The organism is Domibacillus sp. DTU_2020_1001157_1_SI_ALB_TIR_016, from assembly GCF_032341995.1.
GTDB classification, from domain to species: Bacteria; Bacillota; Bacilli; order Bacillales; family Domibacillaceae; genus Domibacillus; species Domibacillus indicus_A.
This window is the reverse complement of the sequence record NZ_CP135439.1, coordinates 1,494,363-1,550,497: the sequence shown is the minus strand read 5'-3', so window position 1 is coordinate 1,550,497 and position 56,135 is coordinate 1,494,363. Positions and strand designations below refer to the sequence as shown.

At 39.8% G+C, this 56,135-nt stretch carries 65 protein-coding genes, 1 tRNA gene and 5 pseudogenes (2 of these 71 cut by a window edge); 18 read left to right on the top strand and 53 right to left on the bottom strand.

The annotated features are described in order from the left end of the window. The 4 genes from RRU94_RS15835 to RRU94_RS15820 all read right to left on the bottom strand — a co-directional run. Nucleotides 1-198: the 5' end (the start) of an IS110 family RNA-guided transposase gene (locus RRU94_RS15835; protein ID WP_315695614.1), read on the bottom strand. 1,020 nt of this gene lie to the left of the window's left edge; only the first 198 of its 1,218 coding nucleotides appear in the window; its start codon is at nt 196-198; its stop codon lies beyond the left edge, outside the window. A gap of 503 nt (nt 199-701) precedes the next feature. After that, nucleotides 702-2,363 carry a hypothetical protein gene (locus tag RRU94_RS15830; RefSeq protein WP_315695613.1) on the bottom strand — a complete coding sequence of 554 codons (1,662 nt, stop codon included), beginning with the start codon at nt 2,361-2,363 and terminating at the stop codon, nt 702-704. A 127-nt stretch (nt 2,364-2,490) separates the two neighbouring features. After that, on the bottom strand, nt 2,491-2,814 hold the full coding sequence (locus RRU94_RS15825) for a hypothetical protein (RefSeq protein WP_315695611.1): 324 nt from the start codon (nt 2,812-2,814) through the stop codon (nt 2,491-2,493). A 335-nt stretch (nt 2,815-3,149) separates the two neighbouring features. Beyond that, the gene (locus tag RRU94_RS15820) at nt 3,150-3,461 is read right to left on the bottom strand and encodes a hypothetical protein (RefSeq protein WP_315695609.1); all 312 of its coding nucleotides are present in this window, start codon (nt 3,459-3,461) and stop codon (nt 3,150-3,152) included. 1,303 nt (nt 3,462-4,764) lie between these two features. Here RRU94_RS15820 and RRU94_RS15815 point away from each other — a divergent pair. Together RRU94_RS15815 and RRU94_RS15810 are read left to right on the top strand one after the other, a co-directional pair. Further along, nucleotides 4,765-5,517, top strand: coding sequence for a zinc-ribbon domain-containing protein (locus RRU94_RS15815; RefSeq protein ID WP_315695606.1), 753 nt, complete (start codon nt 4,765-4,767; stop codon nt 5,515-5,517). A gap of 1 nt (nt 5,518) precedes the next feature. Further along, entirely contained in the window at nt 5,519-7,186 is a 1,668-nt protein-coding gene (locus RRU94_RS15810; RefSeq protein ID WP_315695604.1) for a hypothetical protein, read from the top strand. A 499-nt stretch (nt 7,187-7,685) separates the two neighbouring features. On the opposite strand, the gene RRU94_RS15805 is transcribed toward RRU94_RS15810, so the two are convergent. The 3 genes from RRU94_RS15805 to RRU94_RS15795 are packed head-to-tail and all read right to left on the bottom strand — an operon-like array spanning nt 7,686 to nt 8,879. Further along, entirely contained in the window at nt 7,686-8,042 is a 357-nt protein-coding gene (locus tag RRU94_RS15805; RefSeq protein ID WP_315695602.1) for a hypothetical protein, read from the bottom strand. Nucleotides 8,043-8,088: 46 nt separating this feature from the next. Continuing rightward, a complete protein-coding gene (locus RRU94_RS15800) occupies nt 8,089-8,541 on the bottom strand; it encodes a hypothetical protein (RefSeq protein ID WP_315695600.1) in 453 nt (150 codons plus the stop codon). Then, the gene (locus RRU94_RS15795; protein ID WP_315695598.1) at nt 8,529-8,879 is read right to left on the bottom strand and encodes a hypothetical protein; all 351 of its coding nucleotides are present in this window, start codon (nt 8,877-8,879) and stop codon (nt 8,529-8,531) included. The genes RRU94_RS15800 and RRU94_RS15795 overlap by 13 nt, the downstream gene beginning before the upstream one ends. A gap of 622 nt (nt 8,880-9,501) precedes the next feature. On the opposite strand from RRU94_RS15795, the gene RRU94_RS15790 reads away from it, so the two are divergent. Continuing rightward, nucleotides 9,502-10,179: a GIY-YIG nuclease family protein gene (locus tag RRU94_RS15790; RefSeq protein WP_315695596.1), complete on the top strand. Its 678-nt coding sequence runs from the start codon at nt 9,502-9,504 to the stop codon at nt 10,177-10,179. Nucleotides 10,180-10,420: 241 nt separating this feature from the next. On the opposite strand, the gene RRU94_RS15785 is transcribed toward RRU94_RS15790, so the two are convergent. Then, nucleotides 10,421-11,152 (bottom strand): hypothetical protein, encoded by a 732-nt coding sequence (locus RRU94_RS15785; protein WP_315695594.1) that lies wholly within the window; start codon nt 11,150-11,152, stop codon nt 10,421-10,423. A gap of 301 nt (nt 11,153-11,453) precedes the next feature. Further along, nucleotides 11,454-11,678: pseudogene (locus RRU94_RS15780) on the bottom strand (NADPH-dependent 7-cyano-7-deazaguanine reductase QueF); the annotation flags it as partial. 185 nt (nt 11,679-11,863) lie between these two features. On the opposite strand from RRU94_RS15780, the gene RRU94_RS15775 reads away from it, so the two are divergent. The 3 genes and pseudogenes from RRU94_RS15775 (at nt 11,864) to RRU94_RS15765 (ending at nt 12,985) form a co-directional block, all read left to right on the top strand. Next, nucleotides 11,864-12,118: an Arm DNA-binding domain-containing protein gene (locus RRU94_RS15775; protein ID WP_315695592.1), complete on the top strand. Its 255-nt coding sequence runs from the start codon at nt 11,864-11,866 to the stop codon at nt 12,116-12,118. A gap of 12 nt (nt 12,119-12,130) precedes the next feature. Then, a pseudogene (locus RRU94_RS15770) lies at nt 12,131-12,322 on the top strand (site-specific integrase); the annotation flags it as partial. Next, nucleotides 12,308-12,985: a site-specific integrase gene (locus RRU94_RS15765; RefSeq protein WP_315695989.1), complete on the top strand. Its 678-nt coding sequence runs from the start codon at nt 12,308-12,310 to the stop codon at nt 12,983-12,985. The pseudogene RRU94_RS15770 and the gene RRU94_RS15765, both read left to right, overlap by 15 nt. 284 nt (nt 12,986-13,269) lie before the next feature. Here RRU94_RS15765 and RRU94_RS15760 read toward each other — a convergent pair whose 3' ends face one another. Together RRU94_RS15760 and RRU94_RS15755 are read right to left on the bottom strand one after the other, a co-directional pair. Continuing rightward, nucleotides 13,270-14,358 (bottom strand): MrcB family domain-containing protein, encoded by a 1,089-nt coding sequence (locus RRU94_RS15760; protein WP_315695590.1) that lies wholly within the window; start codon nt 14,356-14,358, stop codon nt 13,270-13,272. Between the two features lie 45 nt (nt 14,359-14,403). Then, nucleotides 14,404-15,270, bottom strand: a complete 867-nt coding sequence (locus RRU94_RS15755) for a hypothetical protein (RefSeq protein WP_315695588.1) — start codon at nt 15,268-15,270, stop codon at nt 14,404-14,406. 695 nt (nt 15,271-15,965) lie between these two features. Between RRU94_RS15755 and RRU94_RS15750 the strand changes: the two genes are divergently transcribed. After that, complete coding sequence (locus RRU94_RS15750; protein ID WP_315695586.1) at nt 15,966-17,150, top strand: PDDEXK-like family protein; 1,185 nt, start codon at nt 15,966-15,968, stop codon at nt 17,148-17,150. A gap of 257 nt (nt 17,151-17,407) precedes the next feature. Here RRU94_RS15750 and RRU94_RS15745 read toward each other — a convergent pair. Further along, nucleotides 17,408-17,509 (bottom strand): annotated as a pseudogene (locus tag RRU94_RS15745) (hypothetical protein); the annotation flags it as partial. Nucleotides 17,510-17,713: 204 nt separating this feature from the next. Here RRU94_RS15745 and rseP point away from each other — a divergent pair. Then, the gene (gene rseP / locus RRU94_RS15740; RefSeq protein WP_315695584.1) at nt 17,714-18,970 is read left to right on the top strand and encodes an RIP metalloprotease RseP; all 1,257 of its coding nucleotides are present in this window, start codon (nt 17,714-17,716) and stop codon (nt 18,968-18,970) included. A gap of 403 nt (nt 18,971-19,373) precedes the next feature. Here rseP and RRU94_RS15735 read toward each other — a convergent pair whose 3' ends face one another. Beyond that, nucleotides 19,374-20,414, bottom strand: a complete 1,041-nt coding sequence (locus RRU94_RS15735; protein WP_315695582.1) for a DNA cytosine methyltransferase — start codon at nt 20,412-20,414, stop codon at nt 19,374-19,376. Between the two features lie 128 nt (nt 20,415-20,542). On the opposite strand from RRU94_RS15735, the gene RRU94_RS25710 reads away from it, so the two are divergent. Both RRU94_RS25710 and RRU94_RS15730 read left to right on the top strand, forming a co-directional pair. Then, entirely contained in the window at nt 20,543-20,815 is a 273-nt protein-coding gene (locus RRU94_RS25710; RefSeq protein WP_410493029.1) for a helix-turn-helix domain-containing protein, read from the top strand. Beyond that, nucleotides 20,769-21,827 (top strand): hypothetical protein, encoded by a 1,059-nt coding sequence (locus tag RRU94_RS15730; RefSeq protein ID WP_315695580.1) that lies wholly within the window; start codon nt 20,769-20,771, stop codon nt 21,825-21,827. Before RRU94_RS25710 ends, RRU94_RS15730 begins: the two co-directional genes overlap by 47 nt. Before the next feature lie 44 nt (nt 21,828-21,871). On the opposite strand, the gene RRU94_RS15725 is transcribed toward RRU94_RS15730, so the two are convergent. The 5 genes from RRU94_RS15725 to RRU94_RS15705 form a co-directional block, all read right to left on the bottom strand. Further along, entirely contained in the window at nt 21,872-22,303 is a 432-nt protein-coding gene (locus RRU94_RS15725; RefSeq protein WP_315695578.1) for a very short patch repair endonuclease, read from the bottom strand. Between the two features lie 74 nt (nt 22,304-22,377). Continuing rightward, nucleotides 22,378-22,770: a DUF3846 domain-containing protein gene (locus RRU94_RS15720; RefSeq protein ID WP_315695576.1), complete on the bottom strand. Its 393-nt coding sequence runs from the start codon at nt 22,768-22,770 to the stop codon at nt 22,378-22,380. Between the two features lie 421 nt (nt 22,771-23,191). Further along, nucleotides 23,192-23,416, bottom strand: a complete 225-nt coding sequence (locus RRU94_RS15715; protein WP_315695574.1) for a hypothetical protein — start codon at nt 23,414-23,416, stop codon at nt 23,192-23,194. Between the two features lie 875 nt (nt 23,417-24,291). Beyond that, entirely contained in the window at nt 24,292-25,014 is a 723-nt protein-coding gene (locus RRU94_RS15710) for a hypothetical protein (RefSeq protein WP_315695572.1), read from the bottom strand. Next, nucleotides 25,014-25,487 carry a J domain-containing protein gene (locus RRU94_RS15705; protein WP_315695570.1) on the bottom strand — a complete coding sequence of 158 codons (474 nt, stop codon included), beginning with the start codon at nt 25,485-25,487 and terminating at the stop codon, nt 25,014-25,016. Before RRU94_RS15705 ends, RRU94_RS15710 begins: the two co-directional genes overlap by 1 nt. Nucleotides 25,488-25,890: 403 nt before the next feature. Between RRU94_RS15705 and RRU94_RS15700 the strand changes: the two are divergent. Beyond that, nucleotides 25,891-26,082, top strand: a pseudogene (locus RRU94_RS15700) (tyrosine-type recombinase/integrase); the annotation flags it as partial. Nucleotides 26,083-26,167: 85 nt separating this feature from the next. Here the strand turns inward: RRU94_RS15700 and RRU94_RS15695 are convergent. The 4 genes from RRU94_RS15695 to RRU94_RS15680 form a co-directional block, all read right to left on the bottom strand. Continuing rightward, nucleotides 26,168-26,240: transfer RNA gene (locus RRU94_RS15695), tRNA-Val, on the bottom strand. Between the two features lie 248 nt (nt 26,241-26,488). Then, nucleotides 26,489-27,199, bottom strand: coding sequence for a DUF6884 domain-containing protein (locus tag RRU94_RS15690; protein WP_315695568.1), 711 nt, complete (start codon nt 27,197-27,199; stop codon nt 26,489-26,491). Between the two features lie 358 nt (nt 27,200-27,557). Beyond that, complete coding sequence (locus RRU94_RS15685; protein WP_315695566.1) at nt 27,558-28,430, bottom strand: GIY-YIG nuclease family protein; 873 nt, start codon at nt 28,428-28,430, stop codon at nt 27,558-27,560. A gap of 226 nt (nt 28,431-28,656) precedes the next feature. Next, nucleotides 28,657-29,532, bottom strand: coding sequence for a phosphorothioated DNA-binding restriction endonuclease (locus RRU94_RS15680; RefSeq protein ID WP_315695564.1), 876 nt, complete (start codon nt 29,530-29,532; stop codon nt 28,657-28,659). Between the two features lie 195 nt (nt 29,533-29,727). Between RRU94_RS15680 and RRU94_RS15675 the strand changes: the two genes are divergently transcribed. Continuing rightward, entirely contained in the window at nt 29,728-30,012 is a 285-nt protein-coding gene (locus RRU94_RS15675) for a hypothetical protein (RefSeq protein ID WP_315695562.1), read from the top strand. Nucleotides 30,013-30,059: 47 nt separating this feature from the next. Here the strand turns inward: RRU94_RS15675 and RRU94_RS15670 are convergent, their stop codons facing one another. The 5 genes from RRU94_RS15670 to RRU94_RS15650 form a co-directional block, all read right to left on the bottom strand. After that, nucleotides 30,060-30,191 carry a hypothetical protein gene (locus tag RRU94_RS15670; RefSeq protein ID WP_315695561.1) on the bottom strand — a complete coding sequence of 44 codons (132 nt, stop codon included), beginning with the start codon at nt 30,189-30,191 and terminating at the stop codon, nt 30,060-30,062. Nucleotides 30,192-30,394: 203 nt separating this feature from the next. Further along, entirely contained in the window at nt 30,395-30,610 is a 216-nt protein-coding gene (locus tag RRU94_RS15665; protein ID WP_315695559.1) for a hypothetical protein, read from the bottom strand. Nucleotides 30,611-30,922: 312 nt separating this feature from the next. After that, nucleotides 30,923-31,543 (bottom strand): hypothetical protein, encoded by a 621-nt coding sequence (locus RRU94_RS15660; RefSeq protein WP_315695557.1) that lies wholly within the window; start codon nt 31,541-31,543, stop codon nt 30,923-30,925. A gap of 218 nt (nt 31,544-31,761) precedes the next feature. Next, nucleotides 31,762-32,337, bottom strand: a complete 576-nt coding sequence (locus RRU94_RS15655) for a hypothetical protein (protein ID WP_315695555.1) — start codon at nt 32,335-32,337, stop codon at nt 31,762-31,764. 733 nt (nt 32,338-33,070) lie between these two features. Then, on the bottom strand, nt 33,071-33,880 hold the full coding sequence (locus RRU94_RS15650; RefSeq protein WP_315695553.1) for a DUF1385 domain-containing protein: 810 nt from the start codon (nt 33,878-33,880) through the stop codon (nt 33,071-33,073). Between the two features lie 247 nt (nt 33,881-34,127). Between RRU94_RS15650 and RRU94_RS15645 the strand changes: the two are divergent. Continuing rightward, a pseudogene (locus RRU94_RS15645) lies at nt 34,128-34,297 on the top strand (hypothetical protein); the annotation flags it as partial. Between the two features lie 424 nt (nt 34,298-34,721). Next, a complete protein-coding gene (locus tag RRU94_RS15640; protein WP_315695551.1) occupies nt 34,722-34,868 on the top strand; it encodes a BH0509 family protein in 147 nt (48 codons plus the stop codon). A 73-nt stretch (nt 34,869-34,941) separates the two neighbouring features. On the opposite strand, the gene RRU94_RS15635 is transcribed toward RRU94_RS15640, so the two are convergent. The 4 genes from RRU94_RS15635 to RRU94_RS15620 form a co-directional block, all read right to left on the bottom strand. Next, a complete protein-coding gene (locus tag RRU94_RS15635) occupies nt 34,942-35,202 on the bottom strand; it encodes a hypothetical protein (RefSeq protein WP_315695549.1) in 261 nt (86 codons plus the stop codon). A gap of 105 nt (nt 35,203-35,307) precedes the next feature. Further along, a complete protein-coding gene (locus RRU94_RS15630) occupies nt 35,308-35,481 on the bottom strand; it encodes a hypothetical protein (protein ID WP_315696150.1) in 174 nt (57 codons plus the stop codon). Nucleotides 35,482-35,553: 72 nt separating this feature from the next. Further along, nucleotides 35,554-35,970, bottom strand: a complete 417-nt coding sequence (locus RRU94_RS15625; RefSeq protein WP_315695547.1) for a DUF3908 family protein — start codon at nt 35,968-35,970, stop codon at nt 35,554-35,556. 121 nt (nt 35,971-36,091) lie between these two features. Further along, nucleotides 36,092-36,850: a DUF5677 domain-containing protein gene (locus RRU94_RS15620; RefSeq protein WP_315695545.1), complete on the bottom strand. Its 759-nt coding sequence runs from the start codon at nt 36,848-36,850 to the stop codon at nt 36,092-36,094. Nucleotides 36,851-36,959: 109 nt separating this feature from the next. On the opposite strand from RRU94_RS15620, the gene RRU94_RS15615 reads away from it, so the two are divergent. Beyond that, nucleotides 36,960-37,130 (top strand): DUF8096 family protein, encoded by a 171-nt coding sequence (locus tag RRU94_RS15615; protein ID WP_315695542.1) that lies wholly within the window; start codon nt 36,960-36,962, stop codon nt 37,128-37,130. Nucleotides 37,131-37,340: 210 nt separating this feature from the next. Here RRU94_RS15615 and RRU94_RS15610 read toward each other — a convergent pair whose 3' ends face one another. Together RRU94_RS15610 and RRU94_RS15605 are read right to left on the bottom strand one after the other, a co-directional pair. Next, entirely contained in the window at nt 37,341-37,475 is a 135-nt protein-coding gene (locus tag RRU94_RS15610) for a hypothetical protein (RefSeq protein ID WP_315695541.1), read from the bottom strand. 130 nt (nt 37,476-37,605) lie between these two features. After that, complete coding sequence (locus RRU94_RS15605) at nt 37,606-38,148, bottom strand: BA5345 family protein (RefSeq protein WP_315695539.1); 543 nt, start codon at nt 38,146-38,148, stop codon at nt 37,606-37,608. Between the two features lie 374 nt (nt 38,149-38,522). Between RRU94_RS15605 and RRU94_RS15600 the strand changes: the two genes are divergently transcribed. Beyond that, nucleotides 38,523-39,881 carry an MATE family efflux transporter gene (locus RRU94_RS15600; protein ID WP_315695537.1) on the top strand — a complete coding sequence of 453 codons (1,359 nt, stop codon included), beginning with the start codon at nt 38,523-38,525 and terminating at the stop codon, nt 39,879-39,881. A gap of 13 nt (nt 39,882-39,894) precedes the next feature. Here RRU94_RS15600 and RRU94_RS15595 read toward each other — a convergent pair whose 3' ends face one another. From RRU94_RS15595 to RRU94_RS15535, 13 genes are all read right to left on the bottom strand, one after another. After that, nucleotides 39,895-41,208 (bottom strand): TrkH family potassium uptake protein, encoded by a 1,314-nt coding sequence (locus RRU94_RS15595; RefSeq protein ID WP_315695536.1) that lies wholly within the window; start codon nt 41,206-41,208, stop codon nt 39,895-39,897. 18 nt (nt 41,209-41,226) lie between these two features. Then, on the bottom strand, nt 41,227-41,991 hold the full coding sequence (locus RRU94_RS15590; protein WP_315695534.1) for an SDR family oxidoreductase: 765 nt from the start codon (nt 41,989-41,991) through the stop codon (nt 41,227-41,229). Nucleotides 41,992-42,077: 86 nt separating this feature from the next. Further along, nucleotides 42,078-42,419, bottom strand: a complete 342-nt coding sequence (locus RRU94_RS15585; protein ID WP_315695532.1) for a hypothetical protein — start codon at nt 42,417-42,419, stop codon at nt 42,078-42,080. Between the two features lie 55 nt (nt 42,420-42,474). Next, nucleotides 42,475-42,717: a hypothetical protein gene (locus RRU94_RS15580; RefSeq protein ID WP_315695530.1), complete on the bottom strand. Its 243-nt coding sequence runs from the start codon at nt 42,715-42,717 to the stop codon at nt 42,475-42,477. 126 nt (nt 42,718-42,843) lie between these two features. After that, complete coding sequence (locus tag RRU94_RS15575) at nt 42,844-44,286, bottom strand: lmo1851 family serine protease (RefSeq protein WP_315695529.1); 1,443 nt, start codon at nt 44,284-44,286, stop codon at nt 42,844-42,846. A 159-nt stretch (nt 44,287-44,445) separates the two neighbouring features. After that, nucleotides 44,446-45,222, bottom strand: coding sequence for a M15 family metallopeptidase (locus RRU94_RS15570; RefSeq protein WP_315695527.1), 777 nt, complete (start codon nt 45,220-45,222; stop codon nt 44,446-44,448). Next, complete coding sequence (gene deoD, locus RRU94_RS15565) at nt 45,219-45,926, bottom strand: purine-nucleoside phosphorylase (protein WP_315695525.1); 708 nt, start codon at nt 45,924-45,926, stop codon at nt 45,219-45,221. The genes RRU94_RS15570 and deoD overlap by 4 nt, the downstream gene beginning before the upstream one ends. 213 nt (nt 45,927-46,139) lie before the next feature. Beyond that, a complete protein-coding gene (locus RRU94_RS15560; protein ID WP_315695523.1) occupies nt 46,140-46,901 on the bottom strand; it encodes a sporulation protein in 762 nt (253 codons plus the stop codon). 58 nt (nt 46,902-46,959) lie between these two features. After that, complete coding sequence (locus RRU94_RS15555) at nt 46,960-47,187, bottom strand: YozE family protein (RefSeq protein WP_315695521.1); 228 nt, start codon at nt 47,185-47,187, stop codon at nt 46,960-46,962. 197 nt (nt 47,188-47,384) lie between these two features. Continuing rightward, complete coding sequence (gene msrB / locus RRU94_RS15550; protein ID WP_251270852.1) at nt 47,385-47,810, bottom strand: peptide-methionine (R)-S-oxide reductase MsrB; 426 nt, start codon at nt 47,808-47,810, stop codon at nt 47,385-47,387. Next, a complete protein-coding gene (msrA, locus tag RRU94_RS15545; protein WP_315695518.1) occupies nt 47,807-48,331 on the bottom strand; it encodes a peptide-methionine (S)-S-oxide reductase MsrA in 525 nt (174 codons plus the stop codon). The genes msrB and msrA overlap by 4 nt, the downstream gene beginning before the upstream one ends. Nucleotides 48,332-48,342: 11 nt before the next feature. After that, on the bottom strand, nt 48,343-48,921 hold the full coding sequence (locus RRU94_RS15540) for a YpmS family protein (protein WP_315695515.1): 579 nt from the start codon (nt 48,919-48,921) through the stop codon (nt 48,343-48,345). Then, a complete protein-coding gene (locus RRU94_RS15535) occupies nt 48,918-49,706 on the bottom strand; it encodes a GDSL-type esterase/lipase family protein (protein ID WP_315695514.1) in 789 nt (262 codons plus the stop codon). Before RRU94_RS15535 ends, RRU94_RS15540 begins: the two co-directional genes overlap by 4 nt. 118 nt (nt 49,707-49,824) lie before the next feature. Between RRU94_RS15535 and RRU94_RS15530 the strand changes: the two genes are divergently transcribed. Both RRU94_RS15530 and RRU94_RS15525 read left to right on the top strand, forming a co-directional pair. Then, nucleotides 49,825-50,313 (top strand): PCYCGC motif-containing (lipo)protein, encoded by a 489-nt coding sequence (locus RRU94_RS15530; RefSeq protein WP_315695512.1) that lies wholly within the window; start codon nt 49,825-49,827, stop codon nt 50,311-50,313. A 424-nt stretch (nt 50,314-50,737) separates the two neighbouring features. Beyond that, nucleotides 50,738-51,106 (top strand): cyclic-phosphate processing receiver domain-containing protein, encoded by a 369-nt coding sequence (locus RRU94_RS15525; protein ID WP_315695510.1) that lies wholly within the window; start codon nt 50,738-50,740, stop codon nt 51,104-51,106. Nucleotides 51,107-51,131: 25 nt separating this feature from the next. Here the strand turns inward: RRU94_RS15525 and RRU94_RS15520 are convergent, their stop codons facing one another. From RRU94_RS15520 to RRU94_RS15490, 7 genes are all read right to left on the bottom strand, one after another. Continuing rightward, nucleotides 51,132-51,980 (bottom strand): DegV family protein, encoded by an 849-nt coding sequence (locus RRU94_RS15520; RefSeq protein WP_315695507.1) that lies wholly within the window; start codon nt 51,978-51,980, stop codon nt 51,132-51,134. A gap of 126 nt (nt 51,981-52,106) precedes the next feature. Further along, a complete protein-coding gene (locus RRU94_RS15515) occupies nt 52,107-52,901 on the bottom strand; it encodes an ABC transporter ATP-binding protein (RefSeq protein WP_251270859.1) in 795 nt (264 codons plus the stop codon). Further along, entirely contained in the window at nt 52,894-53,811 is a 918-nt protein-coding gene (locus RRU94_RS15510) for an ABC transporter permease (RefSeq protein WP_315695504.1), read from the bottom strand. Before RRU94_RS15510 ends, RRU94_RS15515 begins: the two co-directional genes overlap by 8 nt. Nucleotides 53,812-53,866: 55 nt before the next feature. Continuing rightward, on the bottom strand, nt 53,867-54,859 hold the full coding sequence (locus RRU94_RS15505; RefSeq protein WP_315695502.1) for an ABC transporter substrate-binding protein: 993 nt from the start codon (nt 54,857-54,859) through the stop codon (nt 53,867-53,869). A gap of 144 nt (nt 54,860-55,003) precedes the next feature. Then, the gene (locus tag RRU94_RS15500) at nt 55,004-55,492 is read right to left on the bottom strand and encodes a dihydrofolate reductase (RefSeq protein ID WP_315695500.1); all 489 of its coding nucleotides are present in this window, start codon (nt 55,490-55,492) and stop codon (nt 55,004-55,006) included. 94 nt (nt 55,493-55,586) lie between these two features. Beyond that, on the bottom strand, nt 55,587-55,796 hold the full coding sequence (locus RRU94_RS15495) for a hypothetical protein (RefSeq protein WP_315695498.1): 210 nt from the start codon (nt 55,794-55,796) through the stop codon (nt 55,587-55,589). A 258-nt stretch (nt 55,797-56,054) separates the two neighbouring features. After that, nucleotides 56,055-56,135: the end of a thymidylate synthase gene (locus RRU94_RS15490; protein ID WP_315695496.1), read on the bottom strand. It continues 873 nt past the right edge of the window; the window shows 81 of its 954 coding nt (coding positions 874-954); its start codon lies beyond the right edge, outside the window; its stop codon occupies nt 56,055-56,057.

Sequence of the window (56,135 nt, the reverse complement as noted above, 5' to 3'; positions counted from 1 at the left end):
ATATACTCCTGTAGCTTCAAAAACAATATGAGGCTGCTCTCCACTATTATCGACGAATCTATCGATTCTTTTCTGTAATTCTTCAAAATCGGGTCGTGAATGCCTGATCTCGCCTTCAAATATGCATTTTTTCTCTGCATTATAAATGACCATATAACTTTTGCCCATACTAACATCAAACGCAATAATGTGCTTCATAGAACTCCTCCTTATCTTGCCTTGAAGCCCTCATCATACACTTATCGATTCCCATTTCTTCTACACGATCTCGAAGGATCCAACATACTCAAACCAGATTCAGATAAGGTAAGTGAAGGAGGCCTGTTTTGTGTACGGATTCCAGATCCCAAAAGTTAACCGGCCTCCAGCTTCACTTCTACTATATAAGAAATAGCAGTACAGACCAATGCCTTGATCTGTACTGCTAATCTTAGTATGTTTTGTGTCCAAATTATTGACTCAAATCCAGTTCATTCGTGAAGATTTGGAATTAACAAACATCCGCTAATTCGCATACAAATATGTTGCTGTTCGAATATCTTTCCACAAGTTGTGATAGTCAACCCGCACAAGCTCTTCTTCCGATAATCGGTTCAGTGTTGCCTTACCCCCCTTAAGTTCTTGAGCCTTTTCATTATATGCTAAAGCAGCCTCATATTCATTTCTAAAACCACTCCAACGATACGTCACTCTATTATGTTTTAATTGGGCTGTCCACCCTTTTGATCGCTTAGGTTTAATAACCCACGAAAGCGAGAAACAGGACTTTTCTTTTTTCCACTCAATGTCCCTATTTGTTCCATAAAGAATTTTTCCATTAAATTCCGTTCTTCCTCTGTCAAGTAATTTAGAATGGCCTCTTCTCCTTTCACCTCTTTTACTCGCAAATTGTAGGCGTAAGCAGCTTGAACATCATTTTCAAAGCCCCGTTTCGTAAAGGATTTATTTTTGAACCTAAAATCATACATCCAACTTTGGTTTTTTTGATTAAAACGTACGTTTGTAAACCTGGTTTCCCCTTCTTTTTTCAAAGGATAATAGTCTAATTTTTGCTGTATATGACGACTAGAATTTTTGCTGTTTCTTCCACGTTTTCCTTTGGGTATTAAAACTTTTACTCCTTTATTTTTCGCATACCTTTTTTCTTCCTCCGTTAGTTGATTTAATTTTGCGTATTCACCTTTTATCTCAAGCGATTTCAGGTTGTAGGCATAAGCGGCTTCCACTTCCGTTTCGTACCCCTGTTGGCGGTAAGCGTTTCCTCTGAAGTATAAAGCATAACTCCATTTTCCTTTGGAAAAAGTAACCCCGGAAAAACGTGACTTCCCTACTTTTTTCGGGTGATGATACTTTCCATATGGTTTTTTTTTGAAATCAAGCTTTAGTTTGACCCATTCTTCTAGTGAACCTTTAACACCGTAACACTTCTCCGCAAATTCCATAAAGGTGTGGATATCACCGTCCTCTTTCCCATATTGAGAATGGTAGTCCTTGTGAATTGTTCTTAATAGCGGAATCCCTAGACCATAATGGTAGTGCAGTTCTAAACATTTTTCTTCTATCCTTAACAAATCTTTCTCTTGATACTCCGATATTTTTTCTAGTAAAGGGAGATCTGTGGAAATAAGTGTTTCCTGTAAAATAGAATTAAAATTTCGATTAAGGTGGTGTACCTCGGTGTTGTTTTTTTTGCCAGACAGCACACAACGCCATCCCCATGCGGCTCGACTATCTTTTTTCCATGGGTTTATTCGTTCCCTGAGGTATGTTGAAAGAGGAACTACTCCTCCTTTCCACAAATGACTGTCTTCCCTATATTTAATTTGATTTCGCTTCCCACAAACCCGACAAGCAGTTCTTATTGAATATAGGGTTCGATATGTGGTTTTTTGCCCTTCAACATTTTGATGTTCAAGGCATTTAAAAGGCAGCCACGTATCAGCGTTTTCATAATCTACCGAGCTAGCCAATAGCTCCAAACCGCACTCTTCAAACAGATTCTTTACAGAATCAAAGTTTTTTCGGAATTTGTCCACCACTTCTTTTCGTTGCATGGGATAAGAAACACCATACATTGCCTCGTGGACTTCTTTTCGTTTAAGGGAAGCGCAATTTCCGCACGCATCTTTCTCAATGTATTGACGGGATTTATTATAATGGCTGTATGGAGGATAACAGTAGGTTATAACTCCTTTTTCATTGCAGTAATCGCATTGCACTTTTATTTTCTGGTTTGATTGTATTGGTAAATCACTGATAGTCACAAGAATTTGTTCATTTTTCTTCCACTCATATCCTTTGGAAACAAAATATTTTTTTGTGTTGTTTTGACAATTGATCCAAACTTTTTCTTCCGCCAACATGATAATATTTCACCCCTTAGCATTATTATTAAAAAATTCAGTCGCTCCACCCGGCGCAAAACCAGATGGAGCTACTTGTAGTCAGTGAGATTTCGTTTAAAGTATTGAGATTTAGCGTTAAGATTCTTTATTCAATTACTGTTTTTCTTAAATTTAATTTTGAGAAGCAATTATTAAGAAATATACAAACTTCATAAGGTATCGGGACAAACCTTCCCTCTCCATAACGCGTACCATTTTTATCTAATACATTATCAGACGACCTAACAACGCATTCCTTCTGTATAATTAAATAATTCATACTGGTCTGTACACACCAAAAATATATTTCGCCTTCTGATTCCTTTCGTTGACTGACTCCCCAGAAAGCATACCCTTTAACTTGAGCGTCAAGTGCAGTAAATTCAGACTTTTGTAAAGCATGATAATAATGAGCTGTTTCTTCTTGCAATGTTGCCCCTCCTATGAAAACTTATGTTCTGTTTACAGCATAACCAAATGTATGTTTGTTTATTCAACTAGAACATATATTTCAAAAAAGAAACATTAATTATAAAAGATGACAAATTACCATTACCTTGCCCTACTTGAACGGTAAATTGTTACTCTTATCTCAGCAAATAGAAATATGCTTTCTAGCTAGTAAGCTTAGACAAAAACTTATGCATTATTTTTTCTAAGTATCCTCACATTCATCGTGGAGAGCAAGCATCTAATCAGGGAGTACAACATGGCCTAATAAACATTCTTAACATGAGTAGAATTTTTTTGTTCCCAAAAAGCTTTTTACGTCATTTGTTCTTCATTTCCAAGGTCTATTTCCCCACTTATCACCTTGTCTAGATGCCACCACCATTCCTGGTCAGATTGTTTCGATTTCCTGAAATCATGAACTAGCTCAAGGTGTTTTAAAATTCCCACAGCTTTTTCACGGATCTTGTGGTCACATTCATCAAGTTCTTTTTTTTCTTGTTTCGTTAAATGATCGTAGACCTCGTTAAATTCACTGCGAATGTGCAGGCATTCAATCGTTTCTAATGGATCTTGGAAATCTTCAATATCCTTAATTAATTTCCGAATCTCATACAGGTATAACATATCCGCACCTCATTTCAGAATGAATGTTCTATTTATGCGATAAGTAATCCCCGTTAATCTTTTTAAATATACATTTTTCGATAGTTTTTATAATAAAAAACAATCCTATTGGGAACACAACTGACCCAACAGAGGCTTTTTAGCTTACAATTCGCACGCTCCCTTCTCCTATAAAGGTTACGCTAGATTTGACACCACAGAGCTTGAGCCTCTATGCTCTATACCATTTGAAAGAGAGGAATATATTAAACAGACATCATTACCAATGGGAATGGGAACGAATCGAAAATCGGTCAAAAGCAGGGACAGTAAGTAAGGAACTCAGATTTTTAGCTAATTACGGGGAATTCATCGGAGCAGATCAAAAACTTATAGATACATGTATATTATTCGCTTGTTAACGGTATTTCGCTTTTATTATTGACTAAATGTTTTAAATAAGAATGGTCGTGAGTCTACTCAAAATAATTAAAAAATTGTTACACCATCAGCATAAAACCGTCCCAAGTCTGGAATATCCTGAAGTTTAAAACAAATTATAAGACATGCTTTTTTGAATTTGAGTGGAAACAAAACGCTTTGTATAAAGAAGGGAGGATGTATAAAAGGTAAGACATACTGTAAAGCTATATTTAAGTAGATTTATTGTTAGAAACAGTAAGAGAAGGGCAAATTTTATATGTACAATATGCCCTTATTTTTTGCCGTGTTCACTTTTTCTTCAGCGAACGCTCGAAAAACAACTTCGCATTCTCGTAGAGAGCAGCTTCTTCATCTCTGCGTCTTTCGTGGCTCAAGTTAGCCAAAGTGTGTCTCTCCCTTTTACTCGTTATGAAAAGCAGTCTATCCAAAAAAATATTTTCGTATAACAACGTTTTTAAAAATAGAAAAGTTATAGGTTAAATACGTAGACGTATATTTCGAAGAAGAAGGTAGAAACAGTTCAACACACGATGATGATTTCCCCAAAAAAGTCCTTATATTATTCGACAGAAGTATGTATGCGTGGCCAGTCCCAGCGATGACCCGATAAATGAGACGAATAGAGATTAATTTAAACTCGAATAAGAGAAAAAATCAACAAAAGGAGGTCGGAACAACACTATTTCCACCCTTTTTTCCACAATCTAAAACCACCTTAAGGTGGTTTTTTACGGCTTCTAAACATACCGATAAAACAATAACTTTATTATCACCCCTCAAAAAATAGGCCTTTTATTATTGAAAAACATTAGATTTACGTATATATAAAACCAAGTTTGGAAATACCATCCGGTAACACCATCATAAGGAGGTGCAAAGGGTGTATGAAAACCTCGTATCCACACTTCAATCTAAGAAGCTTCGACTCACCGAAACAGATTGCGTTGAAAACATTCACAGTAAGTTAAAAGTTACTATTGAGTGTTTAACCTGCCATGTTTTTTTCAACGCCCGTGTGGATCACTTGTTGAAAGGGACGGGATGCGCTCATTGTGCGGGAAACGCTAAGCTTACCGCGGAAGAAGTTTATCAAAAATTTCAGGGAAGAGGTGTCTTTCTCGACCCCGCAACCTATGTGAACAGCTATAAAAAATCATCTTGGCGATGTCGCTATGGCCATCAATGGGATGCGACTCCAAAATCAATACAAATGGGGAGAAATTGCCCACTGTGCGCCGGGAATCAAAAGCTCAACTATGGCTCTGTGAAAGCTGAGATTGAAGCGGAAGGCAACGTACTATTGTCCACTGAATATGTCAATGCACGAACACCCTTAACCATTCAATGTATAAATGGACATTTGTATAACATGGCATACCACAATTATAAGAAAGGAAGTAGATGTAAAATGTGTCACAACAACAGTAGGAAACATGGGATTGAGAAAATGAGGAACCTTGCCAGGGAACGAGGTGGGCAGTGTCTTTCCGAACACTATGTTAACACCAAAACAAAATTAAAGTGGATGTGCCGGGATGGTCACATTTTTGATTCTAGACCTATGGATGTACTAAGAGGGAAATGGTGTCCGGTAGATATTGGAGTAAAACTTAAAAAAGGAAAAGATAAATAGAATGAAAAAAACCCGTTTAAAGCATACAAAAGAAAGTATAAAGAAAGCGTTATGGGATTTATATCAAGATGAATATATACTAATCTCCTTTTATTCCGGTAGCAATTTTATTGTCCGCCACCAGTGCGATCATGAATACCCAACCTGTTATGATACTTTAATTCGAAAAAGATGCAAATGTAAAATTTGTTCCAACTTACAAAAAAAAACGTCAGTGCAGTTCCAACAAGAACTCGATGAACTTTTTCCTGGTATGTACCGTGTTATCGGAGAATACCAAAGTTCGAGAAAGCCTCTTTTGATGGAATGGACCGTTTGTAAGCATCAACATTCTTCTCTACCAATTACGATATTAAAGGGCGCTAAATGTCCGCAATGTTCGAATAAAGATAAAAAAGACACAGCGAGGTTTATCCAAGAAGTTCAGGAACTGGAAGGGGATGGATACAGGGTCATCGGTGAATATGTAAATACCCATATTCCTGTGATGTTGAGGCATAACACTTGCGAAACCGAGTTTCCAGCGCTTCGAAAAGAGTTTATAAAAGGAAAACGCTGCCCTATGTGTTCTAAAAAAAAAGCTAAACGAACGAGATGGAACACGGATACTTTTACAAAAAAAATACAGCAGCTTGTGGGAAATGAATACATCATTCAATCCCCCTATGTTGATAGTAAAACCCACATCGATTTTTTACATGTGGAATGTGGAAGAAGATCACCGATCATTCCAAGCAAGTTTTTGAAAGGTAATCGATGTCGATATTGTTTCGGTAGTTTACGCATTGACCATGAATGGTTTCTCCAAAAAGTTAAGAGTCTGGCTGGAAACGAATACCATGTGCTTTCGAACTATCAGAGTATGCATACACCTGTCCAAATGAAGCATGTAGTGTGTGGTCATCACTATACTGTAAAACCCAATAATTTTATCCGTATGAATACCCGATGCCCAGAATGTGCCGGTAATCAAAAAAAGACTACCGAGGAGTTTAAGAAAGAAGTCTATAATTTAGTCGGTGAAGAATACAAGGTTCTAGGCGAATACCTGAACACAGACATTCCGATTGAGATCAAACACCATCCCTGTGGAAGGATATATCCTATCACCCCGGCGAACTTTTTACGAGGCCGACGTTGTGCTCAGTGCCAAGGAAAAGCAGCCAAAACAACCGAAATGTTTCGAAATGAAGTTTTTGATTTAGTTGGAGAAGAATACGTTGTTTTAGGTAATTATGTGGATGCCGACACTCATATTAAAATTCAGCATATGGCGTGTGGATATCCGTACGATGTTGTTCCCTATTCTTTTTTATCCGGGGCTAGATGTCCCGCATGCAAAGAGTTCAAAGGTCAAAGAAGGATAGTCAATCATATAAAAACCAGAAACTTTCCATATGAAGTCGAGTTCAAAATCCCAGGCGCTCTTCGCCTGGATGTCGCGGTATTTGATCCAAAACATTCCGGTAAACTTCTTGTGGCATTTGAATTCCAAGGTGAACAACATTATAAGCCCATTTCTTATTTTGGAGGGCGTGAAAAATTCCAAAGACAAATCCGAAGCGACCAAAAAAAACGAAAATATTGTATGGAGAATGGAATTTATTTAATTATAATTCCCCATTGGAATTATGACCAAATTGAAAAAATCATTGATAAGCATCTATAAAACGATAAATTCACTTAAATAGAGAAATTATTAAGATTGCAACCTTTCCTTAATTCTTATTGGAGGAGAAATTTTGTGGAAAAGAAAATAAGTTTTACACCATGCCTTTTATAAAATTTGACCAAGTCATCCCTGAATTTATTCGATAAGCAAGATTATCAAACAATTTCTAACAAATACTTGAAACAGACAGAGAAAATTAAAATTAATACAAGAAATTTAAAAATTCAACCAGCCACTCACGTTAACGGAGTGGCTGCATACATTTTCTTTAATTATGTTTAGAATGATCAAGTGAATGGATGTAAAATAAATCCCCTTTTCTCACAACGTAATTTTAACCTATTCTTCATAGCTAAATATAATAATATGCTCTCCAAATTTACTATATCGAAATCTTTTGTTCACACCTGCGTCATTTTCCTCTATTTCAAACTCTTTGAAAAATCAGCTTGATTATTTCTTTTTCTAAACTTTATGAAAACACTCTCTGTATTAATTACAGTATATTCTTTCCCCTTAATCGTCCTTTTTGATAATCCTTAAATCTATATGTAAGTATTTTCTCGTCTTTATGTTCATCAAAAATGGTCCCATCAATTAAAAAATTCCCAAAAAATATATTATTCCGATATGGAAACTCAGAAAATTCCTTAATGAAAAATAAGTGGAATCCTTCATGATTAATTTGGAACAATGTAGCATTTTCAAATTTACAAATTTCAATTTTTTTATTTTCCAACTTATTATAAACTGGCTTCCAATAGTTATCTAACTCTTTTATAAATGGGTTTTCATTATGTTCCTTTAATTTACTAAAAACATAATGTGTATTATGGTAAAATGGTTCTTTCAAAATATCATTCACACCATTTCTGATCGATGATTGATTTAAGGCAGTGCTAAAGCGTTTTTATCCAACTTTTAATCAACTCAATATTTGAAGGTTTTTTTTGTATATAATCATTCCAACCAATAATTTTTGTTGGGTTTTTAAGTTTCTTACCTAGCAGCTCATTAACCTCTACGTAATACCCTTCAACTTTAGACAGCGTTTTCTCCTCTTTAACTCTAGTTGTCTTCTGAAGAGTAATGGTCTTGTAGTCATAGATATTAAAGCATTGATTTAAAAATACCTCAGAGGTTGTAGCACCATTTAATAAGATAATTTCATAATTATTAGTTAATACTTGTTGTCTTAATAAATCCAAATCACTTTTTCCTGTTATAGCTTTTCTTTGGTGTTCCTTTAACTTTCCCCATGTGTCCTTAGTAGCCCACTGACTTATATCCAAATGACAAGCACTACCATTGAGATAGCTGGCTCCAGATATATCATTTATTAATTTTTCCATGGGATTGAACCACGGTTTATAATACAATGGATTTTTTTAATCTTTCTAACCCCTGTAGTATAATAACGTTCAAAATACCTTTCACAATAATCCAATATTTGTTTTATATGTTCGGCTGTAATCTCGGAATAACTATCTATACCTAAAGTTTTTAATGTATGAAAACGATTATTATCCCTTACTGGTTCAAACTCTGCCCAACTCGGATTTAAACTAACAGAAGCTACTTTGGCACTTCGAAATCGTCCAAATGCAATAATTGGAGTGCTGCCATTTACTACTGTACAATTTTCTGGTGGCTCTTGACGTAATCGTTCCGCTAATGTTTGTTCTAACAAAATATCACCTCATTATTTTCTACTCCGTTATATCTAATTCCTTACATTTATCCAAAATACCTTCCCACGTGCAAAGGAGATTTATAAGTTCACTCAATGTCCATTTGATTTCTGTTTCTAAGATTCATTAAGAACGTTTGAAGCTAAATAAAGTTTTCCAAATAAAAAGAGGTCTCTTCGTGGAGATACCTCTTTTTTATGTATAATGGTTTGGTCACGTCACCTTATTTTTCACTTCTATTGGTCACAATTTTCGAAAAAAGTGGTTCTTCTGGTCACACTTCAGCCAATTTTATGTGACCACATACATTTCCCTGACACTCGCCTCGGTTATCCATTAATCTCGGATTTCAAGCATACAACGTACTCATTTACACGTATGTAAAAGTAAACTGGTTGCGGCGATCAGAGTGCTTTACCTCTCCTAATAAAAAACATCAGATCAATTGGTGAGAAGGTGCACCCCACTCACTTATATATCTCTTCAATTAACTAAAACTTCCAACAACATTTCTTGTTGTATTCTTCTTCTTTAATTATTATGCTAGGTTTATAGGAAATTACTACTGTATCTTCAGATCATAGTCAGATAAAAAGACATCTTAGGAAGTGAAGCGGAAAAATGTTAAAGGAATTACTATCCAAATTTTCACAGAAGTCTAAACCTAAAGAAATAATAAAAGAAACTGTTGTCCTTGCACCTCAAAAAATATTCTTGTTTCAACCTGATTCAAGAGAGTTAGAAAGTGTTATTAATTCCTCTTATCCCGATGGTAAAGCTCCGGGTTATGTTTATTTTGTTCAAGAACATTTAAACGGTTCATTTAAAATCGGTAAAACAAAACACATTGACCAAAGAATGAATCTTTTTAGTGTTAAACTGCCATTTGAGAATGAACTTATTTTTCTTATCAAATCGGGGAATCACCATCAAACAGAAGTCGCTTTTCATAAACATTTTGCTCACAAGCGTTTAGAGGGAGAATGGTTCGCTTTAACACGAGAGGATATTACATGGATTAAAGAAAAGAATTATACAGAAGATATAAATATGACTATCCATAATCAGTTAGGTGCAGAGCGCACACAGAAAAATGAAACTGTGGCTCTCTCCTTAACAGAAAAACAGCTTGAATATGCTAAGTCTATGATCAAGAGGTTAGATCAAGAATACGAACTAATGGTTGATTACTCATCCTTAACCAAGAAGGATTTAGATAGATTAATCGTTTATTTTAGATACAAAAACGTTGGTGCTTTAAATAGCCTAGTTAAAAATGGCGTACTTAAAGTTAAATAAAACATCTACTAGCGTTGCAGAATCGGTGAACTACATATTAACATGTGGTTCTTTTTCTTTCTAACAAATAATCAGTATCAACCATTGGACAAGATAGCTTCTTAACAAGAGAAAACATGCCGCTAGTTGACATGCTTACAAACAGAAGCTACCTAAACATTCTCCTCTTTGGCGGAGTCTTATTCGGTGGTTGTCAAAGCATTTCCATCTTGAAAGCTCAAACCTTTTTATAGTTGAATATTCAGGAACCGATGTTTCCATTTTCCTTAATATTTATATACTCTTGTTCTAATCGTTTAAATTCGTTATAGTAATGCTGGGCTAACTCTTCTCCTAACTTCCCTTTCCCTCTTTGAATAACGCTCCATATTGATCTAATGATTTGACCTGAGCTTTCATCCACTCCATAATCTATTCCTTCATTCATTAGTACATAGAACTCTAATATCCTACAATGACCTTCATACTTTATAGCAGTTTCCTTTAGGTTACTATTTTTTGACAACTTACAATCAATCCAAATATCATCGTTAATAACAATATCCGGCTTCAAATAACTAGTATTGGTATTATGTCCTTTTACAGGTATAACCACTTGAAAATCTATCTTCTTATGTTGATTCAATACTAACAATATCTCTTTTACTTTAGATTCAAACCTTAATCCTAATTGGGCATAAGCAGTTAAATGCGGATTAATTAATGATGACGATGTCCTTTTCGGAGTAACTAATTTATTCTTTTGCTTTTTTCTAATTCCTACATACTTACAAAAAGCTTTAATCTGATTTGGCTTATACTTATCAAAAATCTGCATAACATATGAATTTGCTTTTGGACTATATTTACTAAAAGAAGTGTGATTCTCTTGCTTTTGAAAATCAATATATAACTCTTTAGCACGCTGTAACTTTTCATGCCTAGTAATCTCTTCTCGATCAAAATAACTCAATTTTTCAACCTTTTTTTTCACAATTACCCTCCAAGGGTAAGTTTCTATTGATTCTACAATTATACCAAAAAAGTTTTATTTATAAAATTGAGTTTACTCTTAGCTGGATTAACTATAAACAATACTTTTTATGAAATCTCTTCTTAATAAAAACTAAAAAAGATGCCTTAGAAAAAGACATCTTTCTTACGTATAATGCGTGGTCACATCACCTTATTTCGCACTTCTGTTGGTCACACATTTGGTCACATTTTTGAAAAAAGGCTGTATTTCTGGTTACATTTCAGCTAATTTTCGTTTGACTACGCTCGTTTCTTTGTCCTTACCGGTTATCCACCGTTTCTGGATATAGGTCATGGTTCATCATGCGGTACTCCGCCATTTTTTCGTATTTCGTGCCAGGCTTCCCGCAGTTCGTGTACGGGTCAATCGAAATCCCGCCACGAGGCGTGAATTCGCCCCATACTTTAATGTAGCGTGGGTCCATCAGTTCAATAAGGTCATTCATGATAATATTCATGCAGTCTTCAAGGAAGGCAGCGTGGTTGTTTAAAAACGGATTTTCAACACCATCAAAACCTCTCTCTCAAAACCTTAGTAAATCATTGACTGTAAGCTATAAAAGCTTTATTACAGATAGTTTTGTATTTAGGTAATTAATCGATAATATGTGTTAAAATGGGTTAAGGGAACTTTTTACAGGCTTAAGAGCATTTTAGGAGGCTCTTAACAATGAAAGGCAGTATTAAAAAGAATAAACAAACAGGCAAGTGGGATTTCATTATTAATATTGGAAAAGACCCACTGACGGATAAGCGTAAGCAGAAAAAGAAGCGAGGGTTTCAAACAAAGAAGGAAGCGGAGAAAGCTTTAGCAGCTCTTTTGAATGAATTACATGAAGGGCTTTATATTGAACCGTCTAAGCAAACGTATGGTGATTACATGCGCTTCTGGCTTGATACAAAGATAAACGAAATGAGTTCTTAAACTTTAAAAGCATATGAATCGTACTTAAAAAATCACATTCTCTCTTCTTTCGGCTTATTACCACTGGCGTCCGTAACACCAATGCACGTACAAGGTTTTATCGGAGAGCTAAGAAGTAAGGGATTGGCGAAATGGACGATTAAGCGCATCTTTAATGTTGTAAATGCCTCTTTAAATGCAGCTGTTAAAATGGAGCTTATCAAGAAAAATCCCGCTTCAGGTGTTGAAAAACCAAAAGTAACTTCGAAAGAAACTATCATTTGGAATGCAACTGAAGTGTCTTTGTTTCTTAAACACTCTATGTCCTCCCCTTACTACATTGCTTTTCTGCTTGCAGTAACAACAGGAATGAGGCAAGGAGAAATCTTAGGATTGCGTTGGAGAGACATAGACTTTGAAAATGAGTGTCTTTATATAAGACAGACCCTGACACACGATGGAATAGGATTCAAGGAAGGTACGAAAAGTACAGCCGGCAACCGCTCAGTTGGTTTAGATGCAGTCACTATATTCAATCTTAAACAGCACAGAAAGCGGATAGCATCCAACAAGCTCAAATACGGCCCTGCTTACCTTAATTCTGATCTGATCGTATGTACTTCAAATGGAAAACCAATCAACCCTAGGAACGTGCTCAGGACCTTCTACCGCTTAATTGCTAAAGCCAACCTTCCTAAGATTCGCTTCCATGATTTAAGGCACACGCACGCTAGTCTTATGCTACAGCAAGGAGAAAACATTAAACTAATATCCGAGCGGTTAGATCATAGCAGCGTAAAAATCACATTGGATACCTATTCGCATGTTTTGCCTAACATGCAGCGAGAGGCATCTAAGCGTCTTGCAAATAAATTGTTTAACGGTTAATTCCCTTGTCCTTATGACCAATGAAGCGGAACGGATATAAGAGAACAAAATAAAAAAACCGCAAACCCTTATACATCAAGGATTTACGGTTTTGAACATTGATGATTCCTACTGGGTTCGAACCAGCGACCTCTACCCTGTCAAGGCGGCAATCTCCCAGCTCAATATAAGATTAAAAAAACAGGAAAATCTTATGTTGCTTACTGTCTTTTTTCAGGGATTTTTATTTCCTGTTTTTAAATAACCTCAATAATTATCTCGCCTCTGTAATAATCTAAATTATATTAAACATTGTAATAACGAAATAAGTCGTTTAATTGGATGCCGTAAATCTCTTGATAGTTAGTTTTTCTCATTCCATATAAAATTTCAAGCATCTCTTTTCTATCTTCCTTTTCACCATAATGAATTTTCCTATGACATGTAGGACATAAACTATAGATATTTAGGTAATGATCCACGGACTTCTCGAAGTTAAAATACTGCTCCATAGGTATTAAGTGGTGTTTCTCCATAAACTGTTTGCCACCGCTAAGATTAAATGTCCTATGATCACTATCCATTTCGCATAGAAAATCAGCGAGCTTAATAGCCAAGTCTCCTTCTTTCCGATTTCTTGGCGGATGCAATGAACCCGACCTTACTTGCAGTCTATTTAAACGATCCGGAGGAACCGTCTCTTCGTGTTTAATTTCATTGTTTTCGTTACTTGAACCGCTAATACTTTCTTGATATCTATCCTCTAAATCGCTAGTTAAAATAGAGTTCACCCATTCATTATAAACTCTTACCAGACTTGTTAAATCTCCTTCCAAATCGCTATTTTGAATGTATTCCATATCGTATTCTTTACCTAAAATATTAGCGGCTTCATACTTAGCGGGTCTGGAACTGTTGGTAAATATCTGTATCGAAGTTCTGGGGTCGTTGGGAAAAACCGTTTTATCAAAAGGTAAAGGCCTAAGGGAGAGAGGCGTGGTTTTAAAATCCAATGAAGGCAACCTTATCGTATTGGAGATTGGTCGCACCTTTTCCTTAATAGAGCCAATACTACTTAGCTTATCCGTTCCTTGCTGCAAAGTAAAAGCCACACCATCTCCTAAAACCTTAAACAATATCGCCACATACACACCCGTTTGGGAACTGGAATCGAAACCATCTTTCCTATAATGAATCCCCACCCACGGTATATCCGCCGGTCTTCCAACAGCGGTATGAACAGATATCTCAAATAAATCATTATCAATTAATCGAGAGATTTCCTTTGAAAAATCATTTATTAAATATCTTTTAAAAATAGTCCGTTGACTATCACTTAACAGTCTATTGGGCAAGAAATTATTAAGAACATAAGCAAGCTTTTCTTTTAACAAGCGATTCCCCCCTAATTTGTACAATTACTTAGTCTTACTCTAGTATCAACCATTCAAAAACTTGAAAGAATGCTTGATCAGCTTTACAAGCAAATCTCTATTCTCTTTTATATTATTCTTGGATAGTTTGATTCTGTAAGTCCTCCCACGCTTACTATACTCCAAAAAATCCAAGCCGGATTCCTCTATTAAATTATCAATTTCCTCTGATTGTTCCGATTTTGGTTGAAAAATAATATTTTGCTTCCTAGGCTTAAATGTCACAAAATTATTAGTCATTCCATCTTGCTCTAACCCAATATAAAACTTGTTGTACTTAAGCCTTATATTGTGGTTGATATTTTCATGTATTAAAGTTAGGAGTTCATCAGCAAGCGCGACTGTTGATGGAGTGGCTTTTTCTTCCCAAAATTTACGGTCCGTCGGTGTTTGAAATTCTTCATCCTCCTCATAAGTTGGAAGAGCGGTCTCATCCAAGACAGTAATAAATTGAAGTCCAATTTTATTTTCAATTTGGACCGCGTTCATTTGAATAGCAATTATAGGGATATTCCCGTTGAAAAGGCTTATTACATTTAAAAATCGACTCGTAATATCTTCCGCGACAATTACTGCCACATGCTCAAATTGCGGAGACCTTTTTCTTTCTATATCCCAATACTCTATTGTTCTTATAATATGACTTTCGTCCGTTTTTCCTAATTGTAGTTCCACTTCATAGCGTCTATTGTTATCATCTTGAAACAAAAAGTCCAACCTGCCCGCTCTTGGCTGCTTTCTCTCCATCTCTTTTAATTCGATCTCTCCCAAACCAAGCATGGAGGTATCCTCGGCAATTTTTTGTTGTACCCATTTTTCGTTAATTTGAGGATATTCTTTTAATGAGATTTTCTTAAGCTTTATATATTCCAATTTCCACACCTTCTATCTGTTGTTTAACTATTACTTAGCACTAACCATATTTACTTCCTTTTTACGTAAAGTTACAAGTTTTTTTACTTTATTATAGTCAAAACACTATCTTTTCGCTTGAGATAATTTGATTGTACAGAAATAAGGGTTTAGATCCACCACCGTTTTTCCCTCTAGTTTCCTCCCCTTTTCTTTCTAATTAAACAGCGTTATATATTAAATTTCACAAGAAATTTTTCTTAAACTACAACTCGCGTTACACTTCGGTCTATTAAAAGACGCGGTTAGTTAACAATCCACCCCTTCGCTTAAAATGACTCATCAATATCAACTTACCTTGAAATTGATTTATCCTTTCCATGGCAGCCGCGGTTTTCGCGTCGCCATTCAAACTGGCGCCGCGCGGTCTCAGACTTGTGCAGCCCTGGAAGAATTGTTCCGTGGCAGCTTGCGTGAGATGGTAAAGGCCGATCGACGGTTTCTTGCGGCAGCGTTCCGAAGGAACATCCGGATTCTTTTAATGTTTCTATGCGCGCCCGCTCAAACGCACTAAAATGTTGGTGGCTCACGACAGCCCTCCGTGAATGTTTGTGTAGGAACTTACATTTTACACGAAGCGTGATGGGCGTTTTTTATTTCTATATGTTACGCTTTATATTACAAATCATCATTAGAAAAGGAAGGAAGTTGCTCGTTTGGAAGACAGAAAAGCTATTGAACAATTTCTAATGGATATTGAGGTGCTGGACGCGCTTGAATCTAGAATTAGCGGATTTAACACTTTTGAAACACTCGGATTGGTTTCAACGGAAATTCGCCATAGTAATATGCTGGGATGGTTAATGTCGCCTAAAGAAAATCACGGGCTTGGCGAGTTGTTTTTAAAAAAATTCGTTCAAGAAGTCTTTTACCATCATCAACATTCTTTTTTAAACGCGGATATTGGACTTATCGACATTTCCCTTATGGATTACAGCGCGTTTGTTGTTCGGAGAGAGTATAAAAATATGGACCTCTTACTCTATGCGGAAGCGTACAATATCGTGATAGCCATCGAAAATAAAATTTGGAGTAAAGAATCGGCGCATCAGCTTAAAAACTACTTCATGAAAGTCCAACATGAATTTCCAGAATACCATCAGATATTTTTGTTTCTCACTCCCTCCGGGGAACGACCCAGCGACGAAGAAAACTGGATAAGTATCTCGTACGAATACGTGTTAAAAGCTCTAAAAAAAAGTTTGGACCTAAAAAAAGACCAATTAACGCCGCCTGTTGAATTTTTTATTAAACAATATGAAGAAATATTAAGGAGGTATATCGTGGGAGATAAAGAGTTGGAAAGTATTTGTCGAAATATTTATTTCAAACACCGTAAAGCGCTCGATTTAATTTTTCAATACAAACCGGATATTTTTTCAGACATCGCGGTCGCGCTACAAGAAAAGCTTCAATCACATCCACACATCAAAATGGATACCTCCAACAAAACTTATATAAGGTTCACCACAAATGAGTTAGACAACCTTATAGAAAAAGGAGGCACTTGGACTGATAGCGGTCGCATTCTGCTTTTTGAAATTCAAAACAAGAATGGAAAAATCGTGATGAAAGCTATTATAGGCCCGGGTGACGCCACTGTCCGCCAGAAACTATACGATATTAAAGCGGCTTTCCCAGAAACGTTGAAAGGAACAGTAAATAAGCTGGGAGCGCAATATACGCAAATTTTCTCAAAAGAAATGGTTTCGCGCGCTTATATTGAAAATTCCGAGCACGATAATGAAAAAGTGGTCAAAAAAGCTGTAACCGAGTTGAAAAAATTTCTTTCCAATGAATTACATGAGATTGAAAGGGTTATTATCGAAAATTACAAATAAGGAAAACAATGTTTCATCATGCGTAAAACATACGCACCTCCTCTTTTAAGAGTATTTTAAACCATATTTAATATAAGGACGGATTGCGGGCGTGGGAACGCCATATTCCCGTTATTTAAGATGATTAAAGCAAGTTGGTTAAAAGCGCCCTTCTGTATAAAAATGTTTATTTAAATTGTCAATAATAAATCAAACAGCCTTTTAAAGGGCGGCCGATTTTATTAAATCGAGCTCACATAGCATTGCGTTCCATGAATTTACAGCTCGTCAAACTGGTTGACATAGTCATTGAACTCAAGTGAGAGACGCTCCAAACTATCAAGCATCATTTGTTTGACAAACTCTGTCTTGATAACGTTGAACGGGGCTTCCGCCTAGGCATTGTCATATGGGCAATCCTTCACGTTTCCATTATTAAATAATGACGCTTTTCAGCGACAAAATTGTTAAAGTTAAGATAAAACGTGATAAGGTATAATATAGTTATTCATCCTTGGAAGATTCCAGGCAAAATAGTGTAAAACGCACGCTTGGTTTATTTTTTGGAAAGGAACTGAGAAATTTTGAATACAGTGATAGCGTTTATCGTTATATTTGGATCACTTGTGTTTTTTCATGAGCTGGGCCACTATTTGTTCGCCAAGCGCGCCGGCATTTTGTGCCGTGAATTCGCAATCGGCATGGGTCCGAAGGTGTTTGCCCATAAAAAAGGGGAAACGGTCTGGACATTCCGTTTGCTGCCGATTGGCGGCTATGTGAGAATGGCCGGAGAGGACCCGGAAACCGCAGAACTGAAGCCGGGGCAGCGAATTGGCGTGGTTTTTAACAAAAACGGCGAAGCGATTAATCTTATTTTGAACGGCAGAGACCGTTTTAAAGACGCGCGACTGATCGAAGTCGAAAACGCCGACCTTGAACACGGCATGACGATCATCGGTTATGAAGAAGGGGCGGACGAATTAAAAACGTATCCGGTCCATCGGGAAGCGCTCATAACGGAAGATCAGCTGAGCACGCAAATCGCGCCGTATGAGCGGCAGTTTAATTCAAAATCACTGTCGAAGCGCGCCATGGCCATTTTTGCGGGACCGCTGTTTAACTTTATCCTCGCGTTTATTATTTTTGTGGCGCTGGCCATGATCCAAGGGATTCCGACAAACGAGCCTCGGCTTGGTGAAGTCACCGAGGGTGGCGCGGCGACTCGAGCGGGTCTTCAAGAAGGAGATCGGGTGATGTCGATCAACGGTGGCGCGGTAGGATCGTGGGAAGAAATTGTGGGCGTTGTTCAGGAAAATCCGGGCAAAGAATTGTCGTTTTTGATTGACCGAAACGGTGAACAATTGGAATTGCCGGTCACGCCTTCAAGTATGGAAGCGGAAGGCGAGACATTCGGCCGAATCGGAGTGTACAGCCCGTTTGAACATTCCGTCTTAGGCTCTTTCACATCCGGAGCCAAAGAAGTGTATAACTGGACAAGGCTTATTTTTGAGCTTTTGGGCACGATGGTGACCGGGCAGTTTTCAATTGATATGCTCTCGGGACCGGTCGGCATTTATGTGTCAACCGATACGGTCGCCCAGTCGGGCGTTTTAAATTTGGCGAAATGGGCGGGCGTGCTGAGTATTAACCTTGGCATTATGAACCTGCTGCCGCTTCCGGCGCTTGATGGCGGACGACTGATGTTTTTTCTGTTTGAAGCGGTGAGAGGAAAGCCGGTCGACCGCAAAATGGAGGGCTTGGTTCATTTTGTCGGTTTCGCTCTTCTTATGCTGTTAATGATTATCGTCACATGGAACGACATTCAGCGGTTCTTTTTATAAAATATCTTTTTAGCCGGATGACATTAATTGAAACCAAGCAAAAAGTTAATTCCAGTAATGCGGAAAGCGCGGTTGACGCGGAAGAGAAAAAGACCGAGCCGCTTTTCCCCCACGTTTATTCGGCGAAATATAAACGGCTCGCGCAGCTACCGGCCGCTTGGCGAAAAGTTTTCTCCGCATGGAAGAAATTGTCCACAAGGAAATATTAGCTTGCCGTTCCGAAACGCGGCTGAAAAAGAAGCCTCGGAAGGTACTGTGGAAGTTAAAGCTCGCGAAACGAGCGATTAATCGAGGCGGCTCGTACATATGACGCGCGAATTTCCAGCCACTCTCCAAACCAAGTAACAGAATAAAAAAGCGTCGTTCATTTTTTCGAACGACGCTTTTTTATATTGCATAATTATTAATTCGCGGGAATAGAAAATGAAAGTTGCGTATCGGCGCAATTTTGTAAAAGGGTTTCAACGGATTTCGCTAAATGCCATCCTAGAACGGGCGGCACCGCGTTACCCACTTGCTTGTAAGTATAAGACGCGGCCCCTAGAAATTCAAAGTCGTCCGGAAAAGATTGAATCCGGGCGCATTCCCTAACCGTGAGCCTTCTCCAATAGGCCATATCACTAGGATCTTCCTCATTCAAACTGCGATAATGAGCTTCGATATTTCCATGATGCTCCGCTCTTATGGTGATGGAAGGAGCGTTCGCTTTAATTTGTGAATTCCCCTGCATTCTGCGTCCTGGATAAAATTTGGCTTTGGATACTTGGGAATGGTTGAAAATATCCGGATTGTTTTCTTGCCCCCAAAGATCGTCGAGGGCTTCTTGAGCGGTGATCGGATTTTCTCTATGTGTTTCCTCCGGAAACACGAATTCCTCTTCTATATCTGACCGAACACCCACTATGAAAACCCTCTTTCTTATCTGGGGAACACCAAAGTCGGCGGCGTGAAGCAACTTGTGCGTCACGTTGTAACGCACTGTTTCTCCATTGTGTTCGATGGAACTCAAATCCGATTTAATGGTTTCTAAAATAAGACCATTTTCCATATTAACCAACCCCTCGACGTTCTCCGCAACGAACACTTTAGGAGCGATACGCTCAATTACTTTTTTCATTTGCAGGTAAAGCTTTCCGCGCTTAACAGTAATCCCTTGTCTTTTTCCAGCGACACTAAAATCTTGACAAGGAAACCCTCCTATTACGACATCGGCTTCTGTTGGAACAAGTTCAACCTCGTTTTCCAATAAGTCTTCAATGTCTCTTTTGATGATGTGTTTTCCTATATTTTTTTCATAAGTTTGAACAGCTTGTTTGAAAAGATCGTTGGCGAAAATTATTTTGAATTGATTTCTCTCATAATAATTGCCAAGAAACGTGAAGTCCCCTCTAAATCCCAAATCCAAACCACCACATCCACTAAACAGCGATACCACAGTATTCATATATTTTCACCTATCCTATTTTATCCATCTAATTATTAAGTTATAATAAAATAAATATACGAAAAGTCAAGTTTAATAACATTATATAACTCCTGGAGTTATAAATCAATAGGGATTGTGATTTTTTCATGATTTATTTTAAATTGGATGATTTTCTAAGAAAACATCAGTTATCAAGAAACCGTTTTTCGCAAATGACCGGAATCAGACCCAATACAATTAACGACATGTGCAATGGAAATACCAAGAGAGTCGAGCTGGAGACGCTAAACACGATCATAAAAGCTTTAAATGAAATCAGTTCTGAAAAGATGTGTGTCAGTGATCTGATGGCCTACAAGGAAGAGGATGAAAATGGGGACTCAAACGTCGACGATAGAAACAATATTGAAATTGGCTAAAACAAGAATTGAAAATGAATTGGATTTATCCCATGTGGATAACGGAGTGCGATTTGAAGAATACGTGGCGGAAACGTTGACTGAAGAATGCGAAGCTCACTATAGTAAAACGGGTGAAATAATCACTGTTGAACAAACCGGAGCGCAAAGTTTTCCCGATATTATTCTAGGAAGCACTTTCGGGGTGGAAGTCAAATACACTAAAAGCAACAAATGGCAATCCATGGGGAATAGTATATTTGAAGGAACTTTCAGAAAGGAAGTAACGGATCAAATATACACGTTTTTTGGAAGGAAAAGCGGAAATAAAATCGAGGCGCGCTGGAGAAAATACGAAGATTCTTTAAGTGAAATCAAGGTGACGCATTCCCCTAGATTTTTGATCGATATGGAAATAAACCAAGAGGATACGGTTCTGAGACGAATCGACATATCTTATCAAGATTTCAAAGTTTTATCTCAAAAAGAGAAAGCGAAGCGCTTAAAAGAATTCGTAAAGAGCACTTTACGGGAAGGTGAAACTTTATGGTGGCTCGATGAAACCGAAGATGAAGGTTTTTCGCCTAAAATAAAAGATTTTCGCGATTTAACTTCATCACAAAGAAGCCGTTATTTAATCGAAGCGATGGTGTTGTTTCCCGAGGTGTTTTCCAATGAATCCAGTAAGTATTTAAACACGTCGCTCTACTTCCTTAAAGAACACCAATTGATCAGCTCTTCTCTAAGAGATTCATTCAGCGCCGGCGGAAGAGAGGCCCTACTAATCTCAGGTGAAACTGTGAACGTGCCTCAAGCCTATAAGAAATTATACGATTCGGCGGAAGGTATATTGTATTTATTTAAAACCATAGACTTGGGCAAACTACTTGAATATTGGGAAGAGAAAGGCGTCCGCGAAATAAAAACTAGAAATGAGGCGATAAGGACTTGGTTTAGATTGTTAAACAGGTACTCCGCTAATTTACCAGCTGAAGTGAAGGCGTCAACCATATTCAAAGCGGGATTAAAGTAGTCATGTTCGGGCTTTTTACTCTTTTGGCAACTTCGCAAAAGAATTTACAAGCGAGACGCTTGTAAATTCTTTTGTGAAGTGATGAACGCCGCCAGGTCATCGATCACTCCGTCAAAGTCGGCCTTTAATTCATGTTCCCAAACTCTCCTTACATGCCAGCCGCGTTCCAAATAGTGAAGATTGACTTCCTGATCCCTTTGCTTGTTTCTGTCCAATTTCTTATTCCAAAAATCAGTGTTGCTCTTAGGTCTTCTACCGTGCAAAGGACAAGCGTGCCAAAAACAAGAATCGATAAAGATGACAATTTTGTACTTGCTTATAGCGATATCGGGTTTCCCCACTAATTTTTTAACATTTTTCCTAAATCGGATACCTTTTTTCCACAACGCTTTTCGAACTTCTTCCTCCATTTTTGAAATGGATCGAACTTTCTTCATCACTTCGCTGCGTTCGCTTTTCGAAATGTTGTCCGTCATTTTCATCACTCCATAAGAGTTTATTGCTTATAATATCCCTTATATCGTGAAGATCAAACGTAATGCGCTTAAATTCATTTCAATATCCCGATCAAATTAATATGTAAGGAATTTCTCAACTTCTCAATCTCTTCGAGACTTAATCCAGCCAAATCCACACTATCCTCGTTGTAGACATTGCGCGCAAAAACAATTTTCCCATATAGTTCAAGCTTATAGCCGTCTTCAACAACTATCTCAAACACGGGATTTCCCGGCTTAAACTTTCCTTGATCGTCAACTATCAACGCGATGTCTTCACTGTAGTCGACAATGTCGACTCCGTCGCATTCAAGTATTTCATTTAAAGCGTTTGATTGATGCGCACCGCTTTCAATAGGTATCTCTAATATTTCAGCTTCATACATCATCTTTTCCGTATTAAAATTAACGGTATAAATCCGCATTTGAGAAGTGAAAACGCTCATCAATGTTACTCCTTTTCTTTCAATTTCCAATTTAGCGTTGGCAAGGGCGCCAACGCTAAATTGGAAAACACAGGGATGATCCTGACAAATAAGAACATTTTCCACTCTCAACCGTTAAAAGATCGTCAATTGATCCTTAACTTGACAAGGATCTCGTCCAAATAAAAAAACCCTTGCCAACATCCATAAAAGACATACGCTCCATTGAGAGAAATTGTTCGACCGGAGGCATACTTTAGATCTGTTGGCAATGGCTGAATTTAATTGTACCAGAAACTGAACCAATATAAAAGACGTACAATACTCTTCCACGGACGCAAAATTAAATTTTAAATATAAGTCAGGAATCTTACAAAGTTATTTCATTTTGTTCTTGTGCGTCAACCGTACCCTATTTGTGACGCCAGTTACGCTTCTTTTGTTAATCTTTTTCATTCTCTTTGTGCTGGCGCTCAATTTCAGCGAGTGACGCTTCTTGTGATCCTTCTGCCGGCTGTTCGTTTTCCGTTCTTTTTGGATTAATAGACGCCCCCACTTTTTCGAATGAAGAGTGCTGATCCCTATTTTTCCATTTGTAAATAGTGGAATCGGCTAGAATTTGATAAAGAGCCGCGATTTTCAATATAAACACGCTTGTTTCATTCATATAATTGAGTGCACCCAATTTAAACGCTGGAGGGTGGTTTGTATACCGGGAAGTGAGCTCTCACTCCATGTTCCTCCTTATATGAGGCGCCCGTTTATGAATCGTCTTATATTCAATCCTCAGGACTTTTCCTATACTTCAGTAAGAGCCTCTTTCTTTAAGATAGGGACTGACTCCATAGATCGAGACAAATAAAAAATACCTTCTTATAGGTGCCAGGGTGAGTTATCTAGCGGAAATAAAAAAGAGGGACGTGCGGTTGAGACTAGCTAGGTTGGCTGTTAAAGAGTTATGAAAGAATTAAATATTCGAAACTATACACAGCATAAAAACATAGATGAAATGGTACAAAGCAGGTGAACTTCACCAGTTTGAACAGCCAGTGGGCGAATAATGTTCTTATGGAAAGGACTTGAGTATAAAAGTAAAAAAGAAAAACCGCGGGTTTAAAAACAAAATTTGAACCAGCGGTTATTGACGTTTTAAAAACTACAAAAAATTGGAAGTTAAGTTGTCCGGTAAATAGCTGCGAAACTGGTGTAAAACTCAATACCAGACGCCCGTTGGGGAAACACACCGGCATCTTGGCTTGGAAAGATATACTTATTACCACCATTATATAAATTATGGAAAAACGGATTCATTAGAGTAATTATAACCGCACTCAAACAAAATCAGACAACCAGCTGCCGGATACGTACCCGGCGGCTGATTGCTTAAAAGGAGTTTTGACCTCTGTCTCAGAAACGGGGGTCAGTCCCGCTTTTCATTTCCTTTGATAAATAAAAGATGAACTGATATATCTGAAATCGTCAAGTTCATCGTAACTTTACATAATCATTCGCAGTAAAAATCCAGTAGCAATTTTATAACTTCTAATTTTCCCGTAAATATTCTTGATATTTATCGTACCAAGAAACATTCCAACCTTCTTGCTCACATAAAAACTTTAGCTCTTCTTCATCGCATACCTCCAAAGATGTTATTAAATCATGTGTCGATTTATTAACTATTAGGCCATTCTCAATATCTAGAGATAACGACTTATGTAGAGAACTACTTCTTATATGTGAAAATTCAGCAGTTTTTCGAACGAGGGTCTTACCTGTTAATTCATCAAATTCTATGTCATATTTTTTTATTCGTTGTTTCTTTAAACTTTTCTTTTTCTCTCTCCATTCTTCTAAATACTCTGCTCTCTTTACTTTCGCTCGATCTGAATCTCTAATAGCGATTAAACATTGCTCGCTAAAACTCAGATATTTCCCCTTCTTTAAAGTATCTGCTTCTTCAATCTCTTTGCTAATTATCCCCATCACTTGGTATGCTCTAACATATAAATAATCTCCAATTCTTTTAATGTCATCAAAACTATCAAAAAGATCATTAGCATTAGCCTTCGTAGTTCTTAAAATTTGGTGTAATTTATCTTTTGCTATCCATAGTTGACCCTGTGCATCTAAGTAAGCTTCGGCATCTAAAGCATTAGTTATAGAAGTTAAAGTTCTTTCATGTAAGTTCACAGGATTCTCCGGTCTCTTATAAGGGATATTATTTTCAAATTCATGCAATTTTAGAAGCTCATTTTTTTTACTCATCACTCTACCATTCCTTCATAGAGTTCTTGTAATACTTTTATAGCTTCTTCTGCTCTTGGATGTTTTGTCTTATCAGGGTGAATGAGTTTAGCTAAATTATTTCTCCACTTCCTGGCATATTTAGGGTTATTATAACAAAACTTCGTAATTTTCAATTTATCCTGTCTTTGCTTGCCTTGTAATTCAATTAACGAATAAATAATTTCATCTGTCTTAGTTTTAAAGTAAGGTAAATCAGAATCTGTTTCTTCCTTTGTCACAATTAACTCCGTACTAATTTCTGACTTGCTAAATTCATTTAGAGCAAGTTCTCTCAGCTTTTGTATTACTAAAAATAGCTCCTCCCAACTTCTAGCTCGAATTTTAATATGATCTCCGCAAACTTTTTGTAATGCACGTTTAATCTGTAACATTTTCCCTAATTCTTTCATTTCATCTAAGCTTTTAGCTTGGACTATCTTTTTAATATCCATTCTTATACCAGCCTTCCAACCTTATTTATGTTTTAATTCTACAATCCATTTTTTTCTTTGTATAGTTAATTTGAACGATCACTGAAGACATTACTTATCTCCCATCCTCAATAAAAATCATCTATTACGCCCTTAATACAGTGTATTTGTTTAAATTGTTCCTAAAATCTTCTTCAATAAGGATATTTCACAATTTAGAATGTTTAATTAACCTGTAAAATACTACCACCCATTATATGGTTTGGAGCCGCAAAAAGATACGTGATCATCTTTTTAGATTCGCATCTCCATGTTATAGTGCCTAGTCTTATAATATTACGATTCATACTTTTTAAATTCCCTCTTATTTGTTCAACTATTTGAAGTAACCGCGCATTGTAATTTTTTAATATTGCTTTATCACCTTCCCAAAATTCGCTTCCACGATTTAAGACATACGCATGCAAGCTTGCTATTACAATAAGGTGAAAACATCAAGTTAATCTCAGAGCGGTTGGGTCATAGCAGTGTCAAAATCACATTGGACACCTACTATCTAATATGCAAAATAGACTGGCAAACAAGCTATTCAACGGTTAATTTTATTTCCTTGTGACCAACGAAGCAAAACCGCTACAAGAGAATAAAATAAAAAAACCGCCAACCCTTATCTACCAAGGATTTACGGTTTTAAACATTGATGATTCCTACTGGGTTTGAACCAGCGACCTCTACCTTGTTAAGATATCGCTCTCCCAGCTGAGCTGAGGAATCGTAGAGGATTGCAAGTATTTATTTAATTAGCATCACGGATTGGTTACAGGTTGGTGACCAAGAATTTATCCTTTCAAGCCTGTTATTAAAGGTTTCTCATAATGAAATATCCTTATACAAAGAACTAAGGAAAATAGAGTGCGCCTGAATAAATCATATATTTTTTAACATACGAGATTTCTTTATTGTTCCACTTAACGATTTCCTTCTTTGGGTGGACTAATTTTATCTTCAACAAGTTAAGACAGCTACTCTATTTCAGGTTTCCGATACTTTTCTAAAAGAGGGAGTAGTTTTTGAGGATCATCATAAATATAGTCAAAAACTTCCATACCGTTTAAAACTATTTCTTGAGCCAACAGTTTAAAGAGCTGACCTTTAATACTAATAGACATCTCGTTGAAAGCCTTAGCATCTTGATGCCCTATTTCTATGTAGTAATAAGGGGCTTCATTAGGGATAAGCTTTTTGCTCGCTTTACCTCCCAGAAAAATCAACTTTTGATCATTTTTTGTTTCTAAAAAAGGAAGATCTAGTGAGCGAAGATACTCTTCTCCTAATAAAAATATAACTAAATCATATGATTTTATTTTAGTACTAGTATCCTTATTGATATTTAAATATCTTGACCACTCTGTTATTTCATTTTTTTTCATTTCTGCAAAGGTGACGTTATAGGGTACGATTTCGGCTGTTTCTTCCAACAAGCCATAACCGGCTGATATGATAGATAAGTCTACAATATTGTCAATAAAGCTACTTCTCAGAAGATTAATGCCTTCCATAACTCTTAGATGTTGTCGTCCTTTATACATATCCCGAGCCTTAACCTTAAAAGAACGTAATTCCTCTTCTTTTTTTGTTAAGGCACTAGGATTTAAAAAGTCCTCTTTATTTAACTGGTTCTCAATCTTATATATTTTATCTTTTGTGCATGAAGTAATAATTAAAGTTTTCATTTCTTCCTCCTACTCTGAGGTGCAACTAATTCCTTTATATTACAATTAATATTGTGGTAAAAATATTAGCACTTAATGAGCTCCTGTGTTCTCATAATCAAAAACTTTGTAGAAACGAGAATATTTTTGACAGTAAAATAAATAAAGGTATACTCTAAAACAGTAATTTTATTGCGACAATGATTGGGATATACTTGTTTATCCATTAACGTTATTCTATGTAGGAATGTAGATCGCTACGCAACTACAAAATTCTTGGTTTTATTCTTGAAAGTATAAAATTTGACGACCTGTTTTCTTAAAATAGTGAATAAAAATATTATTACGGGAGGTCAAATTAAAAGAAGGTAGGCTATTTTTATAGTCTACCCTCTTTTAGATTTTTAAACTGAAACGTTGGGACACTATTTTCTGTAGCGTAATAAGCACCAATTAAGTCGTTTTCAATTTCTTTTAAATGATAATCTTTTGCATTTTCAATTATACAATAAGAGAAATTCACTTCTTGCCCCCAATTCTTTCTTGTATGCTGCCTAAGCCTATTATTTAATTGATTTGATTGTCCAATATATAAAAGGGTATTTGTTTTAAGTCCTTTGATACGATAAACACCTTTTTGAAGAGGCACATCAGACAATTGATTTGCTCCTATAAAATTTGACCAAGGAAATCCCATAAAATTTAATGACAATGGGGTACCTTGAACGTGTAATGGAGGGAAACTTTCACCCCATGAAGGGTTACGAGGTACCGAATCTTGTAGTTTACCTCCACGAAAACCACTTTTACGCCCTCTTGACTTTTCATAGTCTTGGTGAAATCTACCATGATTACAAACAGTTGACTGCCCAGTTTCCAATCGATAACTCCACAGAAGAAAACATTCTAGCCCTTCTCGGCTATTTTTAGTTAGATCTACTGTAGAAACGGAGCATTCGAACTCCCATCCTTCAGCGTCCCTCCAGGACCATAAAGAGGGACCAGCTGTATGTGGGTCATTAAAAGGCATCTCTTCTTTAACAGTATTTCGAATAAGGTCTGTTACTCGTTCTCGCAAGTTACGCCCTGTTTGTCCTATATACATGAGCTTGTTCTGACCCTTTGGCTTAATACGATATACACCGGGCAAAGTTGGGATAAAGTGTTTATCTTTCATTATTTCATCAAAGGTGTACCAAGGAGTCCAGGTTAACCCTCCCCATGTTTCTTCTAAGAATGATAGAGTCATCATTTTGCACCTTTCTGTTCTATTATCTAATAACTACTCAAGTACTTAAGAAGTTATTCAGTACTTTCAATCATTTTGAATTAATCACCGAAAGACTCAGTCACACGCCAATATGAATTTAAAGAGAAAACCTGTCACCTATTCAATATAGGCTCTAGCATACGGTATATCGGTAGTCAAACAGCTGCCTCTTCTATTCGCAATTACTTTTTCATGATTACATGCTATTTTAGTAGATATACCGTTCCGGACCTTTAAACACTTCCTTCACATGCCAGGACAAAAAAGACTGATCCGGCTCATAGGATTGGCTGATCGGTTTTGCGATTGGCTTGCTGTGATATTTTAAAAGCCATTCCTCAAACCCGTTCGTTCCGTGTGCTTCTTCTGAAACGATTAAAATGCGTTCAGGATTTAATGTAAAAACACCCCGGTCAAATAATTTATGATGCAGGGAGCATAAAGCGATCCCATTTTCCTCAATGTCCGGTCCGCCTGCCTGGTGCCATTTAATATGGGCTGCTTCAATACCGACTAATGTATGCCCGAGTCTGACGTTAAATCCGCAGACGGCGCATGAATAGCCATATGCGCGCAATATTTTATCTCTAAATTTAGGATCACGCTTTTTTCTTTGCATGCTGAAATTTGAAAAATCGAGCCCAACTGCTTCCAATATATCCTCATAAAATGTATCCGGAAAATGAAGGTTCAACAGTGTGTATGCTGCTTCCTGAACCAGCTCCGGATGAGCAAGTAGCAGCTGGTACGCTTCGTCTGTAAATCCGCCGCCTATATTTTCCTGGCGAAGAAAACGTTTTGAAATAGAGGTTGAAGGAACAGGCTTTGTTATTTTCCACACTCCATCATTCTTAAGACGAACAAATGGCTGTTCTGGATGATTGCTTTTACGCGGCGGTCCAAAGTCAATGAGCAGTTTTTCCAGTGAATCTTCCACCTCTTCAAAGCGAAAAGCCTGCATCTGTTCATTTTGGATTTTTCCCAGTGCAAATAATAAAACAAGCGGCTTATGCGGCGCACGCTCGCCATTTTTCTGCCAGATATTCAGCTTTGAGATTTTTTGCAAAAACTCTTCTTTTTCCATCAAGGACACTTCCTTTTACTGTCTATTAAACTATTTTAACAAATACTTGTGAATGTTTACTGATTTTTGGCTAAAACGCTCCAATGGTGTAATCGGAAAGAAAAGAATTAGTATCTTACTGGGAAGGATAGTGCTTGAGTGCGAAAGATGATCCCGATACAATGAAGCAAGGTAATCTGTGTGAGGAAAGATGGAATGTCAAAGGAAATGGAAGAATTTATTGTGCAGAGCTACCAGAAAGAAGAGAATATGATGATTTTGGTGTTCGCACAATGGTGCATCAATCATGATTTGGACCCGGAAGCCGTATACTTGAAAGCCTATCCTGAGCAGTCAAGGAATCAGGCTTTAAAGGACGCACTTGCCTTGACTGTGCCGAATGAAACGCTGCTCGGCGTACTGTCCCTGTTTGGCAATGATGATTTTGCTCTTATTGTCAGAGAGGAAATTGCCCGGCGGGATGGACAGAAAAAGCTGTAATCACTAAAAAGGGCTGCCAGCGGATCATCCAGTGTGCAGCCCTTTTCTTATTCTTTTAGGAAGTGTGCTGAAATCGCGTGAATGATCGTCTGCCAGTCATCTGCATGTATTTCGTGGCCTATTCTCTCTAAGTTGGGGAGCTTAACGTTCGGGATTTTATCAAACCAGGTCAACTCCATGCTCGCACTCCCAGGGATTTACTTGTGTGCGGAACAGATCTTTTACACTCAACAAAGAAAATTTAACCCATTAAAACCTTGATATACCGTTGTTTCTAAATAAATACCCGGAATAAGTAATAGTTAAATAAAATCTCTTGATGGGCAAGTGTTGGGCAAAACTATAATATGTGAATAGCGGTAATACAAATCATGCTTTATTTTCAGAGCTCTTTCTTTTCATTATGTTGTTTCGGTTTCGAACCTTGAATTACACGGAAGGCTCTTTTTTTTGCATTTTTATCCCTGTAGAGTGGAACCTTTGGTTCACCCATTGGTTTCATTGCTAATGCAACAATACGTTGCAGCTGTTCCAGATCAACAAGCTGTAGTTCTTTTTCTTTTTTTCGTTTGATAAAGTTAAATAATAATTTCCACACGTTTACTCCTCCATTCGTTTCTTCAAAATAAAGGTTCGTGATTTTAAACAGTCTCAATCCACAATAAAATATTGAGTGATACAAAGCCATTTTCTACAAAGGAACTACCATTAATTAAATAAACCTCTTGATAGGCGACTAGATGGGCAAAACTTTATGATTATCTAAGTTGGCTTACATCCACAGACCTATTTATAGAGACTGTTGTGTAGTATCTTTTCTTAATAAGAATATATCTTTTTCATTTACTATTTCAATAAACGAGCAGAACTTTTTTCGGAATACTTAAGCAACATACTGTTACCATCGTCATTAAATTAGCTCACACCTGCATAAAGTAAGGTAGGTAAAGCTTGAAATTAGATCTTTGCTATCTTTTTTTAAGACAGTAACATATGGCTGGTTTCTATCTACATAGTTCCATATACTATGAGGAACATGCCGTTCACAAACAAGAACAATCTCCGCTCTGTTTAATTTTCCTTTTAATACTTCATAGCTTTCCTCATACGGATTATGCAATTCCACCGAGCAGCCATGATTCTCTAATCGGTTTCTATAATCATTCATAAACCGAGCACCGATAACTAAAATCTTAAAATTTCCAAACCTGAGGTAATTTTTTGGTTCTGTTAAGTCATTTTTCATCTTCCTGTTATTAATTGGAGAAGATGGTATTTCCCAAGCATAAGTCTCAACAATCAGGGCCTGACCGTCTTGAAGGATTGCCTTAACTGGGCATTCCTCAACAAGCGGCTGTTTGCTCAAATTGTCCCTTATAAAGTAGGACTGAACATTAGACGTATCCGTATAATCGACAAATTGCCATGAATTATTTTCAAGCGTAATAAATCCAATTCTCTCGTAATTACTAGTGTTTTTAGTGTTTCTTAATTTATATCTTTCCTTGTGTTTTTGAGAATGATGTTTCACTAAATTTACACGCCTCATCCAAAGGTAGAATAAATTATGACTGCCACGATAAAAATATTGTAAATTCTCTCTTGTAATCGATCTTTCAATTAACTGTAATAACTCGGACAGGGATTCTCCATCAATTCGCTTTTCGAGATACTTTAATAAAGATTTCGGATTTTCTTGGATATTATGCTCAAAAGCCTTATAACGATCTATTTGTTTTTGTAAGTCTGCTACCTCAGCTTTGAGGTTCCCGTACTCTTCTTGGTAAAGGAATCATAATTTTCTAATTTATGTCTAAGTGTAGCATTTTTGTCTTTTAGCTGTTTCACTTGGTCTGCCAACTGTAATTGCTTACGCATTCCCTTATTATTTAAAGCTCTTTCTTTTCTCAACTTCTCAAGCTCATTTTCCGCTTTCTTTCTTAGAGTTTGTTCAAAGAATAAACTTTCTTTTTGCTTCTCTAAGAGATCTTTATAACTGGTCTCTATATATGAAACTTTTTGTTTTGTTTCCCAATTTTCCTTCTTTAAGTTAGCATTCACATCTTTATACTTGGTTAATTCTTTTTTTAATTGAGAAATCAACTCATTTTGTTCACTTAATTTTTTCTTAAGCTTTTTTTCTTCATTGCGTGCCGCCCTATCTTCTTTTTGATCCGTCTTTTGTTCAGAACCAGATATAAAATTTTTATCATCTTTTATTAAAGGAGGCATTTGAGTCCTTACTTTGTCTATTAGTTCTTTTCTGTGTAATATTCTTTGTTGCATTGCTTCAATGGGGGTTTTTCGATATGTTTTTCCATTCATGGCAAGACCCTTCTTTAGCATTATTTCCTTAGACACATGTTCATAACTAGTTAAATAATACTATATAAGCCTATGATATTATAGTTAAAATTAGATTCTACATTCCAAAGGAATTATTACGTAACATCAGACTTATAAATTACAGAAGGCAAAGGCGTAGTAAAGTCGTTGAAACCAGAAATTGACCGCTCTCTTCTGACATATGGCTCCTATTGTAATAAAGATATTGTATCGATCAGATTTGCTGATTGGTTTATCGTAGCTTTATGGTAAAAAGATTCTCTATCATTTTTTAAACAGAAAAACCCTTTAGCTTAAAGGGTTTCCTATCTTAATGGATTTGGATACATATTCCGCACCGCCAAGGGTATACTTATGTGCGAAAAATGTATGAGATGAAATAAATTTTTGCCGAAATAAGCCTAGAAGCTTCTATAATTTAACGGATCACACTAACCTTTCTACTTACACTGAGTTCTATGATCTTTAATTTTTTAGTTCTTACTTAATTTTTTTAATCCTTCATAATTTCTTTGAATAACTTGCGCAGCAATTTTTTTCATTTTTAGATTCCTTTCACTTTTGTTTGATTTCTTTTTCATCTTTCTTTCTCCCTTCTCGACTTTGATTATTAGGCGCTCTCTTCCTTCAATCAGTTATTTAGTTCGATAACTGTAATAACTTCTACTTTAATGGTCAACACTTAGCATGCTATAGCTCTACAAAATATTTTTCATTTTTTATTACTTTTGCTTTCATTTTTACTCTCTTCAGTTAGCAGCTTATCATATGCAGCTATAGCCACCTCAATATGAGTCTTTTCAGGTAAAGAAGTAAATAAATACTTTTGAAAAACTTCTCCCAGTCTGTATACAGGTTTCAGAAAGAAGCTTAGCTTCTTATTCTTCAGTAAGTATACTTCGTAAGCTAAAATGAAAGACAGAATAAATCGAAGAAATATGATATCAACAAAAGAATAAAGTAAGGTATAAAATATCAATACAAAAACAATTATATTGGTTCCGCACCGAGGATGGATTCTCGAATAGTTTATTACATTTGCAAACGTTATGTTTTTTGAGTCTTCATAGGCGTTATCCACCATATGTTCAGCTCCATGATATTTACCTAAATTTGTCGTTTTTATTATTAACGAAGAAAGCAATAAAAACCCCATGATAAGAGAAAAATGAAAACGGTAATCGTATATTATACTAGTACCAAAGTTAATTATAAAAGGACTTAAAGAAGAATCCACTTCTTCGTGGGAGCTCCAATTTATTATATTTAATAAAAAAAGTGCTGAAATTAGTACAAAATTAATTTTCCAAGTTATAATAAATGATTCAAAAAATAACCATGCGCCTCGTACGAATGGTATTTCATAAAGACACAAACCAAGCATTTGTATCTTTGACTTCTCTATGTATGTTACTTTTACGTTAATCCTCTTATTTCTTTCACGTGTTGCTTTTACTATCCTGGTATTATTATAAAACAGTACAGAATGGAATCCAGCTCTCCCTCCATTTGTCGAACTCATCTTTGACACCGCTCTCTTTTTAGATTATTTATCCAAATATGGCTCATAGTATCATTATATTACTCATTAATAATATAATGCAATAGCGAGTAGTGTAGGTAGTGAACCACCGGAATCCTTCAGCAAGATGACAAGGCAACTGAGTACGATAAAAATGAAACATAAGTCTGCAATCGTTCCTTCTGCCTCTTTAGCCTTTGAAGTCTCAGCAGTATCCCCGACTTCTACAGGCGCAGCAGCTAAGTGATTTAAAAACTATACAGAGCTTAACAAGGCATTTAAAGGTGGCGTGGTCAAGGATTCTAAGATGAAAATAAAGGTGGAAAAACAAATTATAAGTCGTATGTATCCTCTGCTCTTTATAATGCTAACAAAGATAAAGACCGGGACAAAGATCGGATTGCTTGTGAAAGATAAGAAATACTTTTATCATACTGGTATCATACTGGATTTTCTAAAGTTGCTTGGATAATATATCGGTCAGGAGCATTTCCTACATACGAAAAAGGAATGATGGTAAGCAGGAAGCAGCATCGGTATAACAAAAAAATAGAAGAACAAGGAGAATAGACCTTAGCGCCTAACCCCCACTAAATCGGAGATTTTGAAGGGGAATGCGGCGCTAATTTTTTGTTCATCTCCCACTAATTGCGAAGCAATTTGAAGGAATCTTCTGGCCGGTAATGCGATAAATAACATTTCTATATTATTTCCTGAAAAATGATCTATATTTGATATTTGTTTAATCTCACATTAAGATATATAATAAAAACAAGGAAAAAGTAAACGTTTTCAATATTTAAATACTTCGTTACTTCTCATACTATAGGGAGGATTTAAGATGAGCCAAGCAGAAAGAAATTCAAAAGTGCAGAAATTAATTGAGCAACAAAAATTTAATGAGAAAGAAATTTCCAAGATGACAGATCCACAGATTGAATACTATCACTGGCTCTATTTTGTTGATTCTATTTATGATTATATGTAATTCAAATATAAAATGATAAAAAGCGGGAAAACCATTGATCATTCAGGGTTTCCCGCTTTTAATTTTATCATTTTCAGAAATAATTTCTTGCAAACCTGCTCTTTGGTGATAAGTGGATTCCATCTGCTTTTTGACCTTGCTGACTTTCAGCTTCCTTCCTTTTCCCTCCGTTCACTTCCCAGCGGCTGGGCACTAGTACATAAAAGAAGAGAATGAGCCCTACAAAACAGTCGAAGGAACAAAGCTTTCCACTCAAGCCAAAAACATTTTCTAAAGAACGTTTTATAATCAACGTATCACAGTACACCGCATTCATTACTAATCCTATGTTCATTCTTTTTTTACTTCAATGTTTCCTATTCAAAAAATCAACATTTATTAAGTTAATAGGTATTACCCATCCAACATTTACTCTTACAAAAACTAATCCCCCTGGTTACTAAAGCAGAGGGATAAAAGTATATGAAGTTCCTGTTACAATTATTGGCATACCATCACCTTGACTTTTTCGGCTTTTTAATGTACCTCGTTTTATATCATGCTTTTCCGCTAATGCAGCTAGCGTGATTTTGGTTGTTTCCCATTCTGATTTAATATCATCCCAGTTCGCCACGTCACATCACCACCACCTCCGAGATTGTTTTTAAGCAAAGAAAAAAGCATCTCAAATGAGACGCAAAACTTATTATAAATATTTGTAAATAGCCAAAATAACTTCTTGTAGTTTAAAATTATGACTAACGCTATCTAATTTGCTATCTAAAAAATAAGTATCACCATCATCAAAATAAAGAGTTAAGGATGAAGAACCTCTATTTTTGTGTAACAATTCAACCCTTAACACAGTATTTAAAGTCCTATTTATTATAGAAACATACCCACCTTCCAAGAAACTAATGATTCTTATCTTTTCTTTTTCAAATAAGAAAATCTGTGCTTCATTAAAAGGCTTGTCTTTAAAAAGATAATTCTTAGGATAAAAATGCAATATCTTAGACTCATCGACAATATCATTTAACGAATAGTATTGATCTTCAATATCAGAGTTGTAAAAGCCTAATCTTTTCATGCCCTCCAAAAACTCACTATAAGTAATTTCCATAACGGTAATCTCCCTTCGCTTACTCATTTCGACAAAAAGAGATATTTCCCTTCGTCTGCTCCTTACGCTAATCCCTTTGTGTATTTGGACATAAAAAATAGCACCCTTAGAGGATGCCTATTTAAACGACTCGACTTACTATGAAACGCCAGTCATTATCTACTTTGAAGAAATCACCTCGCATGAATTCTGTCAACTCAAAATAAACTGTCATGTTTCTTATGACACTTATTGTAAAATCTAAAATATATTTTCTAATACGAATATCTAGCGCTTCGTTATATTCGAATTTACTGTAACTAAATGTCTCATTATCTTTAGCCACTCCATAAGAGTGTCTAGTCTGCGGATTATAATGAACATAACCGCTTAACATTGTATACACTTCCGCGTATAGTTCAAATTGATGTGTTTTTTTAGATAAATCCTTTATGCTTTCGAGATGCTGAACTTTATTTCTTTTAGGCTTGCCTTCAAAGAAAGACTGAATATACTCATCATAATCATCTATTTCTTTCGGCGACTCTTCTTTCAGTTCATTCAGGGTTCTCCCAAGTCTCCATTGTTGGTACGCAAGATGGTCCTTATACTCTTGCTCTACTCTATCCCCATCGCTCTTATTTAAACTAATATAATGACTATGAAGATATGATTCCAATATTATTCTTAATTGCGGCAACACTTCAATATAATTATTTGGTATATCCGAATTCAGTATAACGTTGCTTGTTTGAAAAGCTCTTTTTGTTTTCGAATAAAGATCGTACATTATCCCGTTTAACCATCCTTCTGATGAACGGAATCCATCTTGTTTCTCCATACTTTCAAATAGATTAGTCATTCTATCATTAAACGAAATCAACCCATCAACATTGCCCACCTTATCACTCCCCTCTAAAAAACCTTTCAACAAGAACCTTTACTTTCCTGCCCTTCACTCGACATAAAATCTGCTATTATGTTCAAGTAACTTCAAAGGAGTGTGCAGCATGGAAACAAAGCAAGACATCGAGTTGAGCATCACCGATAACATCCGTGAGTACCCGGACATTAAAAGTGGCCGTTGTGATAATTGTGATAACGCCCAGTTTAAAAGCTCTATCAAGAATATGATATTCCTTCGTGAGTGCCGCAAGTGTGGCATGAAGAAGATTGTTTAATCCTGCTGCTGGTGGGGTTTTTATTATTGGCGTATTGTTTGGTACACCCATAATGAAATTAATAGAATAGGCAGCACAGCCCAAGGTAAAACCGAAAGCAAAAACTCCATTATATTATTAGTTCCTAGATTTACTTCAAAGTGCATGATTACTAAACCTCGTTTTTTCTTTCATCATACATCACCAAGGAACTTGCAAGCTACTCTCTATCTAACTTTTCTGCTTAATTCGACCTTTCGCGTGATCGTATACAGGTTTATTTGTATCCGTCAGCTTACGAATTTCTTGTGGACTTAGTTTTTCTTCTTTCTTCACCTGCTTATCCGGCTTTTCTTTCACCGACATCGGACTCACCCCTATTTTTTTCTCTCTGCTCATTGTCACGATCGGTACAAAGAAAAAAACCATCTGATTACAGTGTGTCCCGCATTTTTACCCTCTCATATATGTCATTTGTACGACAAAACAGAATGTTTCATTCTTTAAGCTTCTTTTTGAAAAAATCTAGATTTTTCTCAAAATGACTTTGATTAAAATGAACAATAATAACCATAATAATATTTACGATTAAGATAATAATAGAAGGTTTATTAACAGTCTCAGAATAAAATAGAGCTAAAGAAGCTACAGTTATAATTGATAAAATATGACTAGTTTTAAGAGCTCTTAATTCATGTATTCTAGATAAAAGATGTCTATAACGCTCTCTTATTTTCCTACCTTTATCTTCAGAATCAAAGATAATCCTATCCAGTTCATACTCTTCTTTAAAAAATTTGTTTTTATTTGGTGTCCATATAATGAAACCAAAAAACATACTCACCTGATGAATTAAGTATCCGACTGGAACCCCTAAACCAGCCAAAATAGCCCCTAAACCTATTAACGATAGGCCCTCTTTTCCTTTAAGGTCCGATATGTAATGAGGATTGTCAGAAAACACATAAAATATAATGGTCATTAAATAAACCCATCCTGGAATTCCCCATCGGATCAAGTGTTTCGTGTCAAAGTTCATCCTATTATACTTCCTCTCTTTATGTATTTATATTCTATTAAAAGAATATTATTCCTTCTTGATAGTTTCCCTCCTTCTTTTACAACGCCAGCCACATGTTTATGATGTCTTCTATGTCGGTTCTACCCGCTTTTTATGACCCGAGCCCGTTTTTCTTCTTTGCCAATAAAAAGTAAAGGAACAGGTGAATGAACAGCGCGGCTTGTTTTGCGGGCTGGTACGATGCCAATGGAGTGCTGAATTAAAAAAAGCTCCAAAACCAGGTTAACCCGACTAACAACCCTGTTTTCTTTATATTCCCACTTAAATAAATCCAGTCATCTCAACCTGTTCCTTTTGTGCTATACTATCTTTCGGTAAAGGAGTTGAACGGCTTGATTGAAACAGCCACAACGCGTGCAAAAGTACGCCAATTTTTATTTATTTTAATCCCGATTCTTGTGACACAGATCGCCATGTTTGCGATGACATTTTTCGATACGATTATGTCCGGGCATTACAGTGCCGATGATTTAGCCGGTGTAGCGGTCGGCTCCTCTCTTTGGATGCCCGTTTATACAGGACTCAGCGGTATTTTATTGTCGATTACACCGATTGTCGGCCATTTAACGGGAAGCGGACGCCGCGGTGAGGTGTCTTTTTCTGTGATGCAGGGGATTTATGTGGCGCTTGTGATTTCCGCTATTACCTATCTGCTTGGATGGGTGCTGCTTGAACCTGTGCTTGGAATCATGAATTTAACAGATAACGTGCGCCGCATCGCCTATGAGTACGTGATCGGCCTGTCATTCGGCATTTTGCCGCTTTTTTTAACGGCGGTTGTCCGCGGATTTATCGATGCGCTCGGCATGACCCGCACGTCGATGATTATTACGGTGATGACGCTGCCCGTTAATGTCGCTTTTAACTACCTGCTCATTTATGGGAAGTTCGGTTTTCCGGAGCTCGGCGGTGTCGGCTCCGGCTACGCGTCTGCGATCAGCTACTGGCTTATTTTCCTGCTCGCTGTCTGGATTGTATGGCGGAAGGAGCCGTTTTCGGCTTATCGGCTGTTTGGACGCCTGCCGCGTGCATCCTTTGCAAAATGGAAAGAGATTTTGCTGCTAGGCCTGCCAATTGGGCTGTCGATCTTTTTTGAAACGAGTATTTTTTCCGCGGTAACGCTTTTGATGAGTGAGTACAGCACAAACGTCATTGCGGCCCATCAGGCTGCTATCAATTTCGCTTCACTCACCTATATGATCCCACTCAGCGTATCGATGGCGCTGACCATTGTGGTTGGTTTTGAATCCGGAGCCGGACGGTTTGAAGACGCCCGGCAGTATAGCCGAATCGGCATTGCGATGGCGGTTGGCATTGCGGTAGTCGGCACGGTTGTGATTTTCGGGTTCCGTGATGCGATCGCTCATTTGTATTCGACTGATGCGGAAGTTCTCGGGCTTACTGCCTCGTTTTTAATCTACGCGGCGATTTTCCAGCTTTCGGATGCGGTACAGGCACCGGTGCAGGGCGCACTCCGTGGATACAAAGATGTAAATGTCACCTTTATGATGACTATGATCAGCTATTGGGTCATCGGGCTGCCGCTCGGCTGGGCGCTCGCCCGCTGGACTGACTGGGGCCCGTACGGCTACTGGATCGGCTTAATTACCGGCTTAACGTGCGGGGCGATCACGCTGTCTGTACGCCTCCGTATGGTCCAGCACAAAAAAACATCACGCCTGGCAGCGTGATGTTTTTTTATTTTTATCCGGTCAGCACATCTTCAGATGGATATTTAAAGTTTCGTTCTCGTTTTTTGGCAATCATATAAACAAGAGACAGCGGACCGACTTTTCCGAGAATCATCAGCATAATTAAAATCCATTTGGACGGGTCCGACAAAGTGGGCGTTAAGTTCATGGACAAACCGACTGTAGCAAAAGCCGACACCGCTTCAAACATAAGCGGCAAAAATGGTTTGTCTTCCGCCACGTTGAGTAAAAACGTGCCCGTGATGACCGTGAAAAAAGCAATCATGGTAATGGAGAGAACCCGAATTACATACTCAGGCTTGATGGTCCGGCAAAATAAGGTGATGTCTTTTTTCCCCTGTACATAGGTGATCATAGCGGCTGCCATGACAATAAATGTCGTCAGCTTGATCCCGCCGGCCGTAGAGCTGCTGCCGGCTCCAATAAACATGAGAATCATCATGAAAAAAGCGGTCTGGCTGTGAATCTCTCCCATATCGATTGAATTAAAGCCGGCCGTACGGGTGGTCACCGCTTGAAACCAGGAAGCCTGCAGCTGGTCAAACAGCGGCATCCCTCCGATTGTGCTCAAATTTCCGTGTTCGAGTAAGTAGATCATGATAAACGCGAATATATTGAGCCCTGCCGTTGCCGTGATCATAATTTTTGTATGAAGGGACCATTTTCGGAACGAACGGTGTTCATACACATCCACCAGCACAGTAAAGCCAAGGCCGCCTAAAATAATTAAGGATGTGATGCCGATCGTGACAATCAAGCTGTCCGCATGCTGCATCATATTGTCCGGCCAAAGTCCAAATCCTGCGTTGTTAAAAGCGGAAACGGCATGAAAAATGCTGTAATACATGCCTTTGGCCGCTCCGTACTGCGGCACCCAGTCAATGGCAAGAAAACAGGCCACAATTAGTTCGATTGCGATTGAAAACAGCAGCAGATTCCGGACAAGCCTTACCACACCTCCGAAATGCAGCTGGCCGAGCGCCTGCTGAACAACAAGGCGCTGCTTAATGCCGATTCGTCTGCCAAGCAGGATAAACACGATGACGGAAAAGGACATAATACCAAGGCCGCCCATTTGAATGAGCAGCAAAATAACCAGTTCACCAAACAGCGTAAATTCTGTCCCCGTGTCTATTACGGCAAGGCCTGTTACCGTATAAGCAGACGTGGCGGTGAAAAAAGCATCCGTCCATGAAAGCGGACCCTCCTCTGATACAGGAAGCTTAAGCAGCAGAGTCCCCAGTAGAATCGCACTCAAGTAAATGATAAGCAGGATGGCTGCTGGTTCAAAATGTTTTCTTTTCATAAAAGCTTCCTTCTTTCCTTATGTTCCATTTCGAAAATGCTTGCAAAGCACATCCTGTCCGCCCGTTACCGGAATAATCGCACCGGTAATAAAAGCGGAAGCCTCGGAAGCAAGAAATGCGGCTACCCGGGCAATGTCCCCGCCGGTTCCCGGCCGGCCGACCGGCACAAGCGGAGCCGGTTTTCCCTCTGCAGCGTTTATATCTTCTTCTTTCCACTTGCCCGCAATGTCTCCCGGACAAATCATATTCGCTGTGATGCCGGATGATGCTTCTTCCAGGGCAATCGTTTTGATCAGCGAGGCAAGTCCTGTTTTGGCAGCTGCAAAAGCGGAACGGTCCACCCAGGCCGGTGCTGTTTCAACACGGTCAAAGCCAAATGCAATCAGCCGGCCCCACCCCCGCTCCTTCATACCCGGCAGGAGAAGCTTTGACAAGTAAAATACGGAGGTTAAATTACCGCTGATCAGCCCGTGCCACTCGTCCCAGGAATAGTCGGCCATTGGTTTTCGTTCTTTTATGTATGGTCCTGCGTTGTGTATTAAAATATCAATCTCTCCAGAGAAGGAAGCAATGTTCTCACAATCTTCTTTTCGTGACACATCTCCTTGTACAGCTGACGCCTGTACGCCAAACCGGTTTGACAGCTCTGTTGCAAACAATTCTGCACTTGCTGCATCTGAGCGGTAGTTAATGACGACTGAACATCCTGCGGCTGCTAAGTATTCCGCCGTTTTCCGCCCAATTCCTTTTGAACCGCCTGTGATCAAGGCGCGTTTTGCCATGAAGCGTCCCCCCCATTCTCTACTTTCATCCTAAATGATGGGATACGGGGCTGGCAAATTTAAAAAGCCGATGCACAAGCACCGGCTTAAAGAGAGCCATCCATGCAAATAAACCCTTTTACATGAATGTTGTATTTTTTCAGCAGCCGGACGGAAAAGTTCCGTTCAACCGCTGAAGCAGCAGCGATATATACTTCCTGCCCGCCAAATTTGCCTGCATTCCGCGGAATGTAACCGCATGGAATCAGCTCTGCTCCTTCAAGCGGCAGTCGGTTTGCTTCCTGCCAGTCACGCACATCAATTACCGGATGCCCAGCCGCTTCTTCGAGAGATATGCGCTTTACGTTAACCGGCCAATAACGTTTATAGCCAATGAGCAGCGCTGCTGCGATTGCCAGCACTGCGGCGGCCATGATCACCACCGTCATTTTTGCTTCCCTCCATCCGTTTCCTGCTTTATTTTATACGCGAAGGGGTATAAAATCAATGCTTTTGTTTGATTTCTTCAAAATGATTCAAATAAACAGAAATTAGCGTTACTTTTTCTGTATCCGTTAAGGACGACGCGCAAACACGGCGAACGGCTTCAACCAGCTTTTGCTCCGGCTTTTTGCGCAGGCGCGGATGATTCAGTTTATCTTCAAGCTCGTTTTGGATCGCTTCTTCTATATCGGTAAACGTGCGTCCTTTCCACAGTGCTTGATACAATGCATGCCAATCTGCCAAAAAGAACCCTCCTTTATTTCCGAATTTTATTCTATGCTTCTTTTTCCCGTTTGGCTAGGGACAAACGTCTATTCTCCCATAAAATGTACTCATAAAAAAACCTCTCCGCGCCGGGAGAGGTTTTTTTTATTTGATTTTTGCCTGCACGGACTGGATCGCCCGGTTTAGCTGTGTATCGTTTTGTTCCAGCTTTAAGCGAAGGTTCTCCATCAGTTTCGTCGTAGAAGCACCGGTTAGGATACCCGTTTCCTCAATCTTTGCCGCTTTTTGGAATTCTTTTACGGCACTTTCTGTTGATTCATCGAAGTAGCCGTCCGATTTGCCCGGATTGTAGTCAAGGGCCGACAGCATTTTTTCAGCTGTTTTCACTTCATCTGACATCGATTCAAGCTGCAGCTTGGATTCCGGATTAATATACGTCAAGTTTGCATAATCAGGAAGCGCTACAACCGCATCCGGCTTAATGCCTTTTTTGTGAATCCATGTTCCGTTCGGCGTCAGCCATTTTGCTGTGGTCAGCTTTAAATTAGAATTATCGCTGAAGTCCTCCGCTGATTGAACGGTGCCTTTTCCGAAGGATTTTTCACCAATAAGCGGAATGCCGGCCGATTCATTTAGAGCTGCCGCCATAATTTCTGCCGCGCTGGCACTGCCGCTGTCAATTAACACAGCGGTCGGAAGCTCAATTTTCTCGCCGCCTTCCGCTTTATACGCCTCGGTTTTGCCGCCAGATTCGATTTGTAAAATGTTTTTGCCTTCCGGTACAAAAAGGGTGGCCATGTCGATGGCCTGATCAAGCAGGCCGCCCGGATTTTGACGAAGATCCAGCACAATGCCTTTCATGCCTTCTTTTTTCATATCAGCGAGGGCTGTTTCAAACTCCTCCGCTGTATGCTCGGAAAAGCTTGTGATTTGAATATGGGCGATGCCGTTTTTCTGCATTTCGGCATACACCGTTTCAATCGGAATATCGTCGCGGACGATCGTCATTTTCTGTGCTTTTTCCGTTCCGGCTTTTCGCACTTCTAATGTTACTTTCGTTCCTTTTTCGCCGCGGATCAGAAGAACGGCTTCGGAAGCGCTCATGCCTTGAATGCTTTTTCCATCTACGGAAAGAATCATATCATTCGGCTTTAAGCCCGCTTTTTCGGCAGGAGATCCCTTAATCGGCGATACGACGACAATGTAACCGTCCTGCTCCTGTACTTCAGCTCCAATTCCCTGGAACGAGCTGGATACTTCTTCATGGAACTGGGAAGCTTCTTTTTCATCCATATAATCTGAATATGGATCTTCAAGTGAATCAATCATCCCGTTGATCGCACCGTTGACGAGCTTGTCCTGATCCACATCTTCATAGTACGTGCTTTGAATTTTGTCGTATGCTTCATATAATTTGCTGAACTCTGAACGGTCCGGCGCTCCAACTTCAACTGCTTTCTCGTCACCGAAAGCAAGCGTTAGTGTCGTTACCGCCGCCGTAATAAACACGAGCGCAAAAATCATTATAATAAACGGAAATCGTTTTATTTTGACATAATGGCCCTGTTCCGGCTTTTCTTCTTCCATTTTGTTCCCCGCTTTCATCATCTATGTACACTGATCTTCTCATTTTAGCAGTTTTCGTTTATTTTTCAAAACAAAAACCTGCTTAAAAAGCCGGCAGATTACTCTGCCGGTTCCAGTCAGCCTGCTTTCTAGCACTGTTTACACGCTGAAATCACCAGATTACTCTGCTGGTTTCACCTGTTCGAAATACTCCTCGAGTGTCCAGCCGTTTTTGTAAATCAAAGCCGCTGCTTCCTTGCCGACATAGCGAAAATGCCACGGTTCATATATATACTGGGTAATATCTTCCTTGCCTTTCGGGTAACGAAGAATAAAACCGTATTCATGGGCGTGATCTTTGAGCCAGCGGCCTTCCTCTGTCGCTTCAAACTCTTCATTGAGTTCAAATTGATTGCCTTCAGAGGAAATATCCATGGCAAGCCCTGACTGATGCTCACTCATGCCTGGCGGAGCGATCGATTTTAGGGCTTGTTCTTCGCTGCTTGCTGCCGCCCCGGCCGCTAAAATTTCTTCCTGGCGGCTATAGGAGCGATAGCCTGACACGGCAAACAAGTAAATCTTGTCTTCTTCCGCCCCTTTAAACATCGTTTCAAGCGCGGTGGCTGCTTCTTTTCTCATATAGCTTTTCTCAATGTCCTGGTTGCCGAAGGAAAACTGCACATTCGGGCGAACCAAATCCGGCGGGCTGTAATCAGAAGGCAGCGCAAACTCTTTGTTCACAAGCACCATCATATTTTCCGGATTTTGAATTTCCTGCACACCGTCCACCTCTTTCAATTGATTGAAATACGATGCGTCAATGACAGGTCCCGTTTCTTCTTTTACGGCTTCTTTTGCAGGTGCTGTTTGTTCACTTTCTTTTACAGGTTCTTCTTTTGCTGGTGTACATCCGGCAAGCATCAAAGCCGCTGCCAGGGTTAAAGCTGTTTTTTTCATTTAGATAGAACCGCCGCTTCAAGCGCCACTTGGATCATTTCATTGAACGTTGTCTGACGTTCCTCGGCTGTTGTTTCCTCACCTGTGATAATATGGTCACTTACCGTCAGCACCGACAGGGCACGGCGGCCGAATTTTGCTGCCAGCGTGTAAAGAGCGGTTGTTTCCATTTCAATGGCTAAAATGCCGTACTGAGCCCATTTTTTATGATCGGCGTTGTCGTTGTAAAACTGATCCGCTGTGAACACGCCGCCCACTTTCAGCTGAAGCCCTTTTTCCGTACCGGCATCAAAAGCTGCTTTCAGCAGGGACCAATCGGCTGCCGGCGCATAGTCGATTCCCGGGAACGTCACGCGGTTCATGCTGGAATCTGTTGATGACGTCATCGCTAAAATCACATCACGTACCTTTACGTCCTGCTGAATCGCTCCGCAAGTACCGACCCGAATCAAGTTCTTGACGTCATAGCTTTGAATCAGCTCATTCACATAAATCGAAATCGACGGCACACCCATGCCGGTACCTTGAACAGATACCTTCTTTCCTTTATATGTACCGGTAAAGCCCAGCATGCCACGAACTTCGTTATAGCAGACCGGATTTTCCAAAAACGTCTCCGCAATATATTTTGCCCGCAGCGGGTCGCCCGGAAGCAGGACTGTTTCGGCGATATCGCCCTGTTTTGCGCCAATGTGTACACTCATTTATAATTCCTCCATCAAATAAAATAAGCCAATCAACTCGAGACTTTCCCCGTTGGCTCTCCCATCGTACATATGTTAAAACGCACGAATCTGCCCGGACGAATGCCCGGGTTCTATCTCATTCTATCCCACCTTTGCGGGCAGTACAAGAATGACACCAAAAAGAACCGCCGGCATGTATCATGCCAGCGGTCTAAGTGAGTTCACTGATTCTTAAGCAAAGCGGCGGATCGTTTCATCTAGCATCTTCCGCAATCCTGAAAGCTGCTGGCGGGAAATGCGCAGGCGGATATTTGTTTCATCGGTGCCCATTGCTTCAGACAAAAATCCGCCCAGGCCGCGTGCCCGTCTATCCACCTGCAGCAGCACCTCCACTTCCTCTTTCGACTGCTGCAGGAATGAGACCTCCAGTTCGTCCAGCTTGCCGGCATACTCGCCTGTTACTGGCACAAATTCAAACTCCTGCACAAATGGATATTTTGTCAGGCGGGCGTGCTCACATTCCACTTCGCGCAGACGGAATCCAAGTGCACGGACGCCATCGAGCACTTCTTCTGCCATGACAGTAGGATGAACATCAATATAATCTTTATCGGCCGGATCCACTGCCTGCTTAATGTCAAGGCCTGTTGCGACCCAAACCCGCGTTTTCCCCTGTGTAATCGGCGTTTCATAGGGAAGCGTCAATTGAAGCGGAAACTCCCGTACTTCACCAGGATTAATGGTAAAGGGTTCATTTAATTTTTCCTTTACAACCGCTGCTTCCTCCACTACTTTGCGGTCATCTGTTTCCCGCACATACGTCGTCATCACCGAGACGTAGATGGAATCCACCTGCTGGGCTACATTTCCGCCTTTTACCTCTACAATGCCGCGCATCACATCACCGGCTGTGTATTTGGCTCGTTCCAGCTTCGTATCCACCTTTGCGTTTCCAATTCCAATGCTTGCCAATGCTTTGTTAAACAATGCCATCCAGCTTCACTCCATTTCTTTGTCGTTGTCTTATTTACGACCCATCATTTAAAAAGTTTCACCGGTTTAATTCATCCTGCTCATATTTTTCCCACGCTTCATCAAATACGCTCATCGTCGGTAAATAATCCACATCCATTTCCAAATAACGGCTTAATACATCATAAGAATCCGCCATCTTCGGAAAGGAAGGGTCCGCAAATGCTTCATTCGCAAACAGAGCCAGATTATCGCGCGGCGGCTCCTCCCGGTACCTCATTAGATAATGATAAAATGATTTATGCATTCTTTTTCCCTCCAAAAAAAAGACCTTAGAAAAGGTCTTTCAGGCTGTTGAGAAACGCCCGCTTTCGGCGTCACTTGCCGGCTGTGAATGCTCATGACCCCAAAAAGGTCACTCCGCTTCCCAGCCGGCGGCGTTCCTGGAAAGACAGGCGTTTTCACTCAGCCTGTCTTCTTATTTTGTGTACCCTCTCAAAAACTTTAAAAAAGGTCTTTGTATTCTCCATATCCTTCTGCTTCTAAATCCTCTTTGCGGATAAAGCGGAGCGCAGCCGAGTTAATGCAGTAGCGCAGACCGCCGGCTTCCATCGGGCCATCCGGAAATACGTGGCCAAGGTGCGAATCAGCTGTTTTACTGCGCACTTCTGTTCGAATCATGCCGTGTGACAAATCGCGTTTTTCCAGTACCTCTACCGCTTCGATTGGCTTCGTAAAGCTTGGCCAGCCGCAGCCCGCATCATATTTATCTTTAGAAGAAAACAGCGGCTTGCCTGAAACGATGTCTACATAAATGCCTTCTGCCGTTTCATTCCAGTATTCATTATGAAAAGGCGGCTCCGTTCCGTTTTGCTGCGTGACGTTATATTGCATCGGTGTTAATTTTTCTTTTAAGTTTTCTTTATTCACTGCATGTCCCTCCAATGTGATTGAATAAAAGCAGCCCGGCCTGAACCAGTCTGGTACGCATTATAGTGAGCGGGATTTTTCTTGTAGTAGTCCTGGTGGTACGCTTCAGCCGAGTAAAACGGCTCTGCCGGCAGGATTTCTACCACAATCGGCTTTTTGAACCGTCCGCTTGCATCAAGCCGCTGCTTCGATTCTTCCGCGAGCTGTTTTTGCTCTTCAGTCGTGTAAAAAATGGCCGGCATATAAGATCGTCCGCGGTCATAAAATTGACCGCCGGCATCGGTCGGATCGATCTGCATCCAAAATACATCGAGCAGTTTTTCATATGAAAAAACATTCGGATTAAAAGTGATTTCAACCGCTTCAATATGACCGGTTGCTCCGCTGCATACTTCTTCATACGTTGGATTTTCTGTGTGTCCTCCTGTATAGCCGCTTACAACCGACTCAATGCCCGGCTGTTCATGAAACGGCTTTACCATGCACCAAAAACATCCTCCTGCAAAAATTGCTTTTTCCATCCTGCTGCCTCCTATTCTGCGGCTCCTTCCGGCAGAAGCACCGCAAATTGAATATCGTCTTTCGCTAAATTAAATGATTCAGCTTTTACCCGCATTCCGTTATCAAGCCGCATTTCGGCAAGTGATACATAAATCCGCTCCTCATCGGGCACAACGTGCACCCAGTCGGGAAACGCATATGCGCTGTCGGCTGTTTTCAGTACGTATGAGGCCGGAATATCAAGCAGGCCGACGCGCAGGCCTTTTTGATGAAGGACAATATTGCCGTTTTCCATCGCTTCCGGCTCAAATGTCATATAGTAGTCAACGTCTGTCCCAAGCACCGGAAAAGAGCCATACAGCTCTACATCGTTGCCAATATATACATCGTAATCGATCGGCGCATCGCCGGCTTCCTGTGCTAAATAATAGTTTACGAGCTGATTCAGCTCCGCTTTTGTGGAGGTTACGTGAAAAGCCGTTTCTCCTTCTGCTTCCAGAATAGCCGGTTTTTCCGCGCCAGACGGAAGAAAAATAAAAATTAAAAGCATTCCCATGAAGGCAATAATACTGCCTAACAGTAGAAAAAAGGCCACTTTCCATTTCGTCAATTTGATCCCTCATTTGGCATAACAATTTTTTGGCTGGTCAGTTCTTCAAGCGGATCTCCATTGATCGTATCAAAAATGCGGCCTGCCATTTGTTCATACCCCATATCATTTGGATGAAACTGATCTTCAAAAAACAGCCCGTCACTGCCTTCTCCAAAAACCGTTTCGACATTTACAAATACAGTTCGATCAAATGATGCGGCCACCTCCTCTGCCCGCTTGTTCCATGCTTGAACAATCGCTTCGTCGTCATCCGTATCAACAAAAACACGGCCAAACGGATTATAAATGCCGATCAGCACAATGCCTGCTTCCTCGTTAATGGCTCTTATGTCCTGCAGTACAGTGCGGATGCGCTCTCCATAGCCTTCTTCTTCTTTTTCGAATGTATCCACTGTTAAATCCGACCAGTTTTCTTTTACTACTTTTACGACATCATTGCCGCCAATCGTAACCATAACGATATCGGCCTGTTGAATGTCTGCTCCAATTTTTTCCTCTTTCAGCCGTTTAATCAGCTGATCTGTACGGTTGCCGCGCTTTCCATAATTCACAAACGATGCGTCTTTTATTTGATCAAGCGATTCCAGCTGATCCTCCAGGTATGGAACATAGCCGCCGGAGTTTGTACTATCTCCGACTCCTTCTGTCAGGGAATCCCCGATTGACACAATCCTTATATTTTGCGGGACGCGTGTTCCTACTGTTTCCTGTGCGTTGTTCCCACACCCGGCCAGCAGCAATGTTAATATTATACCCGCTGCTCCCCACTTCAACGCCGTCACCTCTTCTTTTTCAAAATCGTATCATGTTCCAAGCACGGTTGAAAGTGATTGGGTTTCAATGTATGATTATATCAGTTTTTCCGGTATTCTTCTAATTTGAAAGGAGCCCCAAAACACGTTGAAAAAGAAACTATCAATCATCATTTTAACGATGTCTATTCCTTTTGCAGCCGCATGCGGACAGGATGACGACGCCCAGTCACATACCTCTCATACACATACAGCCCAAAGTGGCGACCTGCAGGAAGTGACAGCTTCAGCAGATACACTGCCGGCTTTTTTAGATAACAAAGAGGACGATGTAAGGGCTGTTTATGCAGCCGCTGCCAAACATGCGGCTGTGCTCGATCAAATACCGTGCTACTGTGGATGCGGAGAGTCTGCCGGCCATAAAAGCAGCTTGAATTGTTTTATTGCAAAGCAAAACAATAATGAAATCACCTGGGATGACCACGGCACTCGCTGCGGGGTCTGCCTGGACATTGCCGCCACAGCTGCAGCCATGACAGAAGAGAGCAAATCACCGCAAGAAATCCGTACTTATATTGATCATACGTATAGCGAAGGCTATGCAGAACCAACACCTACTCCGCTTCCAGGCGCTTAAATAAAGCGCCTTAGTGTGTAGACAAAATCTTTCGCTTTTAAAGAAGAGCCGATAAGTGGTATGGAAGATCCATAAGCAAGGACTGAATAGACAATTTCTCTTTTTTAAAGAGAAAGATACGACCTTATTAGCCCTGTACAATCTTGGGGCAAGTCGCTTGGCGACGGGAGGGCAGCGCAGACTCCTATGGGACTAGCGGGCAGCTGAAACCGGTGGAGCCGCCAGGCGAAGTCGGGTTCAGCACCTGCCCCATGGAAAGCGGAGCTGCCTGGACGCCGCCGATCCATCCCATTCATGTGCACATTCATCAATATGATTTGTCTAGAGTCTGAGGCGCTTAAATAAAGCTTTTATTTTTCTTTTTCTCGTTTAAAGGTCCAAAACGTGGTATAATTTGGTTACGTCTAATGTGAGGACTGATAATATGAGTATCAATGTTTTTCTTGACGACTACCGTACTTGTCCTCCTGACCATACACTTGTCGAAACAATCGACGAATGTTTTGATTTATTAAAAAGTCATGCCATCGGCCATTTGTCGCTGGATCATGATTTAGTCAGTAAAAGCAGGAATGGCTTTCTTCTCGTTCAGCTTATGGTCGAGCACCAGCTGTTCGCAGAGCGGATTACCATTCATTCAGCCAATTCAGTAGGCGGAAAAGCCATGTACCGCTACCTAAAGGACGCCCAGTCCAATCACCAAATGCCGCGGGCCATTCAAGTGATACTCCGTCCTTTGCCGCTTCATCCGCCTATAGATGCATATAAAAAAAACAGGAACGGCTTTGTTTAAGCCGGTTCCTGTTTTTTTGTTCTTCTTATTTAGCCTGATACATCACGCCAACAGCACCCGGCCCGGCATGAGCGGAAATAATCGGCGCTGTGATGCCGATCTCCACCTGCCCAAAACCGGTCATCCGTTCCACTTCTTCTTTCAGCTTTTCTGAAAAAGCCGCACTGTTCCGGCCGGCATGCATAATCGAGAAATGAACAAGTTCTTTTCCTTTTAACTCTTCACTCAGCTGATCTGCAAAAAAACGCAGCGCTTTCGTATGCGATCTTACCTTCGTAACCGGAGACAGCGCCCCGATATCCAGGTCCGCAATCGGCTTAATATTTAACAGAGAGCCGATAAAGCCTTTTGCCCGGCCAATCCGCCCGCCTTTAACCAAGTTTTCAAGCGTATCGACCATAATATACAGCTTCGTTTCGGCCCTTATTTCATCAAGGCGTGCGATAATGTTTTCAACGCTGCGGCCGGACGACGCCATCTGGGCCGCTTCTAACACCTGATAAGAAAGCGCTTTTGAAATATAGCGTGAATCGACGACGGTTACATCGGATGAGGACATTTCAGCAGCCTGTCGTGCCGCTTGATATGTTCCGCTCATCTCCCCGGTCATATGAATGGAAATGATCTGGCTGCCGTCTGCACCGAGATCATTATACACATCCAAAAACCGGCCGACTGGCGGCTGTGAAGTTTTCGGAAGTTCTCCGGCCGCGGCCATTTTATCCAAAAACGCTTCCGCTGAAATATCAACCGTATCCAAATACGTTTTCCCGTCAATTAGGACGGTCAGCGGCACCATCGTAATGCCGAGTTTTTGGAGTTCATCGCTCGTCATATCCAGTGCCGAGTCCGTTACAATTTTAATGCTGCCCAATTTATATCCCTTCTTTCCTGCCATTCAACGTGGTGATACCTTCATTTTACTTTTCTTTATCCATTCTTCCCATCTTCTTAACGCTTTTCACAAAAAAAGAAGAAGACGTATCGTCTTCTTCCCATTTTACGATAAAAGTGAGCGGTCGCTTAAGCCTCCGCCGCCTTTTATTTTTTGGAATTCTGCCAGCAGCTTTTCCACGGTCAGCCTTCTTTTTTCTGCTTCGTTGGCCGTAAAAATGATTTGCCCTTTGTCCATCATGATCAGCCGGTTGCCAAGATCAAGCGCCTGCTGCATGTTATGGGTAACCATCAGTGTAGTCAAACCGAGCTTGTCTACGATTTCTTTCGTTAAATTCGTAATCAGCTCCGCCCGTGACGGATCAAGAGCTGCCGTATGCTCGTCCAAAAGCAAAATTTTCGGGTCAGTGAATGTCGCCATCAAAAGAGAAAGCGCCTGCCGCTCTCCGCCTGAAAGAAGACCGACTTTTGCCTGCAGCCGGTTTTCTAAGCCCAGGTGGAGCATTTCAAGTTTTTCCCGGTAAAAATCACGCCGTTTTTTCGTTACACCGAATGCGAGCGTACGTGTTTTCGTCCGGTTGTAGGCAAGAGCCAGGTTTTCTTCGATTGTCATGGTCGGGGCTGTACCCGCCATTGGATCCTGGAACACGCGGCCAATTTTGGATGCCCGCTTGTGCTCGGCAAGCGACGTCATGTTCGTCCCGTCAATCGTGACCGTTCCCATATCCGGGGTAAGCTTGCCGGAAATTACGTTCATCAGCGTCGACTTCCCTGCTCCATTTGAGCCGATCACGGTTACAAAATCACCCGGCTTCATCGACAGGTTTACCCGGTTCAAGGCAATTTTTTCATCGGGCGTTCCTTCATAAAACACTTTAAAAATTTGGTTCATTTCAAGCATGGCTGCTGCCTCCTAACTGCTGAAGCCGTTTTTTCTTTCGTGCAGCCGCTTTTTGCCGGTCGAGCACTTTTGGCAGAACAAGCGCTATAATCACAATAACGGCTGTAATCAGCTTCATATCACCTGTATCTAAAAATTCAATCCGGAGCGCAAGTGTCACAATCATCCGGTATAAAATCGCTCCGACCACAACAGCCAACGTCGCCCGGGCAATAGAAGAATGCCCGATCACCGCTTCACCGATAATGACGGAAGCAAGACCAATGACAATCATCCCAATCCCCATGCCAACGTCGTTAAATCCATTGTACTGGGCAACGAGGGCACCTGAGAATGCCACGAGGGCGTTGGATAGACCCAGACCGAGCACTTTCATCCAGCCTGTGTTGGCCGAAAAGCTTCGCACCATTCCTTCGTTGTCTCCGACAGCGCGCAGACTCAGTCCTACTTCTGTTTTCAAGAATAGATCTGTGACAACTTTAATGATCAGCGTTAACAGGAGCATAAACAAAAGAATGCTCCACTCAGAGGCAAACCAGTTAGTTATTTTGGTCATTACCGTTTCTTCCGCTAACAGCGGCACATTCGGCTTGCCCATAATCCGCAGATTAATAGAGTACAAGGCAATCATCATCAAAATGCCGGATAAAAGCGGGTTGATGCCGCCTTTTGTGTGCAAAATTCCAGTTGCACATCCAGCCAGAAAACCGGCAAACAGCGCGACAATCGTTGCTGTAAATGGATCGCTTCCATTTACAATCATAATCGAGGCAACGGCTCCGCCTGTTACAAAGCTTCCGTCTACCGTTAAGTCTGGAAAATCAAGCACCCGGAATGACAAGTAAACACCGAGTGCCATAATCGCATAAATAACGCCCGATTCCGCGGCGCCAAACATGGCTGTCATCATAAAAAATCCCCCTATATACAAGAAAAAGCGCCCGGTGAAGGCGCGCCTTTTCCACTCATTTTACAATCTCTGCATCCTGTTTCCACTCATCTTTAATCTCGATATTCATTTCAGCTGCTGCTTTTTCATTGATCACAAGCTTTAAATCCTGCGGCGGCAAAACAGGAAGATCGCCTGCTTTCGCTTCACCTTTTAAAATTTGCGCAGCCATTTTGCCGGCTTCTTTTCCGATCTCTTCATAATCGAACCCGTAAGCTGCAAAGCCGCCCCGTACAACTGAATCTTTTTCTCCGACAAACAGCGGAATATCTTTATCGTTCGCTACTTGAATAACGGATTCCAAAGCAGAAACAACCGTGTTATCTGTAAAGATATAGAACATATCCACTTTGCCGACTAAGCTTTCTGCTGCCTGCTTTACTTCAGAAGAAGTCGAAACCGTTACCGGTACCATCTTTAAGCCATTTTCTTTTAAAATGGATTCTACCTGCTCCGCCTGTGCAACAGAGTTTTGCTCACCTGCGTTGTAAATCACACCAACATTTTTGCCTTCTACCGCTTCCGTCATAAATTTTACGGTATTAGAAATGGCATCTGGATGAAGGTCAACTGTGCCTGTGATATTGCCGCCTGGTGCTTCCGCATCTTTAACAAGACCTGCTGCTACTGGATCGGTCACAGATGTAAACACGATCGGAATATCTTTTGTGGCATTCAGCGCTGCTGTAGCGCTCGGCGTTGAGTTAGCGAAAATCAAATCGACTCCATCCGCTACAAAGTTTTGCGCAATCGTCTGGTTATTGTTTTGGTCGCCTTGCGCAATTTGTTCGTCAAATTCAGCCGTTACGCCTTCTTCTTCCAAGCCTTCCTGAAACCCTTTGTACGCATTATCGAGTGATGGGTGTTCGACAATTTGTGTCACACCAATCTTATATGTATCTCCTTCTGATGACCCGCCGGATTCGGTTTTGGCTTCTTCCTCGCCGCCGCATGCTGCCAGCATCATGGCTGCCGCACCTGTTGTCATCATCCATTTCCATTTACTCATCCCTAAACTGCCCCCTCTTTTTTGCGTAACCGCTTTTATGTATTAAATTACTGTTTATTATCTTCGAATAATAACAGAAAAGCAAGAATTTTTTTAATTTACTTACAACAAATGACCTATAAACAGAAAAAACGACAAGGCTTCTTACCTTGTCGTTCGATCGTACACACAAAAAAAGTAGTCGTACGGATTTTCTTCGTTTTTTTCTCCTTTTGTACAGGAGGTTTCTTTAAAATCATCCCATGGAATAAAGTCGATAACCGTATCTCCTTCAAATTCCGCCTCGATTTTCGTGACATATAGACGGTCTGCTTCCGGCAAAAACTGCTTGAACACATTCGCACCGCCAATCACAAAAATATCCTCGTTTTTCGCTCTTTGGAGCACCTCTTCCTTTGAGTGAACAACGGTCACACCGTCCTGATGAAAGTCACGGTCTGTCGTTAAAATAATGTTCTCCCGCTTTGGCAGCGGCTTGCTTCCAAAGGACGCAAATGTTTTTCTCCCCATAACAATTGGGTACCCAAGCGTTGTTCTTTTAAAAAAGCGTAAATCCTCCGGCAGGCGCCACGGCAGGTCGTTATCACGGCCAATCACGCCGCCTTTCGCCTCTGCCCAAATAAATGAAATCATGGCTCTCTTCCTTTCTTTCGTTCCTCGTTCACATCGTACCATATTTCCATCCATCACATGAAAAAAGCATCCGCCCGGATGCTTTTTCCTCATACTACCCAACAATGGTTGCGGTGTTTCCGTCCGGCTGCATGTTCAGCCCTTTATTGCATTCAATATCTATGTCGCCGTTTGCAATCGTAATTTTCACCACGGTTCCATCATCATATTCAATCGTTGAAACGGTCTGGTCTGTTCCAAACTCGTCTATCTCTTTTTTAAGGACTTTGCGCCCTTCTCCTAAAATTTGCAGTTTCTGGTTCATAAAAAGTGCCTCCCTATATTAAAGTTTGATCAGATTTCTTTTCCTTACCCGGACGCTATTCGCTTTAAACAAACAAAAAACCAGCCAAAGGCTGGTTTAAGAGTGTAGATGAAGTAAGAAAGCAGGCTGATTGAAAACGTCTGTCTTTCCAGGAACGCCGCCGGCTGGGAAGCGGAGTGACCTTTTCGGGGTCATGAGCATTCACAGCTGGCAAGTGACGCCGAAAGCGGGCGTTTGCGGGCAGCCTGAGGCCGGTTTTCAAACTGCAACAGGGGCTTTGATGGCTGAATGGGGATCATAGCCCGTCAGCTTAAGGTCATCAAGCTCAATATCAAACAA

What these genes read in the sequence shown, in the direction of transcription:
- RRU94_RS15590 (WP_315695534.1), bottom strand. Translation starts at nt 41,991, where the DNA reads ATGGCAAAACGCGCCTTGATCACAGGCGGTTCAAAAGGAATTGGGCGG.
- RRU94_RS15735 (WP_315695582.1), bottom strand. Translation starts at nt 20,414, where the DNA reads ATGAATACTGTGGTATCGCTGTTTAGTGGATGTGGTGGTTTGGATTTG.
- RRU94_RS15625 (WP_315695547.1), bottom strand. Translation starts at nt 35,970, where the DNA reads ATGGAAATTACTTATAGTGAGTTTTTGGAGGGCATGAAAAGATTAGGC.
- RRU94_RS15605 (WP_315695539.1), bottom strand. Translation starts at nt 38,148, where the DNA reads ATGAACTTTGACACGAAACACTTGATCCGATGGGGAATTCCAGGATGG.
- RRU94_RS15685 (WP_315695566.1), bottom strand. Translation starts at nt 28,430, where the DNA reads ATGATGACTCTATCATTCTTAGAAGAAACATGGGGAGGGTTAACCTGG.
- RRU94_RS15635 (WP_315695549.1), bottom strand. Translation starts at nt 35,202, where the DNA reads ATGAACATAGGATTAGTAATGAATGCGGTGTACTGTGATACGTTGATT.
- RRU94_RS15810 (WP_315695604.1), top strand. Translation starts at nt 5,519, where the DNA reads ATGAAAAAAACCCGTTTAAAGCATACAAAAGAAAGTATAAAGAAAGCG.
- RRU94_RS15675 (WP_315695562.1), top strand. Translation starts at nt 29,728, where the DNA reads ATGTCAAAGGAAATGGAAGAATTTATTGTGCAGAGCTACCAGAAAGAA.
- RRU94_RS15725 (WP_315695578.1), bottom strand. Translation starts at nt 22,303, where the DNA reads ATGACGGACAACATTTCGAAAAGCGAACGCAGCGAAGTGATGAAGAAA.
- RRU94_RS15705 (WP_315695570.1), bottom strand. Translation starts at nt 25,487, where the DNA reads ATGGATATTAAAAAGATAGTCCAAGCTAAAAGCTTAGATGAAATGAAA.
- msrA (WP_315695518.1), bottom strand. Translation starts at nt 48,331, where the DNA reads ATGGAAAAAGCAATTTTTGCAGGAGGATGTTTTTGGTGCATGGTAAAG.
- RRU94_RS15515 (WP_251270859.1), bottom strand. Translation starts at nt 52,901, where the DNA reads ATGCTTGAAATGAACCAAATTTTTAAAGTGTTTTATGAAGGAACGCCC.
- RRU94_RS15830 (WP_315695613.1), bottom strand. Translation starts at nt 2,363, where the DNA reads ATGTTGGCGGAAGAAAAAGTTTGGATCAATTGTCAAAACAACACAAAA.
- RRU94_RS15775 (WP_315695592.1), top strand. Translation starts at nt 11,864, where the DNA reads ATGAAAGGCAGTATTAAAAAGAATAAACAAACAGGCAAGTGGGATTTC.
- RRU94_RS15555 (WP_315695521.1), bottom strand. Translation starts at nt 47,187, where the DNA reads ATGCATAAATCATTTTATCATTATCTAATGAGGTACCGGGAGGAGCCG.
- RRU94_RS15790 (WP_315695596.1), top strand. Translation starts at nt 9,502, where the DNA reads ATGTTAAAGGAATTACTATCCAAATTTTCACAGAAGTCTAAACCTAAA.
- RRU94_RS15690 (WP_315695568.1), bottom strand. Translation starts at nt 27,199, where the DNA reads ATGAAAACTTTAATTATTACTTCATGCACAAAAGATAAAATATATAAG.
- RRU94_RS15640 (WP_315695551.1), top strand. Translation starts at nt 34,722, where the DNA reads ATGAGCCAAGCAGAAAGAAATTCAAAAGTGCAGAAATTAATTGAGCAA.
- RRU94_RS15595 (WP_315695536.1), bottom strand. Translation starts at nt 41,208, where the DNA reads ATGAAAAGAAAACATTTTGAACCAGCAGCCATCCTGCTTATCATTTAC.
- deoD (WP_315695525.1), bottom strand. Translation starts at nt 45,926, where the DNA reads ATGAGTGTACACATTGGCGCAAAACAGGGCGATATCGCCGAAACAGTC.
- RRU94_RS15655 (WP_315695555.1), bottom strand. Translation starts at nt 32,337, where the DNA reads ATGAATGGAAAAACATATCGAAAAACCCCCATTGAAGCAATGCAACAA.
- RRU94_RS15820 (WP_315695609.1), bottom strand. Translation starts at nt 3,461, where the DNA reads ATGTTATACCTGTATGAGATTCGGAAATTAATTAAGGATATTGAAGAT.
- RRU94_RS15585 (WP_315695532.1), bottom strand. Translation starts at nt 42,419, where the DNA reads ATGACGGTGGTGATCATGGCCGCCGCAGTGCTGGCAATCGCAGCAGCG.
- RRU94_RS15650 (WP_315695553.1), bottom strand. Translation starts at nt 33,880, where the DNA reads ATGAGTTCGACAAATGGAGGGAGAGCTGGATTCCATTCTGTACTGTTT.
- RRU94_RS15800 (WP_315695600.1), bottom strand. Translation starts at nt 8,541, where the DNA reads ATGGAAAAATTAATAAATGATATATCTGGAGCCAGCTATCTCAATGGT.
- RRU94_RS15560 (WP_315695523.1), bottom strand. Translation starts at nt 46,901, where the DNA reads ATGGCATTGTTTAACAAAGCATTGGCAAGCATTGGAATTGGAAACGCA.
- RRU94_RS15765 (WP_315695989.1), top strand. Translation starts at nt 12,308, where the DNA reads ATGGAGCTTATCAAGAAAAATCCCGCTTCAGGTGTTGAAAAACCAAAA.
- RRU94_RS15710 (WP_315695572.1), bottom strand. Translation starts at nt 25,014, where the DNA reads ATGAGTAAAAAAAATGAGCTTCTAAAATTGCATGAATTTGAAAATAAT.
- RRU94_RS15510 (WP_315695504.1), bottom strand. Translation starts at nt 53,811, where the DNA reads ATGATGACAGCCATGTTTGGCGCCGCGGAATCGGGCGTTATTTATGCG.
- RRU94_RS15505 (WP_315695502.1), bottom strand. Translation starts at nt 54,859, where the DNA reads ATGAGTAAATGGAAATGGATGATGACAACAGGTGCGGCAGCCATGATG.
- RRU94_RS15525 (WP_315695510.1), top strand. Translation starts at nt 50,738, where the DNA reads ATGAGTATCAATGTTTTTCTTGACGACTACCGTACTTGTCCTCCTGAC.
- RRU94_RS15670 (WP_315695561.1), bottom strand. Translation starts at nt 30,191, where the DNA reads ATGGAGTTGACCTGGTTTGATAAAATCCCGAACGTTAAGCTCCCCAAC.
- RRU94_RS15715 (WP_315695574.1), bottom strand. Translation starts at nt 23,416, where the DNA reads ATGAATGAAACAAGCGTGTTTATATTGAAAATCGCGGCTCTTTATCAA.
- RRU94_RS15575 (WP_315695529.1), bottom strand. Translation starts at nt 44,286, where the DNA reads ATGGAAGAAGAAAAGCCGGAACAGGGCCATTATGTCAAAATAAAACGA.
- RRU94_RS15680 (WP_315695564.1), bottom strand. Translation starts at nt 29,532, where the DNA reads ATGGAAAAAGAAGAGTTTTTGCAAAAAATCTCAAAGCTGAATATCTGG.
- RRU94_RS15615 (WP_315695542.1), top strand. Translation starts at nt 36,960, where the DNA reads ATGGAAACAAAGCAAGACATCGAGTTGAGCATCACCGATAACATCCGT.
- RRU94_RS25710 (WP_410493029.1), top strand. Translation starts at nt 20,543, where the DNA reads ATGATTTATTTTAAATTGGATGATTTTCTAAGAAAACATCAGTTATCA.
- RRU94_RS15610 (WP_315695541.1), bottom strand. Translation starts at nt 37,475, where the DNA reads ATGTCGGTGAAAGAAAAGCCGGATAAGCAGGTGAAGAAAGAAGAAAAA.
- RRU94_RS15495 (WP_315695498.1), bottom strand. Translation starts at nt 55,796, where the DNA reads ATGAACCAGAAACTGCAAATTTTAGGAGAAGGGCGCAAAGTCCTTAAA.
- RRU94_RS15500 (WP_315695500.1), bottom strand. Translation starts at nt 55,492, where the DNA reads ATGATTTCATTTATTTGGGCAGAGGCGAAAGGCGGCGTGATTGGCCGT.
- RRU94_RS15730 (WP_315695580.1), top strand. Translation starts at nt 20,769, where the DNA reads ATGGGGACTCAAACGTCGACGATAGAAACAATATTGAAATTGGCTAAA.
- RRU94_RS15720 (WP_315695576.1), bottom strand. Translation starts at nt 22,770, where the DNA reads ATGAGCGTTTTCACTTCTCAAATGCGGATTTATACCGTTAATTTTAAT.
- RRU94_RS15570 (WP_315695527.1), bottom strand. Translation starts at nt 45,222, where the DNA reads ATGAAAAAAACAGCTTTAACCCTGGCAGCGGCTTTGATGCTTGCCGGA.